The organism is Aliihoeflea sp. (assembly GCF_052435475.1).
In the GTDB taxonomy this organism is placed as follows: Bacteria; Pseudomonadota; Alphaproteobacteria; order Rhizobiales; family Rhizobiaceae; genus Aliihoeflea.
This window is the reverse complement of sequence record NZ_JBQVMV010000015.1, coordinates 56243-113913: the sequence shown is the minus strand read 5'-3', so window position 1 is coordinate 113913 and position 57671 is coordinate 56243. Positions and strand designations below refer to the sequence as shown.

General features: G+C 63.2%; 51 protein-coding genes, 1 tRNA gene and 2 pseudogenes (2 of these 54 running past the window's edge). 29 read left to right on the top strand and 25 right to left on the bottom strand.

Annotation, left to right across the window (positions count from 1 at the left end; all coding sequences use genetic code 11):
- Positions 1–1217 carry the 3' portion of a DNA cytosine methyltransferase gene (locus tag ACT6QU_RS15970; protein WP_444836697.1) on the top strand. Its footprint begins 508 nt before the window's first position, so 1217 of the gene's 1725 nt are visible here — the last part of the coding sequence; its start codon lies off the left edge, out of view; the stop codon is at positions 1215–1217.
- 56 nt (positions 1218–1273) lie between these two features.
- Here the strand turns inward: ACT6QU_RS15970 and ACT6QU_RS15965 are convergent, their stop codons facing one another.
- The 8 genes and pseudogenes from ACT6QU_RS15965 to ACT6QU_RS15930 form a co-directional block, all read right to left on the bottom strand.
- Positions 1274–2584, bottom strand: coding sequence for an ATP-dependent nuclease (locus ACT6QU_RS15965; RefSeq protein ID WP_444836698.1), 1311 nt, complete (start codon positions 2582–2584; stop codon positions 1274–1276).
- Positions 2585–2639: 55 nt separating this feature from the next.
- The gene (locus ACT6QU_RS15960; RefSeq protein ID WP_444564149.1) at positions 2640–4445 is read right to left on the bottom strand and encodes an AIPR family protein; all 1806 of its coding nucleotides are present in this window, start codon (positions 4443–4445) and stop codon (positions 2640–2642) included.
- Position 4446: 1 nt separating this feature from the next.
- The gene (locus ACT6QU_RS15955) at positions 4447–5451 is read right to left on the bottom strand and encodes a PD-(D/E)XK motif protein (protein WP_444564150.1); all 1005 of its coding nucleotides are present in this window, start codon (positions 5449–5451) and stop codon (positions 4447–4449) included.
- Entirely contained in the window at positions 5435–8302 is a 2868-nt protein-coding gene (locus ACT6QU_RS15950; RefSeq protein ID WP_444564151.1) for a Z1 domain-containing protein, read from the bottom strand. Before ACT6QU_RS15950 ends, ACT6QU_RS15955 begins: the two co-directional genes overlap by 17 nt.
- Positions 8299–9765, bottom strand: a complete 1467-nt coding sequence (locus ACT6QU_RS15945; RefSeq protein ID WP_444564152.1) for an ATP-binding protein — start codon at positions 9763–9765, stop codon at positions 8299–8301. Before ACT6QU_RS15945 ends, ACT6QU_RS15950 begins: the two co-directional genes overlap by 4 nt.
- Positions 9766–9805: 40 nt before the next feature.
- Entirely contained in the window at positions 9806–11992 is a 2187-nt protein-coding gene (locus tag ACT6QU_RS15940; RefSeq protein WP_444564153.1) for a sigma-70 family RNA polymerase sigma factor, read from the bottom strand.
- The gene (locus ACT6QU_RS15935; RefSeq protein WP_444564154.1) at positions 11976–12836 is read right to left on the bottom strand and encodes a WYL domain-containing protein; all 861 of its coding nucleotides are present in this window, start codon (positions 12834–12836) and stop codon (positions 11976–11978) included. Before ACT6QU_RS15935 ends, ACT6QU_RS15940 begins: the two co-directional genes overlap by 17 nt.
- A gap of 442 nt (positions 12837–13278) precedes the next feature.
- Positions 13279–13879 (bottom strand): annotated as a pseudogene (locus tag ACT6QU_RS15930) (iron ABC transporter ATP-binding protein); the annotation flags it as partial.
- Here ACT6QU_RS15930 and ACT6QU_RS15925 point away from each other — a divergent pair.
- The 8 genes from ACT6QU_RS15925 to ACT6QU_RS15890 all read left to right on the top strand — a co-directional run bounded on the left by ACT6QU_RS15925 (position 13865) and on the right by ACT6QU_RS15890 (position 20996).
- On the top strand, positions 13865–13996 hold the full coding sequence (locus ACT6QU_RS15925) for a hypothetical protein (protein ID WP_444564155.1): 132 nt from the start codon (positions 13865–13867) through the stop codon (positions 13994–13996). The pseudogene ACT6QU_RS15930 and the gene ACT6QU_RS15925 overlap by 15 nt on opposite strands.
- A 420-nt stretch (positions 13997–14416) precedes the next feature.
- Entirely contained in the window at positions 14417–14671 is a 255-nt protein-coding gene (locus ACT6QU_RS15920) for a nucleotide-binding domain containing protein (RefSeq protein ID WP_444564156.1), read from the top strand.
- A 358-nt stretch (positions 14672–15029) separates the two neighbouring features.
- Positions 15030–15686, top strand: coding sequence for a TetR/AcrR family transcriptional regulator (locus ACT6QU_RS15915; RefSeq protein WP_444564157.1), 657 nt, complete (start codon positions 15030–15032; stop codon positions 15684–15686).
- Positions 15687–15728: 42 nt separating this feature from the next.
- The gene (locus ACT6QU_RS15910) at positions 15729–16658 is read left to right on the top strand and encodes a TAXI family TRAP transporter solute-binding subunit (RefSeq protein WP_444564158.1); all 930 of its coding nucleotides are present in this window, start codon (positions 15729–15731) and stop codon (positions 16656–16658) included.
- 85 nt (positions 16659–16743) lie between these two features.
- A complete protein-coding gene (locus tag ACT6QU_RS15905; protein ID WP_444564159.1) occupies positions 16744–18678 on the top strand; it encodes a TRAP transporter permease in 1935 nt (644 codons plus the stop codon).
- 11 nt (positions 18679–18689) lie between these two features.
- Complete coding sequence (locus ACT6QU_RS15900) at positions 18690–19580, top strand: amidohydrolase family protein (protein ID WP_444836699.1); 891 nt, start codon at positions 18690–18692, stop codon at positions 19578–19580.
- A 13-nt stretch (positions 19581–19593) separates the two neighbouring features.
- Positions 19594–20325 carry a PIG-L deacetylase family protein gene (locus ACT6QU_RS15895; protein WP_444564161.1) on the top strand — a complete coding sequence of 244 codons (732 nt, stop codon included), beginning with the start codon at positions 19594–19596 and terminating at the stop codon, positions 20323–20325.
- The gene (locus tag ACT6QU_RS15890) at positions 20325–20996 is read left to right on the top strand and encodes a 4-carboxy-4-hydroxy-2-oxoadipate aldolase/oxaloacetate decarboxylase (protein ID WP_444564162.1); all 672 of its coding nucleotides are present in this window, start codon (positions 20325–20327) and stop codon (positions 20994–20996) included. Before ACT6QU_RS15895 ends, ACT6QU_RS15890 begins: the two co-directional genes overlap by 1 nt.
- 119 nt (positions 20997–21115) lie before the next feature.
- Here ACT6QU_RS15890 and ACT6QU_RS15885 read toward each other — a convergent pair whose 3' ends face one another.
- Positions 21116–21769, bottom strand: a complete 654-nt coding sequence (locus ACT6QU_RS15885) for a hypothetical protein (RefSeq protein WP_444564163.1) — start codon at positions 21767–21769, stop codon at positions 21116–21118.
- A 54-nt stretch (positions 21770–21823) separates the two neighbouring features.
- Complete coding sequence (selD, locus tag ACT6QU_RS15880) at positions 21824–22876, bottom strand: selenide, water dikinase SelD (protein ID WP_444564164.1); 1053 nt, start codon at positions 22874–22876, stop codon at positions 21824–21826.
- A gap of 199 nt (positions 22877–23075) precedes the next feature.
- Between selD and fdnG the strand changes: the two genes are divergently transcribed.
- The 10 genes and pseudogenes from fdnG (at position 23076) to ACT6QU_RS15830 (ending at position 33952) form a co-directional block, all read left to right on the top strand.
- Positions 23076–26156, top strand: coding sequence for a formate dehydrogenase-N subunit alpha (gene fdnG / locus ACT6QU_RS15875; protein ID WP_444564165.1), 3081 nt, complete (start codon positions 23076–23078; stop codon positions 26154–26156).
- 13 nt (positions 26157–26169) lie between these two features.
- Complete coding sequence (gene fdxH / locus ACT6QU_RS15870; protein WP_444564166.1) at positions 26170–27147, top strand: formate dehydrogenase subunit beta; 978 nt, start codon at positions 26170–26172, stop codon at positions 27145–27147.
- A 35-nt stretch (positions 27148–27182) separates the two neighbouring features.
- Entirely contained in the window at positions 27183–27890 is a 708-nt protein-coding gene (locus ACT6QU_RS15865; protein WP_444564237.1) for a formate dehydrogenase subunit gamma, read from the top strand.
- Between the two features lie 85 nt (positions 27891–27975).
- Positions 27976–28893: a formate dehydrogenase accessory protein FdhE gene (gene fdhE, locus ACT6QU_RS15860; protein WP_444564167.1), complete on the top strand. Its 918-nt coding sequence runs from the start codon at positions 27976–27978 to the stop codon at positions 28891–28893.
- 7 nt (positions 28894–28900) lie between these two features.
- Positions 28901–30301, top strand: coding sequence for an L-seryl-tRNA(Sec) selenium transferase (selA, locus tag ACT6QU_RS15855; protein WP_444564168.1), 1401 nt, complete (start codon positions 28901–28903; stop codon positions 30299–30301).
- Positions 30288–31061 (top strand): tetratricopeptide repeat protein, encoded by a 774-nt coding sequence (locus ACT6QU_RS15850; protein ID WP_444564169.1) that lies wholly within the window; start codon positions 30288–30290, stop codon positions 31059–31061. Before selA ends, ACT6QU_RS15850 begins: the two co-directional genes overlap by 14 nt.
- Positions 31058–32932: pseudogene (gene selB, locus ACT6QU_RS15845) on the top strand (selenocysteine-specific translation elongation factor); the annotation flags it as partial. The gene ACT6QU_RS15850 and the pseudogene selB, both read left to right, overlap by 4 nt.
- A 63-nt stretch (positions 32933–32995) precedes the next feature.
- Positions 32996–33091 (top strand) — tRNA-Sec (locus tag ACT6QU_RS15840).
- A gap of 17 nt (positions 33092–33108) precedes the next feature.
- On the top strand, positions 33109–33579 hold the full coding sequence (locus ACT6QU_RS15835) for a hypothetical protein (RefSeq protein WP_444564170.1): 471 nt from the start codon (positions 33109–33111) through the stop codon (positions 33577–33579).
- A complete protein-coding gene (locus ACT6QU_RS15830; protein WP_444564171.1) occupies positions 33566–33952 on the top strand; it encodes a hypothetical protein in 387 nt (128 codons plus the stop codon). The genes ACT6QU_RS15835 and ACT6QU_RS15830 overlap by 14 nt, the downstream gene beginning before the upstream one ends.
- Positions 33953–33979: 27 nt before the next feature.
- On the opposite strand, the gene ACT6QU_RS15825 is transcribed toward ACT6QU_RS15830, so the two are convergent.
- The 7 genes from ACT6QU_RS15825 to ACT6QU_RS15795 form a co-directional block, all read right to left on the bottom strand.
- Entirely contained in the window at positions 33980–35110 is a 1131-nt protein-coding gene (locus ACT6QU_RS15825; RefSeq protein WP_444564172.1) for a M20/M25/M40 family metallo-hydrolase, read from the bottom strand.
- A 134-nt stretch (positions 35111–35244) separates the two neighbouring features.
- Complete coding sequence (locus ACT6QU_RS15820) at positions 35245–36405, bottom strand: M20 aminoacylase family protein (protein ID WP_444564173.1); 1161 nt, start codon at positions 36403–36405, stop codon at positions 35245–35247.
- A 28-nt stretch (positions 36406–36433) separates the two neighbouring features.
- Positions 36434–38107: an ABC transporter ATP-binding protein gene (locus tag ACT6QU_RS15815; protein WP_444564174.1), complete on the bottom strand. Its 1674-nt coding sequence runs from the start codon at positions 38105–38107 to the stop codon at positions 36434–36436.
- 3 nt (positions 38108–38110) lie between these two features.
- On the bottom strand, positions 38111–38995 hold the full coding sequence (locus ACT6QU_RS15810; protein WP_444564175.1) for an ABC transporter permease: 885 nt from the start codon (positions 38993–38995) through the stop codon (positions 38111–38113).
- A complete protein-coding gene (locus ACT6QU_RS15805; protein ID WP_444564176.1) occupies positions 38995–39936 on the bottom strand; it encodes an ABC transporter permease in 942 nt (313 codons plus the stop codon). Before ACT6QU_RS15805 ends, ACT6QU_RS15810 begins: the two co-directional genes overlap by 1 nt.
- Before the next feature lie 78 nt (positions 39937–40014).
- Positions 40015–41640 carry an ABC transporter substrate-binding protein gene (locus ACT6QU_RS15800; protein ID WP_444564177.1) on the bottom strand — a complete coding sequence of 542 codons (1626 nt, stop codon included), beginning with the start codon at positions 41638–41640 and terminating at the stop codon, positions 40015–40017.
- A gap of 74 nt (positions 41641–41714) precedes the next feature.
- A complete protein-coding gene (locus tag ACT6QU_RS15795; RefSeq protein WP_444564178.1) occupies positions 41715–43241 on the bottom strand; it encodes a M81 family metallopeptidase in 1527 nt (508 codons plus the stop codon).
- 121 nt (positions 43242–43362) lie between these two features.
- Here ACT6QU_RS15795 and ACT6QU_RS15790 point away from each other — a divergent pair, with 121 nt between their 5' ends.
- Entirely contained in the window at positions 43363–44178 is an 816-nt protein-coding gene (locus ACT6QU_RS15790) for an IclR family transcriptional regulator (protein ID WP_444564179.1), read from the top strand.
- Between the two features lie 30 nt (positions 44179–44208).
- Here the strand turns inward: ACT6QU_RS15790 and ACT6QU_RS15785 are convergent, their stop codons facing one another.
- The gene (locus ACT6QU_RS15785) at positions 44209–46293 is read right to left on the bottom strand and encodes a putative bifunctional diguanylate cyclase/phosphodiesterase (protein ID WP_444564180.1); all 2085 of its coding nucleotides are present in this window, start codon (positions 46291–46293) and stop codon (positions 44209–44211) included.
- A gap of 81 nt (positions 46294–46374) precedes the next feature.
- On the bottom strand, positions 46375–47175 hold the full coding sequence (locus ACT6QU_RS15780; RefSeq protein WP_444564181.1) for an enoyl-CoA hydratase/isomerase family protein: 801 nt from the start codon (positions 47173–47175) through the stop codon (positions 46375–46377).
- A 100-nt stretch (positions 47176–47275) separates the two neighbouring features.
- On the opposite strand from ACT6QU_RS15780, the gene cysE reads away from it, so the two are divergent.
- Together cysE and ACT6QU_RS15770 are read left to right on the top strand one after the other, a co-directional pair.
- A complete protein-coding gene (gene cysE / locus ACT6QU_RS15775) occupies positions 47276–48106 on the top strand; it encodes a serine O-acetyltransferase (protein WP_444564182.1) in 831 nt (276 codons plus the stop codon).
- Positions 48107–48204: 98 nt separating this feature from the next.
- Entirely contained in the window at positions 48205–48414 is a 210-nt protein-coding gene (locus tag ACT6QU_RS15770; RefSeq protein WP_024585360.1) for a DUF3126 family protein, read from the top strand.
- Here ACT6QU_RS15770 and ACT6QU_RS15765 read toward each other — a convergent pair whose 3' ends face one another.
- Entirely contained in the window at positions 48415–49146 is a 732-nt protein-coding gene (locus ACT6QU_RS15765) for a hypothetical protein (protein WP_444564183.1), read from the bottom strand. It lies immediately after the preceding gene.
- A 97-nt stretch (positions 49147–49243) separates the two neighbouring features.
- On the opposite strand from ACT6QU_RS15765, the gene ACT6QU_RS15760 reads away from it, so the two are divergent.
- Positions 49244–49768 (top strand): gamma carbonic anhydrase family protein, encoded by a 525-nt coding sequence (locus tag ACT6QU_RS15760; RefSeq protein ID WP_444564184.1) that lies wholly within the window; start codon positions 49244–49246, stop codon positions 49766–49768.
- An 87-nt stretch (positions 49769–49855) separates the two neighbouring features.
- On the opposite strand, the gene ACT6QU_RS15755 is transcribed toward ACT6QU_RS15760, so the two are convergent.
- The 3 genes from ACT6QU_RS15755 to ACT6QU_RS15745 form a co-directional block, all read right to left on the bottom strand.
- A complete protein-coding gene (locus tag ACT6QU_RS15755; protein WP_444564185.1) occupies positions 49856–50467 on the bottom strand; it encodes a transglutaminase-like cysteine peptidase in 612 nt (203 codons plus the stop codon).
- Positions 50468–50687: 220 nt separating this feature from the next.
- The gene (locus ACT6QU_RS15750) at positions 50688–51299 is read right to left on the bottom strand and encodes a PilZ domain-containing protein (protein ID WP_024585364.1); all 612 of its coding nucleotides are present in this window, start codon (positions 51297–51299) and stop codon (positions 50688–50690) included.
- Positions 51300–51430: 131 nt separating this feature from the next.
- Entirely contained in the window at positions 51431–52054 is a 624-nt protein-coding gene (locus ACT6QU_RS15745; RefSeq protein WP_444564186.1) for a PAS domain-containing protein, read from the bottom strand.
- 353 nt (positions 52055–52407) lie between these two features.
- On the opposite strand from ACT6QU_RS15745, the gene ACT6QU_RS15740 reads away from it, so the two are divergent.
- From ACT6QU_RS15740 to ACT6QU_RS15715, 6 genes are all read left to right on the top strand, one after another.
- Positions 52408–53130: a rhomboid family intramembrane serine protease gene (locus ACT6QU_RS15740; protein WP_444564187.1), complete on the top strand. Its 723-nt coding sequence runs from the start codon at positions 52408–52410 to the stop codon at positions 53128–53130.
- A gap of 90 nt (positions 53131–53220) precedes the next feature.
- Positions 53221–53652, top strand: coding sequence for a CBS domain-containing protein (locus ACT6QU_RS15735; RefSeq protein WP_024585367.1), 432 nt, complete (start codon positions 53221–53223; stop codon positions 53650–53652).
- An 89-nt stretch (positions 53653–53741) separates the two neighbouring features.
- A complete protein-coding gene (gene gatB / locus ACT6QU_RS15730) occupies positions 53742–55241 on the top strand; it encodes an Asp-tRNA(Asn)/Glu-tRNA(Gln) amidotransferase subunit GatB (RefSeq protein ID WP_444564188.1) in 1500 nt (499 codons plus the stop codon).
- The gene (locus ACT6QU_RS15725) at positions 55241–55741 is read left to right on the top strand and encodes a GNAT family N-acetyltransferase (protein WP_444564189.1); all 501 of its coding nucleotides are present in this window, start codon (positions 55241–55243) and stop codon (positions 55739–55741) included. Before gatB ends, ACT6QU_RS15725 begins: the two co-directional genes overlap by 1 nt.
- Positions 55742–55816: 75 nt before the next feature.
- A complete protein-coding gene (locus ACT6QU_RS15720) occupies positions 55817–56215 on the top strand; it encodes an NADH:ubiquinone oxidoreductase subunit NDUFA12 (RefSeq protein WP_444564238.1) in 399 nt (132 codons plus the stop codon).
- Between the two features lie 77 nt (positions 56216–56292).
- On the top strand, positions 56293–56829 hold the full coding sequence (locus tag ACT6QU_RS15715) for a DUF2155 domain-containing protein (protein ID WP_024585371.1): 537 nt from the start codon (positions 56293–56295) through the stop codon (positions 56827–56829).
- Between the two features lie 143 nt (positions 56830–56972).
- Here the strand turns inward: ACT6QU_RS15715 and aat are convergent, their stop codons facing one another.
- Together aat and accC are read right to left on the bottom strand one after the other, a co-directional pair.
- The gene (gene aat, locus ACT6QU_RS15710) at positions 56973–57587 is read right to left on the bottom strand and encodes a leucyl/phenylalanyl-tRNA--protein transferase (protein ID WP_444564190.1); all 615 of its coding nucleotides are present in this window, start codon (positions 57585–57587) and stop codon (positions 56973–56975) included.
- Positions 57588–57599: 12 nt separating this feature from the next.
- Positions 57600–57671: the 3' end of an acetyl-CoA carboxylase biotin carboxylase subunit gene (accC, locus tag ACT6QU_RS15705; RefSeq protein WP_444564191.1), read on the bottom strand. It continues 1272 nt past the right edge of the window; 72 of the gene's 1344 nt are visible here — the last part of the coding sequence; its start codon lies beyond the right edge, outside the window — the gene reads right to left on this strand; it ends in the stop codon at positions 57600–57602.

The window sequence follows — 57671 nt, the reverse complement described above, 5'->3', positions numbered from 1 at the left end:
CGGCGACCGCCATAGATGGCGCCATCGCGACGCTGAAAGCAAAGTACGACGACACGATTGTGATCGGCGGCCCGCCCTGTCAGGCCTATTCCCTGGTGGGACGCGTTCGCTCCAGAGGCAAGGTCGGTTACGTCCCGGAGGAGGATGCGCGGCACTACCTCTTTCGCGAGTACATCCGGGTCCTCGACAAGCTTCGCCCGGCTGCCTTCGTTATGGAAAACGTGAAGGGCATGCTTTCGTCGACCGTCGAGAGCCGGCTTGTCTTCGAGATGCTGATGGAGGATTTGTCGTCGCTCGGCACGGGTCATGCCCATCACTACGAACTTCGTGCCGTCCGGGTCGAGGATGGCAGGGCGAGCCTGCAGGAGGCGGCACAGCCTTCGGATTTCATCGTGCGCGCCGAGGCGTTCGGAGTCCCGCAGCGTCGCCACAGAGTGATCATCGTCGGTATCCGTTCCGACCTCGCAGACCGGGCCTTCGTTGCGGAGATCGCTGTATCTGGGATGGCGCAAACCGTCCGCGATGTCATCGAAACGATGCCCGTCTTGCGAAGCGGCATCAGCCGCGGGCGCGACGACGCGGCTGCCTGGCGAGGAGAAGTCCTCGACGCCGCGAAGCTGCTGGCCGGCATCTCCAGGGGGAAGGAGAAACGTGCGCTCCGTGAAGCATTCCTGACCGTTTCGGAGCGCGTGAAGGAAAACCCGCCTATCGTTCGGGCTGCGTCACGGTTGCCAGACGGCTACGGCACTTCGAACGATGAGTTGCTGCAGTGGATCGAGCGACCGGAACTTCGCGCGATGGCCCAGCACGAGACGCGCGGGCACATGGCATCGGATCTGGGTCGCTACCTGTTTGCTGCCGTGTTCGGGACCGTCCATGGCTACAGCCCGAAGGCCGCCGATTTTCCTCTGGTGCTCAGCCCCGATCACCGCAACTGGCACAGCGGTGTGTTCAATGACCGCTTCCGGGTTCAGCTGGCGGACGAGGCATCGACGACGGTCACGAGCCACATCTCGAAGGATGGCCACTACTTCATTCACCCCGATCCCATCCAGTGCCGGAGCCTGACGGTTCGCGAAGCTGCTCGTCTGCAGACCTTTCCCGACGATTACCTGTTCCTCGGCAACCGCACGCAGCAGTACGTCCAAGTTGGCAACGCAGTGCCGCCCTACCTTGCCCGTCAGATTGCCAAACTATTGTCAGCCACTATTGGCTGACTGGGGGCCTACACAAATTAACCGATACCTTGCTAAGTCGTAGATATGTCCTGCCCCTAGGCTTCCCTGATTGCGGCGCCTTCCTTTGCTGAAATAGTTAGTACCTCGTCAGCGTTCACAAAATTTATTATTGCAGATGAGTGGGTTGCAACGAATATCTGGCCAAACCTCTGTGAAGCAAAATCCATCATTTGAACCTGCAGGTCTGGGTGAAGATAGATATCCGGCTCGTCAAGGACCAAAACTGCTCCGTCTGAACCACGCATGAACTGAATAACCATTTGCATCCATACCTGGAGACCAAAGCCTGACCAGAAAATCTCCCTCGGAATTCCATTTTCAAAGAATATCATCTCCACAGGTTCCCCATTTCCAATAACTTTGGGGCGATCGAGAGATATATCGGGCCAAGCGGCTGATACATTTTGAGAAAACTCATCGAACTCTCTTCCCGTGCGTCGGATAAGGATATTCCTAAGGTGCCTGTGGGCTGTGCGTGTATTCTCGCTGCTGGAGATGGTCTTATCAGTCAAATAGTACTCGCGCTCTTCAACCGGACCTAAAGTCGGCACCACTACCAACGACAAAGGGAACTGACGTTGAAAGGCGGCAGTCGTTCTGGGTAGTGGCCCCTCGGTAAGCAGGTAGGCTTTGATTGGATAATCTGGGTGGAGGATGATCACAAACTGCGAGCCGTTCCTCAATGAAATTCGAACCGAAGCCGGATTGTCCGAGTAATTCCACGTGATATTCGTCATGGGAATCTTCAATGCTGTGGTTGGCAGTGTGAAGCCAACACAGCTTTTTCCCTCAAATTCAGTTAACTCCGGCACTCGTCTAGATACAAACCGAAGCACATCATGTGTTACCCTTAGTGCGTCAAGGATGCTCGATTTACCCGCATTATTTCTACCAGTAAGAACATTCTTGGTGCCTGCATCAATCTGGAATCCTCGAAACTTCTTGAAGTTCTTCAAATGAATGGACGCGATGTGCCCGTCACTTTTCGTACTGCTTGGGCTCCTACCTTCATTGACTGCCTTCTTCAAAGAGGTGAGGTCAGGTTTGATTTTGCGCCTGCGCTGATCTCGAAGGTCTATTTGTCCATCAATCTCGTACGTTGTAACTGGCGTATGGGAATTTACCCAGTCGATTGACCAGTCAGATTCTTCATGGTCCCAGCTAGTGTAATTGACTTCCGCGAAGCTACCCTTTGAGAAGGAAGTCGATCTTGCTCGATGAAAATCTTCTGCTGTAGGTTCTGACACGAATTCTGATGACGAGAACGCTCGGGAAACGTCAGAAGTATTTTCGACACAACTGATTAAGCGTTGGTGAGCTTTACCAGATTTCTGATCGTCTTGCATTTGCTTTCCTTGTTAAAACCTGGAGGAGGACTTGCGCACACATCACATGATTCGTTCAATGGCTCTTCAACTCGCTTATTCCCTCCATTTGTTGAGGGAAGTCTGCCAATTTGATCCTTTCCCAGGTCTCCCGGCGTTTCGCCACCTCTGATATCTGCTGGCCCGGGGCGATCCTGTTGAACTCGGCGTTTACGACGATGGCCCAGTCCCAGAGCAGGTCCCGCAGGCCAACTGAAATCCCTTGCCGCATCCATATCTGCTCAAGATCGAGCCGATCACCAAGTTGATCGGCAACAACCGATACGACGTAAGTCGCGATGTTGACCCATCCCTGGCGAAACACCTCCTTTGCTTCTTTTGTCTTGATCATGCTTTCGATCGCCTTGAACAGGATGACCTTGGCGATCATCGCCCGGTACCAGCGGGCATCGAGCGGGCTGGGTACGATTGTCGGATCGTCATCGAGAGCAGCCATAAAAGCCGCGAAGTTCTTCTCGCCAGCCATAGCGACCTGGTTCGGTTTGCAGCGCCACGCTTCGTGGTACTTGGCGATGTCGTTCTTGGTCAGCTTGCGTTTCGGCGGGATCATCTCCTTCAGGTTTCGCCTTTTGGCCGGCGTAGTGCCTTCTCTCAGCAGCATGACGTTGTAGGCTCCAGCTGCGCGCTCGTAGAACCATCGCGTTGCACCGTCGGGGCACCACGTGTCGTTCGCGAGTTTCTCAAGCTCTCGATGGAACGGGCGGTTCGCCGACAGGTCGGACATTTTCACCGCGTTCTGACTGTTCGCATACCGTGATACGTTGCTGATCAGTCTCTCGCGCGCTTCGTCCTGCGATCCCTTGAGGATGATGATCTTGGCCGGGACCATGACATGGCTGAGATCGATAGTACGATCATCGCGGGATGAGAAGTAGATGGTCGAGGTTGTCTGGCCGCCGTTCACGATCTGCAGACCCTTCAGGAAGGACAGGCCCAGATTACCGTCGTCGGTCCGCTCGAAGGCCGCTTCGTCGCAGACAAGCACAAGACCATTGTTGAAGGCGAGGAAGTGCTCCGGTTCCTTACGCAGCGTTTCGACGATGCCCTTGTTGACCGCGCGCTTGGTCCCCAGAAAGGTGCGAACATTAGCTTCGAGCAGCGTCGTTCCGTAGCGCAGATAGAGATCCCGAATGAGCTGCCCGGGAATGGCGGTTAGGGCATACTCGTAGTCAGCGTCAGGATCCGGGACATGTACGCAGGGGAGTGCCCGACCGATCGACTGGACGAAACTCACGGCCAGTTCGTCTCGCGGTTTGCCCTCGGTGTGGCGGAACAGCCTCTCCATATCCATGGCCTCGACGGCCACCATTTTCTGGTGAACCTCCTTGTTCGAGAACCGTTTGGTTTTGGTCTTGCCATCGGTTATCACGAACACTCGAAGTCGGTCGATGTCGCCCCAGCGAGAACGAATGGTGGCGACCAGATCCCTGACGGGATGCGTCGGATCGATCCTTGCGTCGAGGTTGCCGCTTGCCGCTCGAAAGAGAAAGCGAACGCCTTCGGTTGCGGTTGCGGTGGCATCCGGGTCGCTGAGATCGTTCAGCTCTTCTGTCCCGAAATAGTGGGTCACGAAGAGGTCGAGAGCCGTTTCATCGGAGCTGAGCGCATAGCCCGTAATGCGGAGCCTTGCGTTTCCGACCTTGCCGCTCCAGTGGCAAACGGTAGGTGCCTCGCAGATCCCGGCTTCCGCAACGTGCTCCATGACCATTTCCGCAAAAACGAGCTCATCCGAAGGAAATGGGCCTTCGCCAGCCTCCACACGCTCGGCGATGATGGTCTGCAGGTCGGAACGAAAGTTGCGGTGAAATTCTTCGAGGCTCATATCAATCCAGTCCAAATTCGTTGATCAGCTCCGAAAGTCCGATCGAGGGAACTTCGAGCGCGTCGAGGTCGAGCACATAGGCAGCTGAACGGATGGCAGCTGGAAGCGCCGCGCGCGTAAGGCGCGGCATGTCACCTTCCGCGCCGAACGCCCTTGCGTCCTTCAATGTTAATGTGCGCCCGTAGAGCGCTGCATGCTCGTCGAGGTACCCCATCACCATGAGCAGCGCTTCGAACCCGCGTTGCACTCCGGCCATTCCGAACCTCTCTCGGAGTTCAGTCACAAGACCGATGAGCGAGATCCCATCGATATTCTCCTCGAAGCGAAAGGCGCACAGGAAGTTGGGCGCCCGGTCACCATCCAGCTGTTCGATGCTGTTGATCCGCGCGAGGAAGCTGCCGGTCCGGATCGTGCTCTTCACCTCTATCGCGCCTCCCCGAACGCGGAAGTCCTGTGCAGCCCGTAACGGTCCCTGCCAGCAGTCGAGAGCACCGGCTCCGAGGGAGGTTTCCGTGAGCAGCCTGAGCATCCAGAGTTCGCCGAGCAGGCCGGTCTGCGCCTCGGACGAAAGAGGGCGGTGTGATCGGGCCATGAAAGCCTGCCACTCCCTGACACGCTCGAGGAACGCCTCCATAACGTCGCGGCCCGCGCCGTTGGCTGCAGTCTCCAGCGCTCTCAAGACATCCACGACCATGATGGCGAAGATGTCGGGTGAGCCCTCTGGCCGCCTGACGAGAGCAATCGCCGTCTTACCAGCGAATTCGGTCGGCGCCTCGATGCAGGAGACGTCAAAGCCCTTGCCTTCAGGAAGCCTTGCCGGGTTCACCGGCCAAGATCCCGGAAAGGAGACGATCAGCGCCTCCCGCCCGAGTGGAAACTGACAACCCGCCTCAACCGAGACCACGCCCATATCGGTGAGATGTACAAACCGCCAGTCTTCCGCCGCTTCCTGTCGCGCAAGCGATCGCCAGGCACGAGCAATCCCCTCTTCAGTCCACCCAGTCATTGAGGCCCCCCCACAATACGCTGTTGGCAATGTACCTCGAGTTGGAGACCCGTCTCTCGGAAGTGCTTGACGGAAAGCTGATTGCCCAGGCCACGACGGGATCGGCATCCTTCAGTTCATCGACACCCGCGCCCTCGGGATCGAGCAGATAGAGCATGAGAAGACCGCGTTCCCGACGAGCCGGAAGGCCCGCTTCGGCGACGCCTTCTCCGAGTACGTGACGGATCTGTGGGCCTCTCGGTTCGGACGGCGGCTCCTTGCCTTCGTTTCGATCGGTGTCGTTGCGCCAGGTCTTCTGGCTGAGTTCGAGCGCTGCCTTCCATTCCGCCTCGGTCAGATCGATGGCCTGATCGCGAGGCGAGATCAGGGTCTTGATCGAATATCGATCGGTATGTTCGGTGGTGCGCTTGCGCTGGAGCATGTTGACCGAGCAACCGCCTACTTTGCGGTGCTTATCGTCCGGACCACTGTCCTTCCCTATCAGCGCGACGGTCCAGCTCGTGAGCTCGCGATCCTTATTCATTTCCTCGATAAAGTCCGCAATCAGCGGACTCATTATCCGGAAGCTGGCGGGATGGGTCCTGTAATCCCGGAGGAACGAGATTACGCTCAGAGCTGGCACGTTGCGCCACAGGTGACCGTTCCTCTTTTGACCATCCGGCACAAAGTGCTGATGGTTCAGGTCCTTCGATAGGCCAAGTGCACCGATGAACCGATCCGTAGCCTTGAAGTTCGCCGTGATGTCGTCCTTGCGATTGGGAAACACGATGGTCTGCAGAAGATCGCCCGAATATGTCAGCTGCATAGCGCGAGCGTTCCTCATCTTGGCCCGCGAAGTCACGGTCAGAACGGAGTGCGATTTTACGCGCAGGCCAAACTGTTTGGGCGTGGCGCCGGCTGCGACCATGTTGTCGAACTCCTGACGCAATTCTTCGGCGGCATCGGCGATATGGCCGAACCACTCCACCATTTCCTGCGACGTGTAGAGGCGACAGACATCGAGGTAGCCGTCGCGGTAGCCGAACCAGCGCCCCATCTGCATGAGTGTGTCGTACATGCGTGCGGTTCGAAGGAAGTAGCTCGTGCAGAGACCTTCGAGCGTCAGACCGCGCGCCAGCTTGTCGCCGCCGATGGCAATCACCTTGAGGCCAGTGCCATCATTCTCGGCATAGTCGAGTGCGTCCTTCGCCGTCCCGTTGATCTCGCGCACGCGAATGTCGGACAGGACGTCAGGGAGGACGGCACGAATGTCCGCCCACGAGAAGTCCTCCCGCGTTTCTCCTTCGACGAGCGCAAAGCGGATTCTCTTCATGCCTTGCAGGAAGGTTTTTTCATATTCCTTGCGCATCGACGCCTCGAGGCCCGCAAGCTCGATACCGCGGGTGTAGCGGCCCTTCAGATCCCGCACGTACTCTGCGACTTGGTTGACGACAGCGTTCTGTACGGAGGTGAAGCGGGTAACGTGGATGAGCATCGAGGAATGTTTGCTGCCCTGTCCGCGCAGCTTCCGCACCGCACAGGCATAGATGAAGGAACGAATCGCTTCTGCGAGCGAGTCCGGCACACGATCCTCTCCCTGCCATCGCGGCCGATAGCCGTTCTTGTGTCGTGGCGGCATCCACGGCTGAAACTCGCCGTCCGACAATGGACGCACCAGGGGCAGGTCTTCGGGCGTGCTGGAAGCCGATCCGAAGACGCGACCCGGCCCAACATAGTTCGATGGTGCCGCAAGGCTTGTGATGAAGGCTGCCGGAAAGAGGTCCGGTCCGTGTTCCTGTGTCTCCCCGCGGTCATGAATGAAGATGTTCGCAAAGGGCGTTGCCGTATAACCGACATAGGCCTTCCGCGAGTAATGGTGGAGGATCGACCGGATCAACCTGTTGATGGTCTTGGGCTCATGTTCGAGATCGGGGTTGCCAAACTCGTCTACGACATCTTCACCGGTGTCGACCGATCCGTGGTCGGACTCGTCGTCGATCACCAGCAGCGGCAGGTTGGTGACGAGTTTGCGACCGGTTTCGGGGTCGACGTGATTGGCCACACGGTTGCGGATCCAGTGCAGCAGGCGCTCCAGCACAGTCTTGTTCTTCTTTACGACGAACAACCACGGTCGCTGTTCCGGGCTGATGTTCATCTTCGCGGCAACGGCCGTGTTGAAGTCGCCCTTGTCGCTCCGGTTCGTTGCAGCATTGGGACGGACCGACATGTCCTTGTCGATCAGTCCGACCCCCACTGCTGGGAGCTCGTCAGCATCCGCGATGGTGGCAAAACCGAGAAACCCCTCGTCCAGGCGGATCTGGGTCTGTGCTCTCAGGTTGTTGTGCAGTCCGGCGAGCACGATGATGATCTTGTAGCCTGCGTCCGCGGCCTTGCAGATCAGTCCGGTATAATTGCCAGTCTTCCCCGACTGAACGTGGCCCACAACCAGTCCGCGACGATCCCAGGCACCTTCTCGGGTCGGGTCCTCGAGCTGTGAAAGGACTTCGTCAGTGGCGACGTCGAGGGCGTCGAGCGCCGTCCACGGGATGCGCGCTTCCATGTACTCTGAGTAGCGCTGCCAATAGGTCCAGCCCTTCTTCCTTTCTGCATCAAGCCAGGCGACATGGTCTTCGCCGCTCGAGAGGGTGGCGTTCTGGCCCACGGTTCGGCTTGATCGGCGGATCAGTTCGTCAACGAGCGCGTCCCGATCAACAAGAGCGAAGTCGTCCTCCATCATGATCGACAGCTTCGTCAGCTCCTTATCGATCATTTCCGGCGTGACAGGGCGCTGAGCGCGTTCCGCGGCAAGGCGGAGCATGTTCTGAGCCATGGAAAGGATTGAATCGAAGGCCTTCTGATTTGAAATCGTCATTGCGTGTCTTTCGCTTCAAGGGCTGCAACCAGATCAAGGTGCCGGTCGAATGGGGGCGTACGACCAAGCCGCTCGCGCGCCTCGGTCGGGCTGAGCCCGCGGAACTTCACCAACGCTTCAAACAGCGAGGACAGAGTCTCCATGACTTCGTAGTCTGCCGCTCCGGTGAAACCAGTTCTCGGCGTCTCCTTGTCTTCCGCTGTATCCAGCCAGATGCGCTGCACGGGAACTGTCTCCTCGATCAGCCTCAGAAGAGCGAGGATATCGGGCTTGAGTGAACCGGCGCGATCGAGGATCGAGGCGACAAGATCATGGTCACGAGCGATCCGGTAAGACGTCCCTTGTGCCGACCGCCGCACTTGCCAGGCTTCGGCGACTGCGTTCGAGCGCGCGCCTGCGACCGGGGTGACGTGTCCCCGGTGTGCGAAGACTCGCCGCGCCGTGTCGCGTGTTTCTGTTGCCAGACGGTGAAGCTGGGGTCGCAGGCGCACCGGGGGGCTGGCCGTCGATTTCAGGACATTGATCTTCCAATCGGCATCCGCGCTGTTCGGTATGTCAAGCCTGATACGGGCGAGCCTGTGGGCTTCATCACGCGGCCATGGCTTGCCGCCGTCGCCGAGGCCAAGCCACCCCCCTGCGAGAAGGAGACGCCTGTTGCGGTACACGTAAAAGCCCTCTTGCTGTGTCCATCCTCCAAGCCCCGCCGCGACTTCCTGTTCGGCAGGCTTGAGCATATCGCGATGCGGAAGGACGTGGCATTGCACAGTCACACCGGTGGTGTGGAGTATCCGATACTCGGGGCTTTCGAGCGCCTTGCCGGGATGACCGGTGAGGTACGGATCCCAAGGCTTCAATCCTCTGCCATTGAGAGCCAGCCGAAGCTTGGGCAGTTGGCCATCGAGAAGTCGATGGAAGGTCATCGCAAGATGCGCTTCCACGCGATCCGCGAGCTCGATCATGTCGGCGGCCGTGAAGCCATCGGTCACGATACGGTCCAGTTTCTCCCACAGTACGACGGTGCCGTGGGCCATCTGATCCAGCGGCTCAAGCAGATGCTCTGATCCCGGCGCCGGCCCCTCGAAGAGCGGCCATTCGGCCCCAGGTTCCTGACCGATGAGATCGAGGTCCCAGCGCAAGCAGACGACCGCTCCACCATTCTTCCGACTGGCGACGGTAAGGCGACGAGCCTGAGAGAAGCTGGCCGTCTTCAAGCCGAGCCCGAAGCGCCCGAGGTCGGTGGCGGCGCGTTCAGCCCTCGGATCGCGAGCGCCAAGGCGCATGCCGGCCTCCAGAGCCGCGTCATCCATGCCGTCGCCGTCATCGACGATTCTTACGCAACTCTCTGGACCGGCCCACTCAAGATGAACGGCGACGTCGCGCGCATTTGCGGCGATGGAATTGTCGACCAGATCGGCAAGTGCGGTGGGAGGCGCGTAGCCGAGTCCACGAAGGGACTCAAGCATCGACCCGGCATGAGGAGGAGCATTCCTTACACCCATCCCGTCACATCCCCAGCAATTCCTGGAGCCGGCGCTTGCGGCCCGGGTGGGAAAGACGATCGAGGCCCCTTGCTTCTATCTGACGAATGCGCTCGCGCGTCACGCCGTAGATCTGGCCGATTTCCTCGAGGGTCATGTCGGAATCGCGCCCGATACCAAAGCGCATCCGGATCACATCAGCCTCACGTTCCGGCAGATCAGCCAGTGCGTCTGTCACGATCCTTTCGGTTTCTGCTTGGTCGAAGACATCCACTTCTGAAGGGTTGGTCAGCAGGTTGTCCCAGTCGTCAAGGCTTGCGGGATACTCGGCTTCACGCGGGATGCTGCGGAACTGTCTGACCTCGTTAATTGTCCATTCCAGCTCTTCGCCGAGTTCGAAATCGGAGACGGCGCCCCCGACCCGAACGTCCAGCCTCTCTAGGGCGCGATCAAGCTTGGTAATCTTCTCGCTCCGATGCACGGGGATGCGAATCGCCGCGCCTTCATCAGCGCGCCATCGCGTGACGGCCTGCCGCATCCAGTAAGTGGCGTAGATGAGGAAGCGATAACCACGTTCGGGATCGAATCGCTTTGTGGAACGCTGCAGACCCATGAACGCCACTTGGAAGACGTCCTCTGGATCCTCGCCTTTCTCCACATTCCGCGAAGCAAACCGCCGGACGTAAGGCAGATGCTCGCGGATTAGGTGCTCGGTAGCAGATTCGGAAATCAGTATTTCGGCCTCCAGCTGACTGGCCTCGGCTTGGCGCGCTGGGAACTGTTCCAGTCTGCGAACCAACTCCTTGTGGAATGCCAGAGAGAGATCCAGTGCCTCGAGCGCAGCAAGCGCCACTCTTCGTCGTTTGCCATCCATCACCCGGCCAGTAGTGTGCCACGACCACAGCGCGTCCGCGGCGGCCATTACTTCGGAGGTCTCCGCATGGCCCGGGCGTGAAGGAATGATGGTTCTCAGAGAGACCGAGGCGGGGTCTCGCGAACCGTCGCGGATGCTGTCCATAACGTCGAGGATCGTTTCGACCGCGGTCTCGGAAGCCAGGATGCCCAGCTGGAGTGCCTGCTTGGCCCGCATCATGGGCTCCAGCAATTGCAGCTCTTCTGATTTCACCATGAGAAAGCGTTGTGTACCGGGCAGCCGCGTCCGACGTGAAAGTGCTGCCTCGATCGCGTCAGCGAGGTCGTCGGACGAAGTATCCAAAACGGCGTCCCAGCGATCGGCATCGTGCCCTGTCACCTGATCGAGGTCGAAGCCCGCTGCTTCCAGGTTGCGTTGGAGATTGATGCGCAGTTCCTCGAGATCACCATTCCCTCCGGAATCGGCGACAAGGCGGTCGATATCGTCGAGGGAGCAATGTCCCTTGGCCAGAATCTCCTCTGCCCAGCTAAAGCAGAGGTCCGGGTCGATCGACATCCGCGTGCCGGTCTGAACGATTGCTCGTTTGACCGATTGTCGGCCGCGGTTGCGGACCTGCAGGAAGTCACTCTCTGAACCGTAATCGGCCGCCACCCCAGCACTGGAGCCAATGCCTTCTCCGGCAATCGGCGCAGATGAAAGGTCGAGATCCCAATCCCCGTCCTCGTCATCCGAAACCACGGGTGACGAACCGACGAACGCTACGAATATCCCCGATGCCGTATCGCCCGCATACTGATCGAAGAAGTCCTCTGGTTCTGCCTCAGCCTCGAAAGTCAGCAGGTCATCCAAATCGTCGGTCCTGTCGGCTGACTCCGTCTCCTGCATCACAGCGAAATGGTGCTCCGGAACTGCATCGGGCCTGGTAACGACAGTCTCGACCACAAGCGAAATCTCGCGCTCGCCAACCGTCACCGTTTCCGTCTCCTGAGACCCCTCAACAAGCGAAGACAGAAGCTGCGCGGCAAGACCGTGACCTTCGGCAAATGCCACACCCGCAGGTGTCTGTCGGTCGTGGTTCAGTGCGCCGGGGTCGACACCCGACCGAATGAAGAGATCGCAAACGGCCAAGTTGCCCATGCGCGCGGCAAGGTGGAGCGGTGTATCTCCCTTCGGGTCGGTCGCGTGAAGGCGAGAAGATGCCGCAAATTGGGCAAGCCTCTCGAGTTTGCCTTCGGCGATCAGCCGGATCTCGAAGGGCCCAAGAAAATGGCTTTCAGGTTCGCTCGTCGCCTGGTCGCGATTTCCAAATATGCGGGACAGTTTATCCATGATCTTCATGAATAACCTCCCTGTTGAGAAGTACGATCTGCTGGTCTTCTGGCTTCCTCGCGCCAAGATCAGTATCGAGCCCGAGACGCCTCAGAACGTAATACAACAGTGCACGTCGGACCTTGATCTTCGCCTTGCCGCCACTCATCTCGTAGTCGAGCGCGATGATCTTAGCTTGAGTTTCCGACAGTTCGGGGTGGGGCCCGACCTCCAGGGTAACTTCGGTATTCCAGTCGCGGTCGTCCTCCGCAGGCACTTCGCTGTCCCGGGACCCGCGAATCTCCAGTATCCGCGAGAGCAGGAAGTCCTTGAACGCCTCGTCCGTCAGGCAGAACGCACGTGTGTGCCAGCGGAACCCGTCGAACCCGATAGCGTGCGGAGCGATCCAACGCCAACGCGGCTCCGGACTGGACAGGGACTGGTACTTCACCTCGATCGATTCGGAACGTCGTATGGCGCCCACCACCGATTGGAGGGTCACCGGATTGACGCCGCGCACAGGCGTCGGCGTGGAGGCAAAGGGCGTCAGTTCGGCGATCCATGAGTCCTCGCGGTCGAGGATACCGTCCGCTACCGACTGAAGCTGCGCGAGGTAGCGGCTTGCGTCCGGTTCGAGGAATCGGGGCTTGAATGCGGGGCCACAGACGTAGGTCCTCGCGCTCTTGTCGTAGACCATGTTGTCGGGTGCGAAGCCGATGTAGCGTTTCAGGTCAGTGGACGCTTGGTTCACCGATACCCCGAACTGGTCCATCAGGTCGCTGCGGTTCACATGTCCTTCCCAGAATAGGCGGAACTCAATGAACTCGAGACGCTGCTCGACTCCCCAGCGAAGTTCGGATCGCTCGTCGTCCACCGCGGCTCCCCAGCCCTTATGCGCATGGAAACTATGCGCGCCCATTTTCTGGGTTGTCGTGAGGCTAGCCAGGGGATTGTGATCTGGCAATGGAAATGCTTCTCATTCAGCAACAATCCCAAACGACGCGAGCAGCCGCTACAAGGCCGAGGCCTAAGTGCTTCGCCCGCAAAGGATTTCGCAGCATCCAGTTCGGTTTGAGGAACGACCGCGCCCAACCGGGAATCGACCTACGGCAGCATCCGGCCCAGAACCGCCTCGACGGATAAGTAGCTGTAGAGGCGACAATTTTGCAACCCTCAGAAGTACAGCGTCGCGCTGAAACAATCTCCCGCAGCGCCGGCTTAGTTGTCATCGCCGTGAGAAACCTAGAGAAGGTTGGATATCAGGCCCACTCCCTCCGCCAAGTTCGCCCGCGGGATGCAGCGGTCGATCGAACCCATCAGTCGTAGAACAGGCAGATGCGCTTGCCGTCCCGTTCAAGGACTTTGATCCTCATGTCGTAGATTTCCTGCAGCACATCTTGCCGGATCAATTCGTCTGACGTGCCCTGCCGGCAAATTCGGCCATTCCGCAATGCGACGATGTGATCGGAGTACCAGGATGCGAAATTGATGTCGTGGAGAACCACCACGACGGTCTTGCCCAGATCGCGGCAGGCTTCGCGCCAGAGGCGCATCATGGCGGCGGCGTTTTTCATGTCGAGGTTGTTCAAGGGTTCGTCGAGGAGGACGTAGTCGGTATCCTGCGCCAGGACCATGGCGACGAAGGCGCTGGCGCTGGCCGCCGGAGAGCTCGTCCAAGAAGCGGTCGGAGAGATCGGCGAGGGCGAGGTAGTCGAGCGCACTTGCGACCTTGGCGGCTTCCTTTTCGTTCGGCCGGCCCCTGGAATGGGGATAGCGGCCGAAGGCGACGAGATCGCGTACGGTCAGGCGGGCGGTCATGTGGTTGTCCTGCCGCAGGATGGCGAGGCGGCGGGCGAGTTGGTCGCTCGGCGTCGTCACGACATCGAGCCCGTCGACCGTCACGTGCCCGGCGTCCATGCGGCGATCAACAGCGGCGAGATCTTCCCGCCCTTCGTGAACAAGCAGAAGGAAGTGGGCGTCAAGTACGACTTCGGGACGTTTGCACTGGCGACCTCGCTGTTCGAGATCAGGTAGCAGAATGCCTTCACCGATCCGGCAACGGGGGCGTTTTCGGCCGGTGGCCTGCAGGTCAACCGCGGGCTGGAGATCAGCGTGTTCGGCGAACCCGTCGACGGGCTCCGCGTTCTCGGCGGCATCACCTTCCTCGACGCCGAACTCGCGCGCACCTCGGGGGCAGCTTCGACGGCAATGCGGTGCCGGGCGTGCCCCGGACGGCGCTCAGCCTTTATGGCGAATACGATCTGCCGTGGATCACGCCGGGCTGACGCTGACCGGCAGGGCCGTCTATGACGGCAGCACCTATTTCGATCAGGCCAACACCCAGAAGGTGGACGACTGGACGCGCTTCGACATCGGCATGCGCTACGCGCTGGAAGGACCGCACGGAAAGCCGGTCGCGCTTACGGATGCTCGCCTTCGGAACTATCGGAAAACTTGGCCGCGCTCACCGAGAAAATTATCGACGGGTATCCTTTGCGTTCGCTCGCAGTCGCGGGTGGAGATACGTCGAGCGTCGTATCGCGCCGGCTGGGATTGGAAAGCCTCATATTCGAAGGCCGGTTAGACGCTGGAGTCTGTGTCTGCCGAACGCATTCTGCAGACCCGTCACGCGATGGCTTGAGGCTTTTGTTGAAGGGCGGCCAAGTTGGTGGGCGAAGAATCTTCGACACGTTCGCAGCGATGATTTAGCCACTCCATTCAGAAGCTGGCAAACCCTAGGCCCGCTTGATTGCGAACGCGGTCAAGGAACCTGTTGACGCACGTGGCGCTATTTCCGCAGAGACTGCAAATCCTTCCAGAACATCTTTCAGTCGCGCGATCTCGCCTTTCGTACTGCTAATTGCATCTGGCAGGTCTTGGGCTGAAAAGACTGCAAACCAAAGCTGACGGCCAAAGCTTCAGCGATGAATGACCCAGACTGCGTACATTGTTCAGATTTTTGGCGCGGCGTTTCCGCCTCGCCCGAAGCACGCATTTCATCAGCATCGTTGACATGCCCGAATTATTTGTACAAACGTACAAGGGTCTTGGTCAATGGGAGGAAGAGATGGCGGGCGATGTGCGTCAGAACCTGATCGATTGCGCAGCACGACTGTTTTCTCGCAACGGCTACAGCGCCGTCTCCATGCGCGAGATCGCCAAGGCGGCGAATGCCAATGTGGGAAGTCTCACCTATCATTTCGGCACCAAGGCCAATCTCCTGCGGGAAATCTATGAGAGCCGCACCGCGCCGATGAACGCGCGACGGTTGGAGTTGCTGGGCGAGGCGCGGCGTATCCATGATCGCAGCGATCGGCTGCACGCGATCCTGCGCGCCTATGTGGTGCCAGCCTTCTCATCGTCGACCGGTTCGGATGGCGGCGGTGCCGAGTTTACCCGGATGCGGGCGATCCTGTCGGCAGAGGGCAACGAGGATGCCCGATCGATCATCGCCCAGGCGTTCGACACCACGAGCCGTGCCTTCATCGAGGCGATCGGCGAGTGCGTGCCGGGCGCGCCTCTCGAAGGGCTGATCTGGCGCAGCCAGTTCCTGCTGGGCTCACTCTACTACGCGCTCATCAACCCGGAACGGATCAGCCGTCTATCGGATGGGCGGGTCGATGGTCACGACCACCAGCGCGCGATCGATGAAATCGTGGAGGCGGCGCATACCTCCTTCCTCGCTCTGGCGCCAGCGCAGAATGCGCGCACCGACGCAGTCTGACGGCACACTTCACCCAATCGGTTCAACACAGGGAGGACTACAATGAAACTCTTGAAGACAATTGCCGCCATGGGCGTGGCACTCAGCCTCGTCGGGCCGTCGGTTGCGGCGGACCGCGTTTCCATCGGCACCGGCGGTACGGGCGGCCTGTTCTACGTCATCGGCGCCGGCATGGCCGAGCTTCTCAATCAGAACATGCCGGACACCACCGCCCGCGCCGAGGTCACGGGCGCATCGGTCGAGAACATCCGTCGCGTGGCGGCCGGCCAGATGACGTTCGGCTTTTCCTCGTCCTCGACGCTTTACGAGGCAACGGTCGCCGAAGGCCCGTTCGAAGCAGCGCTGGACGTCGCCGCGATGGCCTATCTCTACCCCGCAGTCCTGCAGATCGCGACGATCGAGAGCACGGGCATCCAGTCCATGTCCGACCTTGCCGGCAAGCGCATCAATCTCGGACCTCCCGGCTCGAACTCGGCCGTTCTCGTCCAGCGCCTGATGGAAGCCTATGGGGTGTTCGAGCCCGGCAATGCGCAGTTCCTGTCCTATACCGAGGGCGCGACAGCACTCATGAACGGCACGATCGAGGCGACGGTCGTTCTGGCCGGCGCGCCGACGGCAGCGCTCATCGATCTTGGCGCGCAGCGCGACATGCGCCTTATCTCGGTGGACGAGGAAACCGTTGCGCCGCTCCTGGAGCAGTTCCCCTTCTACCAGCTCTACGAGATCGAAGCCGGCACCTATACGGGCCAGGACGAGACCGTGCTTGCGATCAACGATCCGGCCACGATCTTCACCAGCACGACGGCGAATGAAGAGACGGTCTACCAGATCACCAAGGCGATCTTCGACAATCTGGAGGAGCTTGGCCAGGTGCATCCGCAGGCCGCCGCGATCGCGCTCGAGACCGCGACCAACGCCCCGATCGATCTGCATCCGGGCGCCCGGCGCTATTTCGACGAAGCCGGCCAGTAACCGGCTGGGGCGCCCGAAACCCGGGCGCCCTTTTCCCAACTGCAATTGAAGCGTGCGCGCCAGCGAGGACGAGATGGTTCGAGCAATGGATGAATTCCGCCAGCCGGGCGAAGGCGCCGGCGAAAGGGAAATCAGGACCGTTTCGGTGCTCTTTGCCATCCTGGCGATCACGGCCACCGCCCTCGTCATCCACGGCGCCTTCTTCGGCAACATCACCGCGCTGCTTCTGCGCTCCCTGTTCCTTTCGGTCGTTGCGGCCGCGGGCCTGATGGCGGCCGCGCTGCGCATGCGCCAGCCCCTCATCCGCACCGCGCTCTACGTGCTTGCTCTCATTGCCCTCGTGCCGGGGCCCTATCTCTACCAGTCCTATCTCGACATCATCATGCGCGGCGCGATCGCCACGCGCATGGACGAGGTCATGTTCGTGACCATGCTCGTCGTGGTGCTGTTCCTGGTGCGCCTGACGATCGGCTGGTCGCTGATCATCCTGTCGGCCGTGGCGCTTGCCTATGCCTATTGGGGCTATCTGATCCCCGGCAAATACGGCCATGGCGGCTACGACGTCTCGCGCCTGTCATCGACGCTCTTCCTGTCGACGGAAGGCTTCTACGGCGTCCCGATGGGGGTGGCGGTCGAATACATCCTCCTGTTCGCGCTGCTCGGCAACGTGCTGATGCGCATGGGCACCGGCCAGGTCTTCGTCGACATCGCGCGCGGCATGACGGGCCGCGTGCAGGGCGGGGCGGGGCTGTCGGCGACGCTGGCAAGCGCGATGCTGGGAACGATCAACGGCAGCGCGGTCGCCAATGTCGTCACCTCCGGCACCTTCACCATTCCCCTGATGCGCCGCACCGGCTTCACGCCGGTCACCGCCGGCGCCATCGAGGCCGCCGCCTCGTCGGCGGGCCAGATCCTTCCTCCGATCATGGGCGCAGCCGCCTTCCTCATGGCCGAGATCATCGGCGTGCCCTATGGCCAGATCGCGCTTGCAGCGCTGGTGCCGGGCCTTCTCTACGTGCTTGCGCTGATGGTCGCGGTGCGCCTTGAAGCGGGTCGGCTGAACCTCGAGCGCGACATGTCGGGCGGCCTCAGATTTCTCGGTGAGACGCTCAAGACACGCGGCTATCTGCTCCTGCCGCTGATCGGCCTCATCGCTCTTTTGATGACCGGCACGACCCCCACGCGCGCGGCCGTCTACTGCCTGCTGATCGCGCTGGCGATCAGCCCGTTCTCCGCCAATACGCGGCTGGGGCTGATGTCGCTGATCGACATCTGCCGCGCCACGCTTGTGTCGATCCTGCCGATCGTTGCTGCGGTGGCGGCGGCGGGCATCGTCATCGGCGTCCTCAACCTCACCGGCATGGGGCTGATGGTGTCGAGCCTGATCATCGAGGTCGGCGGCTCCAACATCTGGCTGGTGCTGATCCTGACCGCCTTTGCCGCTTTCGTGCTGGGCCTCGGCCTTCCGACGTCCGCGGCCTACCTCCTGCTTGCCGTCCTGGTCGCCCCGGCGCTCGTGCGGCTCGGCATCGACCCGATCGTGTCGCACATGTTCATCTTCTATTACGGCCTCGTCTCGGCCATCACGCCGCCCGTCGCCCTTGCCGCCTATGCCGCGGCCAGCATCTCGGGCGCAGATGCAAATGCGACGGCGGTGGAATCGATCCGGCTCGGCTTCGTCAAGCTGCTGGTGCCGTTCCTGTTCGTGACGATGCCGGGCCTTCTCCTGCGCGACGAGGTCTTCAACATCTGGCTTGCGATCCCGCTGGCAACGATCGGTCTCACCGGGCTTTCGGTGGCGTTCGCTGGCTGGCTGGTGCGCCCGATGAGCTGGCTCGACCGGGCCGCCATGGCCGCCGGATCGCTGCTCGTCCTTTGGCCTTCGCCGGTCGACGCCCATGATCTGACGACGCTCCTGGCGCGGGCGGGCGGCCTCGTCATCCTTGTGGTGATGACCATGCGCCTCATGAGCAGCACCTACAGGCCGGACCCGGCCGCCACCGCCCCTGAGCACAACTGACGAACGATAACATGCAGGAACGAACGATGACGCCCGAGCCGCTGCCTTTCCACCCCAATCCGAAGAAGCCGGACATCGCGCTGCCGCAGGGCGCCTGCGACGCGCATTGCCACGTCTTCGGTCCAGCCGCGCGCTTTCCTTTTGCCCCGCAGCGCACCTATACGCCGATCGACGCGCCGAAGGAGAAGCTGTTCGCCCTGCACCGCCATCTCGGGCTCGAGCGCTCGATATTGGTGCAGGCGAGCTGCCACGGCACCGACAATGCGGCCATGCTGGACGCGATCGCCGCAGGGGAAGGGCGCTATCGCGGCATCGCGATGGTGGAGCGCGACATTGACCAGAGCGAACTGGAGCGGTTGCACGAAGGCGGCGTGCGTGGCGTTCGCTTCAACTTCGTCACGCATCTTGGCAAACCGGCCGATCTCGACGCGATCCGCGAGATCACGGCCAAGATCATCCCGCTCGGCTGGCATGCGGTCGTGCATTTCGATGCGCATCGGCTCGAGGGCCTTGCGCCCTTCCTGCGCGAGCTGCAATTGCCGATGGTGATCGACCATATGGGCCGCATCGACGCCTCGGCCGGCCCCGAGCAGCCCGCCTTTCAACTGCTTCTCGACCTGATGCAGGACGAGCGCTTCTGGGTGAAGGTCTGCGGCTCGGAGCGCATTTCCCGCGCCGGGCCGCCCTTCGAGGATGCGGCGATCTTCGGTGCCATCCTGGTCGAGAAGTTTCCCGACAGAGTTCTGTGGGGCACGGACTGGCCGCATCCGAACATCAAGAAGCACATGCCGGATGACGGGGCGCTGGTCGATCTCCTGAAGATCATCGCGCCGCGACCCGAGCTGATGCAGAAACTTCTCGTCGACAACCCGACGCGCCTCTACTGGCCCGAGACTCTTTGAAGGAAACCGCCTCATGAGCAACAAGACAGCACTCGTCATCAGCGCCCACTCGGCCGACTTCGTCTGGCGGTGCGGCGGGGCGATCGCGCTGCACGCCGACAAGGGCTACGACGTCACGGTGGTGTGCCTTTCCTATGGAGAGCGCGGCGAAAGCGCCAAGCTGTGGAAGAAGGACGGCATGACGCTGGACACCGTCAAGACAGAGCGGCGGCGCGAGGCGGAAAAGGCAGCCAGAGCGCTTGGCGTTCACGACATCCAGTTCTTCGACCTCGGCGACTACCCGCTCGAGATGACGCGCGAAGCGAAGGATCGGCTCGTCGACGTCATGCGCGCCGTGCAGCCGGAGTTCATGCTGACTCACTCCAAATTCGATCCATACAATGCCGACCACATGTATGTGTCGCAGTGGACGCTGGAATGCCGCGCCATCGCGCAGGCCTGGGGCCACAAGCCCGGCGAAAAGGTCCTCGGCGCGCCGCAGGTCTATCTGTTCGAGCCACACCAGAGCGAGCAGATGGAATGGAAGCCCGACACCTTCCTCGACATCTCGCAGGTCTGGGAGAAGAAGTGGGCCGCGATCCAGTGCATGGAGGGCCAGGAGCACTTGTGGCACTATTACGAGAACGTCGCCCAGAACCGCGGCAACCACTTCATGCGCAATTCGGGCGGCCAGTCCGGCGGGCGCAAGTCGACCCATGCGGAAGGCTTCCAGTCGATCTTCCCGCGCACTGTGGATGAATTGTGATGGGCGTCGTCGTTCAGAACATCGAGCGGGCCGATCCGGCGGTCGTCGCGCGGCTCGGCGCCTGCGGCGTCGCCACCGTCCACGAGGCGCAGGGGCGAAAGGGGCTGCTTGCCTCCTACATGCGGCCCATCTATCGCGGTGCCCGCAGCGCCGCCAGCGCGGTAACGATCTCGGCCCCGCCTGGCGACAACTGGATGCTGCATGTCGCGATCGAACAGCTCCGCGACGGCGACATTCTGGTGCTTGCGCCGACCAGCCCATGCGAAGACGGTTATTTCGGCGATCTTCTGGCGACATCGGCCATGGCGCGCGGCTGCCGCGGCCTGATCATCGACGCAGGCGTGCGGGACGTCGCGGACCTGACGCAGATGGGGTTTCCGGTCTGGTCGAAGGCGATATTTGCGCAGGGCACGGTCAAGGAGACGCCGGGCTCGGTCAACGTTCCGGTCGTGTGCGCGGGTGCTCTGGTCAATCCGGGCGACGTGATCATTGCCGATGACGACGGCGTGTGCGTCGTCGCCCGCGCCGAAGCCGAAGAGGTCGCGAAAAGGGCCGAGGCGCGCTTGGCCGCCGAAGAGGAGAAGCGCCAACGGCTCGCAGCCGGGGAGCTGGGTCTCGATATCTATAACATGCGTGAGCGACTTGCGGGAAAGGGCTTGAAGTATATCTGACGACGCAGTCGCAGATACTTCCAGGACCTTGAGCGCGCGCTGCTCGAGCCTCCACGCCGGTTGGCGCCGAGTGCCGGATCGGCGATTAGCTTCTGCCGTATGTCAGCCTGCCGTCGATATCAGCAGTCGGCAGCGTCTTCATCCGGCGCCGTCAGGGTCACTGCGGCGTCTTCGTCGGGCTCGGCAGGAGCCTGCGGTCCTTCGACGGCGGTTTCGCCGCTGATCGGGTCGAGGCCGGAGGCGACCTCCGGGTGCTCCTGCTGGGGCGAGGAATCGAGCTCTTCCGACTGGCTGGTGCCGATGTCGGAGCCGCCGAGACCGCCCGTCCAGCCGCTGGAGCCCGAGCCGCCGGGTGCGGTGCCGGCGTCAGGGCCGGCAACCGGCTGCGTTTCGGATTCGGACTGCTCGGCGGAGGCCTCTTCGCCAGCGACGTTTTCGCGTTCCGGCTCATCATCGGCAGCGGGTGCATCCGCTTCGGTAGCGGGCGCATCCGCTTCGGCAGCAGGCGCATCCGGTTCACTTTCGGCTTCGAGTGACGCCTGCATGTCATCGGTCGAGCCAGTGGTGGCCGACTGGCCGGCAGGTTCGATGCAGTCGCCGCGTTCAGGCTGTGTCTCGTCCTGCGTGGTGGCCGAGGCGGCATCGCCGGCGGGCGCGGCGGGTTCCGTCTGGCCGGCCTGCGGGGCGGCGGCAGGCGGCGGCGTCTGGGCATAGACGAGCGAGGCCGTCATCATGGCGCCAGCGAGCGGCAGGGCGAACAGGGACCGTTTCATGCCATTCCTCCATAAATCAGTGACCGGTAAAACACGCGAAACCGCATTTCGTTGCTAGGCGACGACGAGGCGCGGCTCGCCGGCCCGGACCGTGCCGACGATTGCGGCGCGCGGATAACCGGCTTCGCGAATGCGTGCCAGGAGGGCGTCCGCCTTGCCCGGCTCGACGGCAACGAGCAGCCCGCCCGACGTCTGCGGGTCGGTGAGGAGGTGGCGGCGCCAGTCTTCGAGACCGTCCGGCAGAACCACCTCGTCGCCATAGCTCTTCCAGTTGCGATGCGAGGCGCCGGTCACGAAGCCCGATTGCGCCAGACGCTCGGCATCGTCGAGGAAGGGCAGGGCGGCGAGGTCGAGAGTGAGCGTCACGTTCGAGCCGCGGGCCATTTCGAGGCCGTGACCGAGGATGCCGAATCCGGTCACGTCGGTCATCGCGTGAACGGCCTCGTCCGCGGCGAGCTCCGGTCCGATTCGATTCAAGAGGGTTGTCGAGACGATCATCTCGTCGAGGCTCGCGCGGTCGAGCGCCGCCTTCTTGATCGCGGCCGAGTAGATGCCGACGCCGATCCCCTTGGTCAGGATCAAGACGTCGCCCGCCCGCGCCATGGAATTGCGCTTGACCTGCGCCGTCGGGCAGGTGCCGATCACCGCTAGACCGTAGACGGGCTCTGGGCAGTCGATCGAATGTCCGCCAGCGACCGGAATTCCGGCCTCCACGCATATCGACGCGCCGCCGGCGAGGATCTGGCGAATGTCTTCCGGGTCCATCTTGTCGATCGGCATGCCCACGATGGCGAGCGCGAAGATCGGTTTTCCGCCCATCGCATAGATGTCGGAGATCGCGTTCGTCGCGGCGATGCGGCCGAAGGCATGGGGATCGTCGACCATCGGCATGAAGAAATCCGTCGTGGCGATGATCGAGGTGGTGCCGTCGAGATCCCAGACGGCGGCGTCGTCTGCCGTCTCCGTTCCGACGAGGAGACCGGCATAGGGACCGGCCTTCGGCATCCCGCTCAACAAATCTTGAAGAACGGCCGGCGCCAGCTTGCAGCCGCATCCGCCTCCATGGGCAAGACTGGTCAGGCGCGGTTTTTCGGTGCTGGCGTCCATCTTCTACCTCCTCGGTCTCATACTTTCGAAGCATATCCTTTATCGTTTCAAGCAAAGCCGTGCATCCCCGACCTTTGATGTATTTAATATGATAAAAGCACTCATGTTTTAGTGCTTTGACACAACTTGGGCGCGACTGTAACGTTTCACGCGAGAATGAATCCGGGATTCCGGGAAAAGGCAGGGAGGAGGCTTCCGAATGAATATGGAACTCTCACGCCGCAGCTTTCTGAAGGGCGCGGGCGCGGGTGTCGCAGCAACGACACTTGGCGCCTTCGGTTTCGGGGAAGCGGAAGCGGCGTTCGTCGAGGGGCTGCGGCCCTACAAGCTCGCCGGGACGACGGAGACGCGCAACACCTGCCCGTACTGCTCCGTCGCCTGCGGCGTCATCATCTATTCGAAGGGTGATCTGACGCAGGGTACTGCGGAAGCGATCCACCTCGAGGGCGACGTCGACCATCCGACCAATCGCGGAACGCTGTGCCCCAAGGGTGCGGCGCTGCTCGACTTCATCAAGGCCGACACCCGCCTCATGAACCCGAAGGTTCGCCGTCCCGGCTCGAACGCCTTCGAGGAGATTTCGTGGGACGAGGCGATCGACGGCATCGCGCGTCACATGAAGGACGATCGCGACGCCAACTTCATCGAACGCAACATGGATGGCGTTCCGGTGAATCGCTGGACGACGACCGGCTTCCTGGCCGCGTCCGCGACGACCAACGAAACCGCGTTTTTGACCTACAAGGCCGTTCGCTCGGCCGGCATGGTGGCTTTCGACAACCAAGCGAGAGTCTGACACGGCCCCACGGTGTCCAGTCTGGGCCCAACTTTCGGTCGTGGTGCAATGACGAATTCGTGGACCGACATTCGGAACACGGATCTGGTCGTGATCATGGGCGGCAATGCCGCCGAAGCGCATCCTTGCGGCTTCAAATGGGTGACGGAGGCGAAAGCCAACCGCGGCGCCAAGCTCATCGTCGTCGATCCGCGCTATACGCGCTCGGCTTCGGTGGCGGATTATTACGCGCCGATCCGGCAGGGCACGGACATCGCTTTCCTGCTCGGCGTCATCAAATACTGCATCGACAACGACAAGGTGCAGTGGGACTACGTCAACGCGTTCACAAACGCCGCCTACATCGTCAAGGAGGGCTTCGCCTATCAGGACGGCCTCTTCACCGGCTATGACCCGGAAAAGCGCGAATACGACCGCGCGACCTGGGATTACGAGATCGGCGAGGACGGTTTCGTCGTCATGGACGAGACGCTGCAAAATCCCCGTTGCGTGTGGAACATGCTCAAGGAGCATATCGCCATCTACACGCCGGAGATGGTGGAGCGCATTTGCGGTACGCCTCAGGAGAAGTTCCTGAAGGTTGCCGAGATGATCTCGGAATGCTCGACGCCGACCAAGACGATGACGTCGATGTACGCGCTCGGCTGGACCCAGCACTCCAAGGGTTCGCAGAACATCCGCTCCATGGCGATGCTGCAATTGATCCTCGGCAATATCGGCGTGCGTGGCGGCGGCATGAATGCGCTGCGCGGGCACTCCAACATCCAGGGTCTGACCGATATCGGCCTGATGTCGAACCTGATCCCGGGCTATCTCAACATCCCGACCGAAAGGGAGGTCGACTACCCGACCTATATTTCGAGCCGCGGCTTCAAGCCGTTGCGTCCGAACCAGGTCAGTTACTGGCAGAACTATCCGAAGTTCTTCGTCTCCTTCATGAAGGCGATGTGGGGCTCGGCCGCGACACCGGAAAACAGCTTCGCCTACGACTATCTGCCCAAGCTCGACCTGCCGGCCTATGACGTGCTGCGCGCGTTCGAGATGATGGATCAGGGGCAGATGTTCGGCTACTTCTGCCAGGGCTTCAATCCGCTGCTCTCGTTCCCGGATCGGGGCAAGATCACGCGGTCGCTTTCGAAGCTGAAATATCTGGTGGTGATGGATCCGCTGGAGACGGAAACGGCCCGTTTCTGGGAGAATCACGGCGAGTTCAACGACGTGGATTCGGCGTCGATCGAGACCGAGGTCTATCAGCTCCCGACGAGCTGCTTTGCCGAGGACGAGGGCGCGCTGGTCAATTCCGGGCGCTGGCTGCAATGGCACTGGCCGGCACAGAACCTGCCGGGGCAAGCCAAGCACGACACCTGGATCATGGCGCAGATCCATCTGAAGCTGAAGCAACTCTATCAGGAAGAGGGCGGCAAGTTCCCCGACCCGATCCTGAACCTGCACTGGCCCTATGCCGATCCGAACGAGCCAAAGGCGGACGAGATCGCCCGCGAATTGAACGGCTATGCCGTCGAGACGCTGCGCGATCCCAACGATCCGACCAAGGTGACGGTCGAGGCAGGGCAGCAGGTGCCGGGCTTCGCCGCGCTGCGCGACGACGGCTCCACGGCCGCCGGCTGCTGGATCTATTCCGGCTGCTACAACCAGAACGGCAACAACATGGCGCGGCGGGACAATTCCGACCCCGACGCGACCGGCGCCTATCTGAACTGGGCATTCGCCTGGCCGGCCAATCGGCGCATCCTCTACAACCGCGCCTCGGCCGATCTCGATGGCAAGGCGTGGGACCCCGAGCGCAAGCTCATCGAGTGGGACGGCGAGAAGTGGGCCGGCTACGACGTGCCCGACATCCCGCCGACGTCGAACCCGCGCGATGTCGGTCCGTTCATCATGAACCCGGAGGGGCAGTCGCGGCTGTTCTCGAGGGGCATGATGCGCGACGGGCCATTCCCGGCGCATTACGAGCCGTTCGAATCGCCCGTGGTCAACGTCGTCGCGCCCGCCATCCGGGGCAATCCGGTGGCGCGCGTGTTCGAAAGTGACCGCGCGACGTTCGGCGATGCGGAGGAGTTCCCCTATGCGGCGACGTCCTACCGCCTCACCGAGCACTTCCACTACTGGACGAAGCACGTCTGGGTGAACGCTGTTCTCCAGCCCGAATTCTTCGTCGAGATATCGGAAGAACTCGCGGCGGAACGGGGCATCGAGAAAGGTGGCTGGTGCCGGGTCTGGAACAAGCGCGGATCGGTGCAGGCGAAAGCCGTCGTCACCAAGCGGATTCAGCCTTTGATCTGCGACGGCAAGCCCGTCCACATCGTCGGCATCCCGCTCCACTGGGGCTTCACCGGCGCGGCCAAGAACGGGATGGGACCGAATTCGCTGACCCCATTCGTGGGCGACGCGAATATCGAAACCCCGGAGTTCAAGGCGTTTCTCGTGAACATCGAGCCGTCCAGCGGCCCGGCAACGGCATAAGGGAGGAGAGACCATGACCATCAACGTCAATCCGCCCGTCGCGCCGGATACCGCCATGCAGATGGGACCGCAGGATTACATCCGGCGGTCCGCCTCCTCGGTGCCGGCGCCCGCGCGCCAGCTCGAGGCGGTCGCCAAGCTCATCGACGTGTCGAAATGCATCGGCTGCAAGGCCTGCCAGTCGGCCTGTCTCGAGTGGAACGACTTGCGCGAGGAAGTCGGCGTCAATGCGGGCGTCTATGACAATCCGCACGATCTGACGCCGAACACCTTCACGCTGATGCGCTTCACCGAGTGGGTGAACCCGGAGACGGACAATCTGGAATGGCTGATCCGCAAAGATGGCTGCATGCACTGTGCCGATCCGGGCTGCCTCAAGGCATGTCCCGCGCCCGGCGCGATCGTGCAGTATTCGAACGGCGTCGTCGACTTCGTGAAGGAAAACTGCATCGGCTGCGGCTATTGCGTGAAGGGCTGTCCGTTCGACATCCCGCGCATTTCCAAGGTCGACAACCGCTCCTACAAGTGCACGCTCTGCTCCGACCGCATCGCGGTCGGCCAGGGCCCGGCCTGCGCCAAGGCATGCCCGACCAAGGCTATCGTCTTCGGCACCAAGGAGGAAATGAAAGCGCATGCGGCCGAGCGGATCGAGGATCTGAAGTCGCGCGGCTATGCCAATGCCGGCCTCTACGATCCGCCGGGCGTCGGCGGGACGCATGTGATGTACGTGCTGCACCACGCCGACAAGCCGTCCATCTATGCCGGCCTGCCGGACAACCCGCGCATTTCTCCGCTGGTCGAAGCGTGGAAAGGGGTCACCAAATATGCCGGCTTTGCCGTCATGGGCATCGCGGCGGCTGCCGGCGTGCTGCACATGGCGATCTCCGGTCGCAACCGCGTCACCGTCGAGGATGACGAGGAGGCGCGTCGCCTGACGGCGGTGGCGCCGGGCGCGGCGCCGCTCGATCCGAGCAAGGAGACCCTGTCATGACGGACAGCACGCTGCATGGGCGTCCGGTTCCGCAGGTGACCAAGGCCGACATCGACCGCGGCGACCGGCTTCATGTCGGTCGCGAGGTCGTCGTCGATCGCTATACGAAATGGGCGCGGGTCAATCACTGGATCACGGCGATCAGCCTGATCCTGCTCGCGCTCTCGGGGCTCGCCCTGTTCCATCCGTCGCTCTACTGGCTGACCGCGCTTTTCGGCGGCGGCCAGTGGACGCGGGCGATCCATCCGTGGATCGGCGTCGTTCTATTCGTCTCCTTTGCGGGCCTGTTCATCCGGTTCTTCCGGCTGAACCTGCCGCGCCGGGAAGACGCACAATGGGCGGCCCATATCGGCGACGTGCTCAAGGGCGACGAGGAAAAGCTGCCCGAAGTCGGCAAGTACAATGCCGGCCAGAAATTCGTCTTCTGGGCGATGTCGATCCTGATCACGATCCTGATCGTGTCGGGACTTGCGGTCTGGGAGCGGTATTTCTCGCAGTACCTGACCATTCCGCAGCTTCGCGTGGCGATGCTCGTCCATTCGATGGCGGCGGTGGCGATCATCTGCGTGTGGATCATCCACGTCTATGCGGCCTTCTGGGTCGAAGGCACGCTTCGTGCCATGACGCGCGGCAACGTGTCGGGCGGCTGGGCGTGGCGGCACCATCGCAAATGGCTGCGCGCGCTCGCTACCTATGGCAAGCGCGACGACCAGAGCCCGGACGGACGCGGTCCCGCGGCCTGACGAACGCGAACTTGTGCCCGGCGTGACATGATGCCGGGCCGCATTCTAGAATGCCGCGTAGCCCGTGCGGCTCGTGGAGGATTTCATGGCGCGTCGAATCCCCGTCAAGGGAGACATCACCGCGATCGGCGAGGTTCGCACGCCGCCGGCGGCCCGCGTGCCGGACCCGATGCGGCTGTTCGAGCGCCGGGCCAAGCGGTTCGGCGAACTTGCCCAGCCGGAGGGCATCGGTCCTTATCTCGGCTTTCTTGCCGGCATCGCCGCCGCGCAGCAGGAACTTGCGCAGGAACTTCCCGCGCCCGCGCTTGCCGATCCCGGTTCGATCAAGCGCTCGCTCGATCATTCGATGCCGCCGCTCGACCGCGCGACCTTTCGCCCCGACGAGGCGTTCCGCTCGCTGAGCGAGCGGCTGTTCGGCAAGATCGAAGCGGTCGACAAGCCCGCGGCGGCAAAGACTGCACTGTCTTCGTTGCAGAAGGCAGACGCGTCGCGCTTCGAGGCGATGGTCGCCAACCTGCTCGCCGATGCCGTTCCCGCCGAAGCGATGGCCGAACATGCCTATGTCGCCGCCGCGTTGCAGCTTCACTTCGTCCGCGCCGCGTCCGTTCTGCCCGAACGTGAGCTGAAATCGGTCGGAAGCAGCGCTTGTCCCGCGTGCGGAGGCCCTCCAGTCGCCTCGGTCATCGTCGCCTGGCCGCAGGCCGGCGGAACGCGCTACTGCGCCTGCGCGCTTTGCGCCACGCTCTGGCACCATGTGCGCATCAAATGTGCGATCTGCTCGTCCACCAAGGGCATCAAGTATCAGGAAATCGAGGACGGGCCCGGCACGATCAAGGCTGAAACCTGCGACGAGTGCGGCTGCTACGTGAAGATACTGAACCAGCAGCAGGACGCATCGCTCGAGCCGCTGGCCGACGATGTGGGCAGCCTCGGCGTCGATCTCCTGATGCGCGGGACGCAGTTCCGACGCGGCGCGTTCAATCCGTTCCTGCTAGGATACTAGTCCTGCGATGAACGAGAGCTTCCGCGCCATCCCTTCGGTAGATGCCGTGCTGAAATCGCCAGCCGGGCAGGCGGCGGTGGACGCGTTCGGTCGGATGGAAGCGACTGCGCGCATACGCCTCGCTCTCGATGCCGAGCGCCAATCCGCGCACGAGGGGCGTTCGCTGCGCGATGCGCAGGCCATCGCCGCGCTGGCACTTTCGCAACTGGAAGCGGCATCGCGATCGTCGCTGAGGCCCGTCTTCAACCTCACCGGCACGGTGCTTCACACAAATCTGGGCCGTGCGCTGCTCGCCGAAGCCGCGATCGAGGCGGCGACGGAAGCGATGCGCGATGCAGCCGCGCTCGAATTTGACCTTGCGACCGGCAAGCGCGGCGAGCGCGACGATCATCTGCGCGATCTCGTCTGCGAACTGACCGGCGCGGAAGACGCGACGCTCGTCAACAACAACGCCGCTGCCGTGCTCATCGTGCTGAACACGCTCGCCGGCAATGGCGGCGGGGCCGTAGTCTCGCGCGGCGAACTGATCGAGATCGGTGGCGCGTTTCGCATGCCCGACATCATGGCCCGGGCCGGCGCGCGATTGGTCGAAATCGGCACGACCAACCGGACCCACGAGAAGGACTATCGCGCAGCGCTCGAAACCGGCGACGTCGCGTTGATCCTCAAGGTTCACACATCGAACTATCGCATTGAAGGATTTACGAAGGAGGTCGATGCGCCTTCGCTTGCAGCGCTCGCGCGGGGGGCGAAGGTGCCGCTCGTCAACGATCTCGGCTCCGGCACGCTGGTCGACCTTGCACGATGGGGCCTGCGGCGTGAGCCGACGGTGCGGGAAGCGGTCGCCGAGGGCGCCGACATCGTCACCTTTTCCGGTGACAAGCTGCTGGGCGGCCCGCAGGCGGGTTTCATCGTCGGCCGCAGGGATCTTATCGCCGCGATCAATCGCAACCCGATGAAGCGCGCGCTGCGCGTCGACAAGCTGCGGCTCGCCGCGCTCGAGGCGACGCTGAAGCTCTATCGTGACCCCGATCGTCTCGCCGAACGCCTGCCGACCCTTCGTCTGCTGGCACGCAGTCAGGCGGAGATCGCCGGGACGGCGACCGCGATCCTGCCGGATGTGCGCGCGGCGGTTGGGCCGTTCTACACGGTCGAGATCGTCAATTGCGGAAGCCAGATCGGCTCGGGCGCGCTTCCGCTCGACACGCTGGCTTCCTCGGCGCTTGCCATTCGCGCCGTCGACGACAGCGGCTCGGCGCTCGACCGGCTGGCCGCAGCACTGCGCGCATTGCCGGTGCCGGTCATCGGACGGATCGCCGATGGCGCTCTGCTGCTCGATTTGCGGTGCCTGGAAGATGCGCCCCGCTTTATCGCCAATCTCCGGGGTCTTGCCGATGGGCTGGCTTGACCGCTTCCGGCGCGTTTCGGAGCCGGAACGCGATCCGATGGACGAAGCACTTCGCTCGGCAAAAGAAGGTGACTTCCAGGCCGCACTCGCCATCTGGGAGCCACTGGCGCGGGCCGGCAATGCGCGCGCGCAAAACAACATCGCCGCCTGCTTTTCCGGCGGTCACGGAATTGCGGAAAATCCCGAACTGGCCGCAAAGTGGTTGAAGCTGTCGGCAGCGCAGGGCGATCCGGTCGGCCAGCGCAATCTGGCGACGTTGCATTTTCGCGGCGAGGGGGTCGAACAGGACGAGGCGGAGGCCATGCGGCTCTATCGCCTCGCCGCCGACCAGGGCGACGCGACGGCGCAGGACATGTATTCCTGGATGCTTGCGGATCATGAGGATTACGCAGCATCGCTCGCCTATGCCGAACGCGCTGCCGCGCAGGGCGTGGCGGCGTCGATGACGCGGATCGGCAACCTTCACCACAATGCACTCGGCGTCGAGCGCGATGCGGGTGTCGCCGCAGAATGGTGGCGCAAGGCTGCGATGCTGGGCGAGGCGGACGGGCAGGCGATGCTCGGCGCGGCGCATATCACCGGTGCGGGCGTGCCCCGCGACCCGGTCGCCGCGCTTGCCTGGTTGCTGCGCGCGCGCGACGGCGGCTCGAAGCTGGCGCACAACTTCATCCCCGCCTCAACGGCCGTGCTGTCGGCCGAGGAGCGCGAGGCGGCCAAGTTGCGCGCGGATCGCCCATTGCTCGAAGAGGGCGCGGTATGATCGTCGGCACGGCAGGCCATATCGACCACGGCAAGACGTCGCTCGTGCGTGCGCTGACCGGTGTCGAGACCGACCGGCTGAAGGAGGAGAAGGCGCGGGGCATCTCGATCGACCTCGGCTTCGCCTACCGCACACTCAATAACGGCGCGCGGATCGGCTTCATCGACGTGCCGGGCCATGAGCGCTTCATCCACACCATGCTGGCGGGCGCCGGCGGAATCGATTTCGCGCTGCTGGTGGTCGCGGCCGATGACGGCGTGATGCCGCAGACGCGCGAGCATCTGGCGATCCTCGATTTGCTCGGCGTCTCGCGCGGCATCGTTGCAATCACCAAGGCGGACCTTGCCGGCGAGGACCGGCTGCTCGCCGTCGAGATCGAGATCGAGACGCTGCTCGCGGGAAGTTCGCTCGAGGGCGCGCACGTCTTGGCGGTTTCGAGCGCGACGGGGCTGGGGGTCGCCGACCTCGAGGCAAGGCTGGCCGAGGCCGCGCTCGCCATCGGACGGCGCAATGCAGACGGCCGCTTCCGGTTGGCGGTCGACCGGGCCTTCACCATCCAGGGCGCTGGTACGGTGGTGACCGGGACCGTCCTTTCCGGCGAGATCGGCGTCGGGGATCAAATCGTCGTCAGTCCGCGCGGGCTTCAGGCCCGTGTTCGCTCGATCCACGCGCAGAACGAGAAGGCCGAGCGCGGCCGGGCGGGCGACCGCTGCGCGCTCAATCTGGCCGGCGAAGGGATCGGCCGCGATGCGGTCGCGCGGGGCGACATGGTGGTCGATCCGGGCCTGCATGCGCCGACGGCGCGGATCGACGCCGAACTGAGTATTCTCGCTGGCGAGCCGAAACCGATCGGCCAGTGGTTCCCCGTTCATCTGCACCATGCCTCCTGCGAGGTGCCCGCGCGCATCGTGCTCCTGCAGGACGAGCCTATCGCGCCCGGAAGCCAGGCGATCGTCCAGCTTGTGCTCGACCATCCGATTTCGGCGGCGGTGGGCGACCGCTTCGTCGTTCGCGACACGTCCGCCCGGCGCACGATCGGCGGTGGGCGCTTTCTCGATTTGCGTGCGCCTTCACGGCGGCGCCGTTCGCCGGAGCGCCAGGCGCAGCTTGCCGCGCTGCTGCCGGCCGAAGACGACGCGTCCTTGCGCGCGCTTCTGGACACGCCACCCTTTTTCGTTGATCTCGACGGGTTCGCGCGGGACCGGGCGATCGGCGGCGACGGGGTGGCCAGGCTTGCGGGGGACCTGATCCGCATTCCGCCGGACGTCGGCACGATGGTGATGACGCCGGCGCGGTGGCTTCGCATACGGGATCGGTTGCTCGCCGATCTTGATGCCTATCATGCGGAAAATCCCGATCATCCGGGTATCGGCCTGGAGCGATTGCGCATGATGGGCGAGGCGCGCCTGCCGGCGCCCATGTTTCGGATGGTGCTGCAGAGCCTCCAGCGCAAAGGCGAGATTTCGCTCGACGGCGCCTGGGTGCGCCGGGCGAGCCACGTCGCGCGGCTGTCGGAGGCGGACGAGGCGCTTTGGGCGCGGATCGAGCCGCTTCTCATCGGCGAACAGCGCTTCCGGCCGCCGCGGACGCGCGATCTTGCCAATATGTTCGCGGTTTCCGAGGCCGACATGCGCCAACTCCTGAAGCGCGCGAGCCGAATGGGACGCGTGCACGAAATCGCGCATGACAGCTTCTTCGCGCGAAGTGTCGTTTCGCAGATCGTCGCGATCCTCCAGGATGTCGACGCCGGCAAGCCCAAGGGCGAGTTTGTCGCCGCCGACCTGCGCGACCGGTTGGAAAACGGGCGCAAGGTGTCTATTGAGATTCTGGAGTTTTTCGACCGGCATGGTCTCACGCTGCGGCGCGGCGACCTGCGCCGGCTGAATCCGCACCGGCTCGACCTGTTCGGTCCCGCGCCCGATGCAAGTGACAAAGGAAGAGAATCGTCCCCGGTGGGGCGTCCGGACTTCAAATCCGGGTGGGGCCGTGAGACGGTCCCTGGTGGGTTCGACTCCCACTCTCCTCCGCCAGCTTCCCGGAAGATTTCATGACGGCCAGTCAGACGATTCTCGATGAACTCGAACATGCGGCCAAGGCCTGCGAAGACGAGGAGGCCGAGTTTCGGCGCACGATGAACGCGCGTGTCGCAGCGCTTGCCGAAGCACGCGCTTTCGCGCATCGGCGGATGAACATCATGCGTTCGCTGTTCGACACGGTGGCGCAGGCCGACGACGGCCCGATCGCAGTCGCGGCGGCCGTCGCGGCATTGCGCAACCGGCTCGGCTGGCGGGAGGAGAGCGAGGCGCGGGACGAGGTTCTGGAACGTTACGGCGCGCTCGCTCTTGCCGCGTTCCACGCGACCCGCGAGGACGAGGCGTCCGTAGCATCGGACACGCTGGCGCCGGATGTCGGGGCGGCGCTGGCCGAATTCGAGGCGTGGTACGCTGAAGCGCGGGGAAAGCATTTCTGGGTCCTGTTCGAGCACTACATGCCGGAGACGCAGCTTGTCGACTTCTGAGCGTCACAGCCGCTTCGACGCCTGGCTCGCCGGCGAGTACGAACGGCGCGGCGACTTCACGGTGATGGTCGTTCTCGTCGACATCGCGGAGACGCGCATCGACCTTCTGCGCTCGACCTACATGAACGTCATCGGCGACGAGACGCGCTGGGTGGAACTGCGCGAATTGCTTTCCGGTTCAGGCGCCGCCTGGAACGGCGCCGCCTTCTTTCCGGTCAGCGTGTTCTTCAACGGGCCGGTGCCGAACGACATCGCGCGGAGCGAATTGCGCGATCTGGAGGATCGGTTGCGCGAAGACCGGCGCGTTCTCAACGAAGGGCACTTCTTCGACCGCAAGGGACGCCGTCTGAAGGTGGACGAACTCAAGCACTGACGCCCTGGCGAGGCCCTTTTCGTGACGCTATTTCAGTCGCATCAGGAGGCCGGCCATCAGGCGTGCGCGTTCGGCGAGGCTGTCGACCTCGATGTGTTCGTTGAGCGTGTGAAGACCCGCGCCGCGAACGCCGATGGAATCGAGCGTCGGGATGCCGAGCGCGCCGGTGAAATTGCCGTCCGAACCGCCGCCGGCACTGGCGTGGGTCAGGTCGAAGCCGATATCGGCGGCGACCTGACGGCCGATTTCGTAAAGCGCCATCGTGCCGGCGTCCGGTTCCCAGACGGGGCGGGTGACGCCGCGGGTGACGTCGAAGCGGACGTCGTTCTCTTCGGTCGCCATGGCGAGCATTGCCTCGACGCCGCGATCAAGATCGTCCTGGCGCTTGGCCATGGAGAGCGCCTCGGCATGGCATTCGGACGAGACGCAATTGACCCACTGGCCGGCATGGATGACGCCGACGGAGAAGGTGCAGTCGTCGGTGGTCATCTTTTCGACCTGGAGCAGCTTCTTCGCCATCAGGGCGATGGCCGAGCGGCCTTCGCCAAGCGCCCAGCCGGCATGGCTTGGGCGGCCCTCCGTCTTCAGATTGAAGCGCGCGATGGCGTAGCGGCCGGTGACCGCGCCCCCGTCGGGACGGGCGGGTTCGGGCACGAGCACATATTTGTTCTTGCGCGCTTCCATCTCGATCAGCTCGCGCGTCGACGGCGTGCCGACTTCCTCGTCGGGCGTGAACAGAACGGTGACGGGCAGCGGGCAGTCGATGGCGGCGAGCGCCAGTTGGCGGATCGCCTCGACGGCGACGAAATTGCCGCCCTTCATGTCTTGAATGCCGGGGCCATAAGCCTTGCCGCCCTCGCGGCGGAAGGGAAGCTTTTCGAGCGTGCCGACCGGATGGACGGTGTCGAGATGGCCGGAGATGAGGATGCCGGGCTTGCCGAAATCCTTGTGCGGAAAGCGCGCGCGCACCGAGCCGCCGAAGCCCATACGGCCGGGAATACGCTCGATCTCTGCGCCGGCAGCGGCGAGGTCGTAGCTGGCAAGGTCCATCATCCGGTCGACCGCGGCCGCATCGAAGGTCGGGCTTTCGCACTCGATCCAGGGTTGGAGGCCTTTCAGCATCGTGTCGGCGTCGAAGGGCAGGGCGTTGAGGTTCATGAGGTCACCTTGGGGCTGTAGGGTGGCTTTTTTTGAAGGGGACCCCCACCCTTTATCCCTCCCCACAAGGGGGAGGGAGGCGTCGGCGGTGCGCTTTTCCTTCCACGGAGGGGAAAACGGCAGGGGTCCGGCCATTAGAGCGGCAGGCGCTTTTCGATGATGCGGGCCATGACGCTGGCGCCGACGGGCAGGATCGCGTCGTCGAAGACGAAGCCGGGATTGTGGACGGGCACGTCGCCGCCATGGCCGATGGTGCAATAGGCGCCGGGGACGGCCTTGAGCATGTCGGCGAAGTCTTCCGAGCCCATCACCAGTTCGTTCTCATTGGTGATGTTGTCGACGCCGACGATGTCGGACGCGGCGTCCAGATAGGCTTCCGAGAGCTTGTCGTCGTTCATGAGGACGGTGAAGATCTCACGCAGGTCCGGTTCGACCTCGATGCCGAACATCTTGGAATAGCCCTCGCACATGTCGCGGATGCGGGCGTGGATCAGCTCCTTCACCTCGTCGTCGAAATAGCGGATCGTGCCGCAGATGACGGCCTTGTCGGGCACGACATTGTAAGCCGAGCCGGAATGGATCTGCGTGACCGAAAGGACGGCCGGCTTCACGGCGGGCACGTTGCGGCTGACGATCGACTGCAGCGACTGGACGAGCGAGGTAACTGCGACGATCGGGTCCTTGGAATGGTGCGGCATGGCGCCATGGCTGCCGACGCCCTTGACGTAGATATCGAAGAAGGTGGAGCCGGCCATGGCCGGTCCCGGCTTCACGCCGACCTTGTTCGGCGCGGCGAGCGGGTTGTTGTGCATGCCGTAGATTTCGTCGCATGGAAACTTGTCGAAAAGGCCGTCGGCAAGCATGGCACGCGCGCCGCCGAGGCCTTCTTCGGCCGGCTGGAAGATGAAGACGGCCTTGCCGGAAAAGTCGCGCGTTTCGGCAAGGTAGCGCGCGGCGCCGAGCAGCATCGTGGTGTGGCCGTCATGGCCGCAGCCGTGGAACTTGCCGGGCGCGGTCGAGCGCCAGGGGAGGTTGGTTTCCTCGTCCATCGGCAGCGCGTCCATGTCCGCGCGAAGGCCGACCGCGCGCTCGCTGCCGCCCTTGCCCTGAAGCACGCCGACGACACCGGTCTTACCGAGCCCGGTATGAACCTCGATGCCCCAGGATTTCAGCTTCTCGGCGACGATGCCGGCGGTGCGCGTCTCCTCGAAGCCGATTTCGGGATTGGCGTGGAAATCGCGCCGGATGGCGGTCAGTTCGTCGGCGTATTCGGCAATGCGCGGCAATGTCGGCATGTCGGTCTCCTTGATGGGCTGGGGCGGGTCAGGCCGTCTCGGTCTGGTGCAGGGACAGTTCCCTGAAATTGGCGAAGTCCCAGTGGCGGCCGGGCGCCGCCTCGATCAGCGCGCGGGTGTAGTCGTGGCTGGGCTGGGACAGGACGTTTTCGGCCGTGTCGTGTTCGACGATGCGGCCGTGCTGCATGACGACGACTTCGTCGCAGATCTGGGCCGCGACGCGCAGATCGTGGGTGATGAAGAGGATTGCGATGCCGAGCTTTTCCTGCAATTCGTCGAGAAGCTTCAGCACCTGCGCCTGCACCGACACGTCGAGCGCGGACACGGCCTCGTCGGCGACGAGGATGTCCGGACGCATGGCGATGGCGCGGGCGATCGCGATGCGCTGGCGCTGGCCGCCGGAGAACTGGTGCGGATAGCGCCCGAGCGCATCGGCGGGCAGGCCGACAAGTTCCATCAGTTCGGCTGCATGCTTCATCGCCTCGGCCTTGGACTGTCCGAAGTTCAGCGGCCCCTCGATCAGGCTCTCGCCGACCGTCCAGCGCGGGTTGAGCGAGCGGAACGGGTCCTGGAAGACGATCTGGATGTGCTTTCGATGCGGCTGCAATTCGCCCCGGCCGAGCTTGGCAATATCGGTCTGACCGACCTTGATGCGGCCTTCCGTCGGATCGATGAGCCGCATGACGCAGCGCGCGACGGTGGACTTGCCCGATCCGCTTTCGCCGACGATGCCGAGCGTGCGGCCGGGCTTGATGCGGAACTTGACGTCCTGCGCGGCCCGCGTCTCGCGGCCCTTCTTGAAGAAGCCGCGCGTGTCGTAGATCTTGGTCAGTCCGTCGACCGACAGCACCGGATCGGCCCAGCTTTCGGGTCGCGCGTCGCGCGGGACGAGGCTCGGCACGGCTTCGAGCAGCCGGCGCGTATAGTCCTTTTGCGGCGAGCGCAGCAGCGTTTCGACCGCGGCGCTTTCCACGATGTCGCCGTTGCGCATTACGTAGACCGTATCGGCGATCTCGGCGACGACGCCCATGTCGTGGGTGATGAAGAGGACGGCGGTGCCGTGGCTCTCCTGGAGTTCGGCGATGAGCTTCAGGACCTGGTTCTGTGTCGTCACGTCGAGCGCGGTGGTCGGCTCGTCGGCGATCAGGAGCTTGGGTTCCAGGATCAGTGCCATGGCGATCATGATGCGCTGGCGCTGGCCGCCGGAAAGCTGGTGCGGGTAGGAGCCGTAGATGCGCTCGACGTCGGGCAGGTGAACCTGCTGCATGATGTCGATGACGCGGCGCTTCTTCTCGCGGGTCGGCAGCTTGGTGTGGCTGTCGAGCACTTCCTCGATCTGGTCGCCGACCTTCATGACCGGGTTGAGCGCGGTCATCGGCTCCTGGAAGATCATCGAAATGCGCTGGGCGCGCAATTCGCGCATCTGCGAGGCGTCGAGGTCGAGAAGGTTCTTGCCGTCGAGCTCGATGCGCCCGGCGGTGACTTCGAGCGCGCCCTTGGGCAGAAGTCCCATGACGGCGAGCGAGGTGACCGACTTGCCCGAGCCGCTCTCGCCGACGAGGCACACGGTTTCGCCCTGATGGATGGTGACGTCGATCGTGTTCAGGATGGGAACGGGATCGTCCCCGGCCGTGGCGACGGAGAGGCCGAGGATTTCGAGCGCGACCGGTTTGTCGTCGAAATGGCGATTGCGGAACAGCATGGGTTACGCCTCCCGCTTCTTGAGGCGCGGATCGAGAAGGTCGCGCGCGGTATCGCCGAGAAGGTTGATGGACAGGATGCACAGCGACAGCATCAGGCCCGGCCAGAAGATGAGCTCCGGCTTGATCTGGAAGAACAGGCGGCCCTCGGCCATGATATTGCCCCAGGTCGGGATCTCGGTCGAAACACCAGCTCCGAGGAAGGATAGGATCGCTTCGGTCAGGATTGCCGAGGCGCAGATATAGGTGCCCTGCACGATGAGCGGGGCGAGCGTGTTCGGCATCAGGTGCTTCCACAATATCTTCGGCATGGACGAGCCGAGCGCGATCGCGGCTTCGACATAGGGCTCTTCGCGCGCCGACAGCACGACGGAGCGCACTAGTCGCACGACCCGTGGAATCTCGGGGAGGGTGATGGCGAAGATGACCGACCAGATGCTCGGCCCGTTGAGGGCGACCAGCGCAATGGCAAGCAGGATCGACGGGATCGCCATCAGAGCGTCCATGACGCGCATGATGATGGCGTCGGCGAGGCGGAAGAAGCCTGAGACGAGGCCGATCAGCAGGCCGATGATGACCGAAACGATGGCCGCGCCGATGCCGATCAGCAGCGACACCTGGCCGCCGACCATGACCCGGGAGAAGAGATCGCGGCCATAGGGGTCGGTGCCGAGCCAGTAGGTTTCGCTCGGGCCCTTGAGGCGCTGCAGCGCGTCCATGCTCATCGGATTGTGCGGCACGTAGAGATAGGCCGACGCGGTGGCGATCACGATCAGGGCGAGCACGATGGCCGCGAGGATCGGGCCGAAGCCGAGGCGCCAGTTGCGCGGAAGCTGGATCGCGCCGAGCACGACCTGCATGGCGGAGGTCGGTTGCGGTTGAGCGGCCATCAGTAGCGAATCCTCGGGTCGAAGAGCGTGTAGGAGAGATCGATCAGCAGGTTGACGAAGACATAGATCGCGCTCGTCAGGAGGATCATCGCCTGGATGACGGGATAGTCGCGTGCCAGGATCGCGTCGACGGTGAGGCGGCCGATGCCGGGGATGTTGAAGACGCTCTCCGTCACCACGACGCCGGAGATCAGGAGTGCGAAGCCGGTTCCGATGATGGTCATGATCGGCACGGCAGCATTGCGCAGCGCATGGCGGAAGAGGACGATGTGTTCCTTGACGCCCTTGGCCCGGGCGGTGCGGACATAATCTTCGCCGAGCACTTCGAGCAGGCTCGCGCGGGTCATGCGGGCGATCAGCGCGACGTAGATGGTGGCGAGCGTGAGGCAGGGCAGGACGGCGCGCGACAGGAAGCCCTGCACGCTTTCCGAAGGCGAGGTGTAGCCCTGGACCGGCAGCCAGCGCAGATCGATCGCGAAGAGCTTAATGAAGAGATAGCCGATGACGAATACGGGGATGGAAAAGCCAAGAACCGAGAAGGACATGACGGCGTAGTCGATCCACGTCCGGTGCCGCCATGCGGCGAGGACGCCGAGCGGAACGGCGATCAGGACGGACAGGATGATCGTCAGCGTGCCGATCTGCAGCGTCGGCCAGATGCGCTGGCCGATGAGGCGCGTGACCGGCTGGTTCGAGATGATCGAGGTGCCGAGGTCGCCCTGCGCGAGCTGCCCGATCCAGGTGACGAATTGGATGTGAAGCGGTTCGGCGAGGCCGAGCGATTCGCGGATGCGTTCGAGTTGGGCGGGCGTCGCGGAGTCGCCGGCGATGATGGCGGCGGGGTCGCCCGGCGTCAGGCGCAAAAGCAGGAAGACGAAGATCGCGACGATCGCCATCACCGGAATGACGGCAAGGATGCGCCGGATGACATAGCCGAGCATGGGCTCAATGATCCTTCGGAAGCTGGAAAGCGAAGGCCCCCGGCGGCGTGCGCCGGGAGCCTGAAGCGGTTGCGGCCGCTACTCGGTCTTGTCTACCTGCCAGAACACCGGCACCGGCTGCTGGATCATGTCGACCATCTTGTTGCTGCGCGCCTGGACGGTCAGATACTGGCCGAGCGGCACGTAGTTCACTGTTTCGAGGACGTGCGCCTGAATGCGCTGTGCGACTTCGGTCTGCGCCTCGACGCCGTCGGCTGCGATGAACTCGGCGCGCAGCTCCTCCAGTGCCGGGTCTTCCGGCCAGCCGAACCAGGCTTCGTCACCGCGTCCGTTGACCATCGGGTTGATGAGCGGGGAGGAAATCTCGGGCACCGACCAGTTGGTGAAGAAGATGTTCCAGCCGCCATCGGCCGGTGCAGACTGGCTTGCGCGGCGGGTGACCAGCGTCTGCCAGTCCATCGCCTGCATGTCGACGTTGAAGCCGGCGTCACGCAGGGCCTGCGCGACGACGACCGGCTGCGCGGTGAGCGTCACGACGTCGGTCGGCTGCATCAGGACGACGGGCGTGTTGTCGTAGCCGGCTTCCTCCAGAAGCGCGCGAGCGGCTTCCGCGTCGCCGCCGCTCTTCAGCGTGTCGGAGCCGGTTTCGTCGGCCAGCGGCGTGCCGCAGCCGAAGATTGCGCCGCAAAGCGAATAGTATTCCGGATTGCCGACCAGCGTCGCCAGCACGTTTTCCTGGCTGATCGCCATCAGGGCGGCCTGGCGGATCTTCTCGTCGTCGAAGGGCGGGTGCTTGAAGTTCATCCGGCCCATGGTCTGGAAGCCGAGCGGATCGCGCACCTCGACGGTCAGATCGGGGCTGGCCTGGAGGATCGGCAGGAGATCGATCTGGGCCTGTTCGAGATAGTCGATCTCGCCCGAGACAAGGGCGTTGATCGCAGTCTGGGCGTCGGGCATGGAGGTCCAGACGACGCGGTCGACATTGACGACCTTGCCGCCCGCCATCCAGTCGGCCGGCTCCTCGCGCGGCACGTAGTCGGCGAACTTCTCGTAGGTGACCGACACGCCCGGCTCGAACTCCTCTTCGACGAAGCTGAACGGGCCGGAGCCGACATATTCGGTAATCGCCTCGCTCGACGGCGTTTCGGCGACGCGCGCGGGCATGATGAAGGGCGGCACGGCCGACTGCTTGGCGACGATGTCGAGAAGCGGCGTGAAGGGCTCACTCAACGTCCAGGTGATCGTCTTGTCGTCGGTCGCCTCGAGGCTGGCCGTGACGTCGAAGATCAACTGACCGCCGGAATCGCGCTCGCCCCAACGCTGGAGCGAGGCGACCGCATCGGCGGCGGTCACCGGCTCGCCGTCGTGGAACATCAGGCCGTCGCGCAGCGTGAAGGTGTAGGTCAGGCCGTCATCGGAGACCTCGAAATCGGCCATCTGCGGCTGGACCTCGAAATTCTCGTTCACCGCGATCAGCACGTCATAGATCATGTAGCCGTGATTGCGGGTGATGTGCGCGGTGGTGATGATCGGGTCGAGAACGCGCAGACCCGAGTGCATGACGGCGGTGATGGTCTCGCTGTCCTGCGCGAGCGCGGTGCCGGCCGGAACGATCGCAGTGGAGGCTGCGAGCGCCGCTGCGAGCATGACGGACCAGCTCTTCGTCAGGACCGAACCGGAAAAGCCATTTGGAATGAATGTCATCGGTAACCCTCTTCGATTGATTTCGCCATTGTTCAGGATGCCGATCTTGCCGCCGGCTTTGTGGAATTGCTTGTTCAGCCTGCGCGTCGAGCCGCTCCCGCGGGCTGGAAGGCCGGGCCGTTCGGCGAGAGCCTGATGCCCGGTTTCAGCCGGGTGAACGGCAGGTCGGCCGCGTCGAGCGCCATCGGCCCGGGCGCGGTGGCGACCAGGATGGCTTCGGCGATGGGCTCGAAATCGGCGCGGAAATGGACCGAGCTCTTGTTGACGAGGATCGCCTGGTCTTCCGGATCGATGCCGACGAAGCGATACATCTCGCGGTCGGCCATCTGCGCCTTGAAGGTCGAAACCACGATCCGCACGCCGTCGAGGGAGAGGCAGGTGGAGGGGCCGAGATTCATGTCGGCGCCGCCATAATAGGGGCCGGTGGCCTTGAAGCGGCCGTCGGAAAGCCTGTCGACGCGGTAGGTCGCCTGAAGGGGCGCGTCGCCCGGAACATTCGACTGGCCGCCGAGCGCCAGTTCGATCTCGGCACCTTCGCCGGCTTCATGGGCGCGTGCGGCGGAGGCTGGATCGACGATGACGCCGATCGCAGCGCGTTCAACGCCTTTCTCAAGAAGCGCCCGCAACATGCCGGTCGTGTTCGAATCACCGCCCGCGCCGGGATTGTCTTGCGTGTCCGCGATGATGACCGGTCTGCTGGCGGAGGCCGCGATCCGCTGCGCTTCGGTGACGGCTTCGAGCGGTGCATAGGCCTTGCCGGCGAAACGGCTTTCGCGGTCGAGAAACGCCCGTTCGAGCGCATCGGCGGCAGCGTCGGCCTCGCCCTGTGTCTCGGCATAGGCGAGGACCGAGGGCCGGCAATCCTCGAAATCGGCGGCGGGAAAGCCGGTCAGGATCGAGGCGCTGGACACCGCGTCGCCTTCGACGCGATCGATCTCGGCATAGAGCGATTTTGCCGGCTCGATCATCGTGCACTGCCAAGGGATCGGGATCAGGAACGGCAACTGCCGGAACGCCTTGGCGACGGGCTTGCCGCGCTTCATCAGGCGGTCGAGCTGCTCGGCTGCCCGAACGCCGGTTTCGGCCATGTCGACATGCGGGTAGGTGCGGAAGGCGACCAGAACGTCGGCGGCGTCGACCATGTCGCGCGTGACGTTGCCGTGGAGGTCGAGGCTGGCGGAAATCGGGATTTGCGGGCCGACGATCGCGCGCAGGCGCTTCAGGAGTTCGCCTTCGCCATCATCCAGATGCTCGGCGACCATCGCTCCGTGAAGATCGAGAAGGAGGCCGTCGATCTTGCCCGCAGCGCGCAATTGGTCAGCGATCTCGCCGGCGATGCGCTCATATGCGTCGCGTTCGACATGGGCCGAGGGGATGGCGCCGGTCCAGAGCAGAGGCACGAGTTCCCACCCGGCCTTTTCTGCGTACTCGACGAAGCCGCTGATGCCGAGATTGACGCCGCCGCAGCGCTGCAGGATTTCCGCGCCGCGACTCATCGGCAGGTAGCCGCCGCCTTGTTCAAAATTCTCATATCGCGCCGGGGAGGGCGCGAACGTGTTGGTTTCGTGCAGAAAGCCGGCAATCGCCACGCGCTTCGACATTGAAATCCTATGCCGTTGGAAGATCCGACGAAAGTCGGTATCGACAGGCGATACAGATATATCGCAATTCAACGGTAGAGGTGGTATGACGCGCCGTCAACCGGCATTGGAGGGGGTAGGCATGAATCGCAGCATCATCAGTGGGGAGGACGGTGCGCGGCTCTTGGACCAGGCGCAGATTGACGACCCATTGTTCGTCCAGTCGATCGCCCGCGCGCTTCACGTCCTGTCGGTATTTCACAAGGCCGAACAGCCGCTTAGCCTGAACGAGATCGCGGAGGCGAGCGGCACCGGGCGGAGCGCAGCGCAGCGCGTTATCCATACCCTGCGCGCCCTTGGCTATATCGAGCGCGACGAGACGGGCAGGGGCTATCTGCCGGGAATCCGGGTGCTCGACCACACGGTCGATTACCTGCGCCTGAACAAGTTGATCGAGCGTGCGACGCCGGTGTTGCTCGACCTGCGCAAAAATGCGCGCGAACGCGTCGATCTGAGCCTGTTCGACGATCTGCGCGTGGTCTATGCCGCCCGGCTTCAGAGCAAGCGTGAGACATTCTTCGCCACGCTCGTCGGTCATTCCGTCCCGACCTTCTGCACTTCCGGCGGACGGGCGATCATGGCGCACCTGACCGACGCGCAGGTGGACGACATCATCGCGCGCTCGGATCGTCGTCCGTTCACCGACAAGACGATCACCACGCCGGATGAAGTGCGTGAAATGGTGCGCGAGGCGCGCCAGACGGGCTATGCGCTGACTGTCGAGGAAGTTCTGGTCGGCGAGGTGGCTCTGGGGGTGGCGGTTCTGGGGCCGGGCGGGCGACCGCTCGGAGCGATCCACGTCGCCGGCTCACTGAGCGAGTGGACGCCCGAGGCGTTCTGCAACCGGTTTGCACCGCTGGCGGTCGAAGCCGCCAACGCGATCAACAGGTTGCGCTGAACGCCTACCAGATCGAATCCAGTTGCCCGGTCAGGCGGATTTCAGCAGCGGCATCTGGATTACGGTCGAGGTGACAAGCGACTGGATGCTGGCGAGGGGGACCGGCTTGCCGAAGAAGTAGCCCTGCGCCTCGTGGCAGCCCTGCTCGCGCAGGAACTGGAGATGCGAAGCGCTTTCCACGCCCTCGGCGAGAACCGGAATCTGCAGGCTCTCCGCCAGGATGATCGTCGAACGCACGATCGCCATCGCCTGCGCGCTGGTGTCGATGTCGGCGATGAAGGAGCGATCGATCTTGATCTTGTCGAAGGGAAAGTTCTGCAGGGTGGAGAGCGAGGAGTAGCCGGTGCCGTAGTCGTCCATCGCGATCTTCACGCCCCTGGCTTTCAGCTTGCGCACGATGGCAAGGGCATGGTGGTGGTCCTCGATGATGCTCGATTCGGTGATTTCCAATTCGAGGCGCGAAGCTGAAAGACCGGTGGATGCCAGGATTTCGTCGACCATCCCGGGCAGGTCGGACTGCGAGATCTGCGCCGAGGCGACGTTTACGGCGATCTTGTAGGGCTTGGCCCAGCGCGCGGCTTCGGCGCAGGCTTCCCTCAGCACCCATTCGCCGATGGGCAGGATCAGGCCCGTCTCCTCGGCCAGCGGAATGAACTCGACCGGCGAGACGAGGCCGCGCTGCGGATGGTTCCAGCGCACGAGAACCTCGAAGCCGATCAGATCGCCCGAGGCGACGTCGTTCTGGGGCTGGTAATAGAGTTCAAGCTCCTTGCGTTCGACCGCGTGGCGCAGTTCCAGCGAGAGGGCGGCGCGAGTGCGGTTCGCCTCGTCCATGGAGGAATCGTAGCGGCAGATGCTGGTAAAGGCCGACTGCTTGGCGCGATACATGGCCAGGTCTGCTCGCGTCAGGAGCGTCGAGGCGTCGGGTGCGTCGTCCGGATAATAGGCGACGCCAAGGCTGGCGCCGACCGTCAGGACGCGGGTTTCGTCCTCAATGTGCCGGCAGACGACGCTGTGGAGCCGGGTGGCGAATTCGAGCGCCTGGCCCTTCTGGTAGAGCCGGGTTTTGACGGCGACGAATTCGTCGCCGCCGACGCGTGCCAGGAATTCGCCCTCCTGAAGGCAGGCGGAGAGGCGTTCGGCGATGATCTTCAGGACCATGTCGCCGGCCGCGTGGCCGTGCACGTCGTTGATGTCTTTGAAGCGGTCGAGGTCGATGCAGATCACGGCGACGCGCGACGTGTCGTCATAATCGCCGCCGATGATCTCGCCGAGCTTGCTCGTCAGGTGATGGCGGTTCGGCAGGCCCGTTACGGCATCATGCAAGGCAAGCTGGCGATAGCGCTGGACGGCCTCGACCTCATTGTGGTTGTCGATCAGGTAGCTCGACAGGCCGGTGCCCATGACAAGCGACATGACGGCCAGGACGCCGAGGATGAGGAGGCTGTCCGAGATGCCCTTTTCGGGTACGGCGATGGAGAGGTCCGGCACGAGCGTCAAAGCGCCCATGCCGGTGAAGTGCATCGACACGATGCCGAGGATCAGCGCCAGTGCGCCGCCATAGCGGCAAAAGCGCGTGACCGGACGGGCGATGCGGTTCATGGCGATGGCGCCGAAGAATGCGCCCAGAAGGACGGAGACTGTGACGAGCGTCGGGTCCCAGCTCATCGCGGCCGTGACGCGCATCGCGCTCATGCCGGCATAGTGCATGACAGCGATGCCGATGCCCAGAATGGCGCCGCCGACCTCGATCAGTGCCGTGGTGCGGGTGCTCGCGGCAACCACCATGCCGATGGTGCAAAAGCCGATCGCCAGGAAGAGCGAGATCAGCGTGATGGCCGGATCGTAGACGAGTTGCAGGGAGGGCGAATAGCCCATCATGGCGACGAAGTGCGTCGTCCAGATCGCGCTGCCGGAGACGACGCCGGCAAGGAAAAGCCAGTTGGCGCGGCGTGCGCCGGTGGTCCGCCGGGTTCGCGCGAACAGCCGCATCGACATGACCGAACCGGCCACGCAGATGGCGGCCGCCAGCAACACGTATCGATAGTCATGCTCGTAAACGAGACACGAGAATATTTCCAGCACGTCACCACCCTCGATGCAGTCGAGGCTCACGATACGCACGTGTGGTTAACGAGTGTTGGAATCCCGTGAGGCGAGATTGATCACAGAGCCGTGTGGTAAGCGAATGCTGAATTAGCGTCCCGTGAAGGAGGGGATGCGTTTATCTGCGAAGGCGAGGCGACCTTCCTCGTAGTCCGCGCTGGCGAATGTCGCCGCTCCCAGTTCGCCGGCCTTGCGGATGTCACCGGCATCGCCGGTCAGGACCGCGCGGATCGCCGCCTTCGAGGCGCGCACCGACAAGGGAGCATTGTCGGCGATCGTTCGGGCGATCTCGAGCGCACGATCGATCGCGGGCGGCTCGTCCGACATTTCGAGGAGAAAGCCGAGCGCGAGGGCCGTGGCGGCGTCGAGCCGCCCGGCCGAATAGGTCATGTAGCGCGACAGTTGCGCCCCGAGGGCCTGGACGATGTCGGCCATCGCGTCGACGGGGTAGGCAAGGCCGAGCCTGGCTGCCGGAACGCTGAACAGCGCGCCCGGCGACGCGATGCGCAGGTCGCACGCCGCCGCAAGGCCGAAGCCGCCGCCGAAACAGATGCCGTCAACCGCCGCGATGGTGGGCAAAGGGCAGTCGCGAACGGCCCTGAACGCGCGGGAATTGGCGTCCTCATAGACCGCCGCGCGCGCGCCGCGCCGCGCCGTGTCGAACTCGGCGATGTCGGCGCCGGCGCAGAAATTCCCGCCCGCGCCCGAAAGGACGATGACACGAACGTCGGCATCCTTGCCGAGCGCCTCCAGCACTTCCGCAAGGTCCAGCCACATGGCCTCGGTCAGGGCGTTCTTCTTCTCGGGCCGGGCGATTTCGAGCGATACGACATGGCCGTTGCGGTTGACACGAAAGCCAGGCTTTACCAAACCGTCTTGAATCTCGAACAATTTACGCCACCTGAAGCGAAGTTAAGGAAATCTGAGTTCAAACCGGTTCGTGTGTGGACTAGAATTCCCGGACTGCCAAGCCCGACGACAGGGGAAGCCGATGACCATCTCGATGAAGGCGCGCAGCAGCCAGGTGCAGCCGGTCGATCCGATTTGGAGCGCGGTGCGCCAGGAAGCTGCGGAGGCCGTTGCGGCCGATCCGCTCCTGTCCGCCTTTCTCTATGCGACGATCCTCAACCAGGACAGCCTCGAGGACGCGGTCATCCATCGCCTGTCCGAAAGGCTGCACCACCAGGATCTCGGCGCCGACCTGATCCGGCAGACCTACGAGGCGATGCAGCGTGACAATCCGGACTGGAGTTCGGTCGTGCGCGTCGACATCCAGGCCTATTACGACCGAGACCCGGCCTGCGACCGTTTCCTGATGCCGGTGCTCTATTTCAAGGGATTCCACGCGATCCAGACGCATCGGCTGGCGCACTGGCTGTGGTCGAAGGGGCGTAAGGATTTTGCGCTGTACCTGCAAAGCCGGTCTTCGGCGATTTTCCAGACGGACATCCATCCCGCAGCCCTCATGGGCAAGGGCATCTTCATCGACCACGCGACCGGGCTCGTCATGGGTGAAACGGCGGTGGTCGAGGACGACGTGTCCATCCTGCATGGCGTCACGCTCGGCGGGACGGGCAAGGCCGGCGGCGACAGGCACCCCAAGATCCGCCATGGCGTGCTCATCGGGGCAGGCGCCAAGATTCTCGGCAATATCGAGATTGGCCACTGCACGAAAGTGGCGGCGGGCTCCGTCGTGCTCCAATCCGTGCCCAACAACAAGACCGTTGCCGGCGTGCCGGCGCGGATCGTGGGGGAGGCGGGATGCGAGGAACCCTCGCGGGCGATGGACCAGCTCTTGAGCGCGCAGGCCTCGCAGGGTTAACCCGCCGGCGGGTTGAAAGGGGCGCTTTTGGCTTTACATGCCCGTCGAGTGCGTGCCAGAAGCCCCTCTCTTTCCCAACCAGGACCGGAGTAATCCCATTGAAACCGGAAGAAATCCGAAAGCTCGACGCCTATTTCAAGCGGACGTTCCAGAACCCGCAGCTCGAGGTCAAGGCGCGTCCGCGCAAGGACGATTCCTGCGAGCTCTATGTCGGTGACGAGTTCCTCGGCATCATCTTCAAGGACGAGGATGACGGCGAACTGTCCTACAATTTCTCGATGGCCATTCTCGACGTCGATCTGGCCTGATCACGTCGCCGGCTGCAGCGCCTTTGCGGCGAACGCACGCATGCCGGCGTCCAGCGCCTTCCAGTTTTCGAGTAGCGCCCGCGGGAAGCGGTAGCGCAGCGACAGATTGGCACCCACATCGATATCGCGCTCACAAGGCGCCAGCGCGGTATCGGCTTCCGCTCCTGTCAGACAGCGGGCGACGAAAGGCGCAGTGAAGCGCGTCGGGTCGACGATCAACATCTCGTCGCCATAGCCCGACGCCTCGATGAAGCGATGGGCGACGAGTCCCGCTTCCGCCGGTTCTCCGGGCTCCTCGATCAGCAAACGATAGATCGGCGTCAGTCGGCTCGTCATGTCGAGCGGCATCGATCGCGGCTCGAAGCTGGCGAAGATGATCCGGTGGTCGCCGTCGGCGTGGTTGAATAAGGCGCGCTCGGCTTCCGAATAACCTTCGAGGCGCGGCCAGGACAGATAGAGGTCGAGACGCTTCGCCTCGCCGGAACGCCGGTCGTTGGCAAAACGGATCATGTTGGCCGGCACCGCGACCATCTCTCCATCGATCACGACGCCCTGGATCGTCGCATCGTCCGAATGACCGGCAAGGGCGATGGCGCGGCCAAAGGTCTTGCCGGCATAGCTGATGCCGACCGAGACCAGCGCCAGCGCGACGAAGACGTAGAAGATCTTCATCATGAAGCCGCTGCCGACCTCCTCAATCGTGGCATTGTCGAAACGTGTGAAGTCGGTCATCGCGCTCTGTTCGGGAATGTTCGCCTGCCGGTTCGGCGGTTTCATCCTCGCGCGAACATGGTAAACGCGGCGTAAAGCAACCGCGTGGAGGAAGAGAATGCCGGTCTATGAACTCGACGGCGTCGGGCCGCAATTCGACGATCGCGACACGAACTGGATCGCGCCAGATGCCCATGTGATCGGCAAGGTCACGCTCGGCAGGGATGTCGGCGTCTGGTTCGGCGCGGTGCTGCGGGGCGACAATGAGCGCATCGAGATCGGCGAGGGCTCCAACGTCCAGGAGCATTCGATGATGCACACCGATCCGGGCTATCCGCTGACCGTGGGCAAAGGCTGCACCATCGGCCACCGCGCGATCCTGCATGGTTGCACGATCGGCGACAATTCGCTCGTCGGCATGGGCGCGATCATTCTCAACGGCGCGAAGATCGGTCAGAATTCGCTTGTCGGGGCCGGTGCGCTCGTCACCGAGGGCAAGGAGTTTCCCGACAATTCGCTGATCGTCGGTTCGCCCGCCAAGGCGGTCCGCACCTTTTCGAACGAGGATGCGCTGCGCGCTTCCGCTGCAGGCTATGTCGCCAACGGCAAGCGCTTCACCAAAGGCATGAAGCGCATCGACTAAAGAGTTGGAGCCGGTTCTCGGGGAAGAACCGGCTCCGGCCTGGCCGAACGGACGGGGATTGGGGGCTCGACCGGGCTTTTCACATGCTCAGCGGGCGGCGACGCTGCCGACCAGGATGTCGCGGTCGTCATTGATGCCGACCCACATTCCGGCATGCTGCGACGACTGGCGCTTTAGGAAGCTGTATTCGGTCTCGTTCCAGCGCAGGACGCGCATTTCGAGATTGTCGAGGACGAAGTCGCCCATCGAGGTGTGGACCACCAGGACGGCATGGCCGTCGCCATTGGGCTGGCGGACCACGGTGATCAACAGGTTCGAGGCCGGCACGCCCTGCTCGATCAGGCGATTGCGCTTTTCGAGGACGTAATCCTCGCAATCCCCGTAGCCATTGACCGGATACGACCAGTATTCCTCGATGCCCCACATCTCCATGTCGGTGCGCGGACGTACGGCGATGTTGACCACATTGTTGACGTTGATGATCTCAGCCCACAATTCGCGGGTCAGTTCCGTCGGCGAACTCGCATCGGCCGTCGGCTGGCACTCGGCCGGCATCCGCTGGCAGAAATCATAATGACCGACCGGCTGCGTGGTCAGGCCGCCGACATGCATGAAAGGCTGCGCGGCGGCGGAGGTGGCGAACACGGCAAAAAGACCTGCCATTGCGAGCGCAACCTTGTTATACTTCGAAGTCCCCATCTTCTTGTCTCCCCGTTTGAAGAGACAATGACAGGTGCCGATTTATTCCACGCGAAAAGTCAAGTGTATATTCGAGTAAAATGCAATCGATATTTGAAACAATACTTATTCAAATTGTTCGAGTTTGCTTCAGCCAATAGTAACCATGTGATCCGGCAGGTCGCGAACACAAAAAGGGCCGGCGCGAGGCCAGCCCTTCGATGAATGCGGGGAGGTCGGATCAGCGGTCGGAGAAGGCGGCTTCCAGCGTTTCCTCACGCTGAAGGGCGGCGAACTCGATGGCGATGCCGTCCTGGAAATGACGCACCACCTGACCGCGCATCGCGCCGAGCGTAACCTGGACGCCGAGTGCCGGGCGGACTTCGATCTCGACCGCGGCGCCCGAGAGCGACAGGTCGACGATGCGGCAGCGATACTGCCGGCCATCTCCGAGTTGCAGGACGGTGATCGGATTGCGCGGCGCCACGCGCTGGTGGCGGCGATCCTCGGGCAGGTCGAGCTCGTGCTTGTTTGCAAGCCAGGTCAATTGGGCCGCGAGTTTCTCGCGCTTGCGCTCCGAGGCGATGACCGTCATCGCGAAGCCGTCCTCGGTCAGGCGCGTCACCACACCCTCGACGCGGCCGATATGGTCGAGATAAGCGATCACCCGCTCACCGGGTTCGCCGGGACGATCGGCGCGGATCGCCACGTCGCCTGGCGACATGTCGATGACCTGGCAGGGATGCTCGGAACGATCCTCGAGCATGAAGCGGCCATAGATCTTCACACGGACGCGCTGGAAACTGCGACGTTCGTTTCGTGCCGGAGCGACTTGCAACGCCGCTGAACTCATCTTCGCCTCAGCCCCCGCCAATTCCGTCGGACATGTCCAACTGACTTGGGCGCAAAATAGCGCCGCAGTCGTTAACATGTTGTAATCCGAATTGCTCGAAGGCGCTTTGCGAACAGCGTGCGCGGCAGGTTTCAGCGGTCCTGCGAGCGTCCGCCGTCGAGAACGACCAGATGGCGGACGCGGCGCGAGCGATCGCGCTCGGTCGGCTCCAGATCATCCGGGGCGAGGCTGGGCGTGCGCTCACCCATGTCGATCGCGGGCACGGTGTCGGGATCGATCAGGCGCGCTTCGTCGAGCACCAGCGCCGACAGGGGATGCGCGCCCAGCCAGAAGGGACGCTCGAGCGCGGTTGCAAGACCCATCGCGCGCGGGCGGCCCGGGCCGGCATCGAGCGGCAGCAGCAGCAATTCGAAGGCTGCCAGGCGACCCTGGCGGCTCTTGCCATGCGCCTGCGCAAGCACCACGGTGCTCTGGTTCAAGGTCGCCTTGCCGAGGGCGTCGACAGCGTCTCGGTCGTCGACCTGCCAGATTTCGCCGAAGGGCACATGGCGCAATTCACGACCGAATGACGAGCAGACGTTCGTTCCAGCGAGCCGGAAGCGCGGCTCGTCCGCATCGTCGAATTCGAGAATGAACGTGTCGGGAAGACGTCCCTTGATCGCCGTCGGGTCGATATCCGTGCGAAACGGGGCAGGGCGGCCGGCGCGCAGCATGTTCCAATATCGGAACATCGCGATCGTGCCGTCCATTTTCATCAAAGCCTGCTCCCGTCTTTTTCCGCCGCACGTCCCGGATTGGGACGAATCGGCCTGGCAGTGGTCATCACATGGCCAAGGATGCAGGGCGCGTGCCAGCCCTGTTAGGAGTTCTTAACGCTTCTGAGGGACGTTAAGGTTAACGAAAGGTTGACGTTGCCAGCGCGGGCACCTCGTGACAGTTTCCAGGTCACGGGAAGCAGAATACCCAGCGCAACTCCAGTCGCGCTGCGGGAGCAGGGGGCTCGATTGGCCGTTCGAAGTCATCGCTTCGAACGGCATTCTTTTGCGACCTGCACTGGCAGCGGCCGGTTCCGGCCTCTATGTCCGGGCTGACGCGCAAGAGAGCCATGATGGACCAGCCACGCCCGATCGACACATCCCCGGACGACGAATGGCGCGAGACGCCACCGCCGCGACGCGAGCCGATCTTCAACCTGCCGGCGATCGTCGTGGCGCTGATCGCGATCTGTGTCGGCGTGCATGCGGTGCGGATGCTGGTGCTTACCGAATCGCAGGACATTGGTGTCATCGCGCGCTTCGCGTTCATCCCCATCCGCTACTCCGGGCATTACATCATCGACGCCTACGCCTATGCGGGGCCGGTCACCTACGCGTTCCTGCATGGCGGGATCGCGCATCTTGCGGTCAACATGGTCTGGCTCGCCGCATTCGGCTCGCCGCTCGCCCACCGCATGGGGGCGGTCCGGTTCGTCGCGTTCTGGATTTTTACGGCGCTTGCGGCGGTGGGGCTCCACTATGTGCTGCATTCGGGGGACCCGACGCCAGTCGTCGGTGCGTCGGGCGCCATCTCGGGCATGATGGGCGCGGCGGCGCGTTTTGCGTTCCAGATCGACCGATTCGCAGGCAAACCGGCCTTTACCGGGCCTATCCTGCCGGTCAGCGTCGTTTTGCGTCACCGCATGACCTTCATGTTCCTGCTCGTCTGGTTCGTCATGAACCTGGCCATGGGGCTCGGCTCCATTGCGCCCGGTGTGGGGCAGATCGCATGGGAAGCGCATATCGGCGGTCTCCTGGCCGGATTTTTCGGCCTCGCCCTTTTCGACCGCCGTTGACGGCAAGACACGTCCCGTGAAGGCGCGGCGCTTGAAATGCGTTCGAGCACGGCGCACCATACCGTTGTTAATGCCGCAGAGGAGGTACGCATGACGGTGAAGGCAATTCTGGACGCCAAGGGCCGCGACGTTGTGACGGTCGAGCCGGAGATGACGCTCGGCGAGGCCGCGCGGCTTCTGGGCGAAAAGCGGATCGGCGCGGTCGTCGTCACCAAGGCGGGCGAAAAGATCGCCGGTATCCTCTCCGAGCGCGACATCGTTCGCCAAGTCGGCTTGCGCGGCGCCGTGGCGCTGGACGAGCCTGTATCGAGCGCGATGACGGCCAAGGTCAGGACCTGCCAGGAAGGCCATACCGTCAACCAGGTGATGGAACTGATGACGCGCGGCCGCTTTCGCCATCTGCCCGTAGAACGCGAGGGCAGGCTGGCCGGTATCGTGTCGATCGGCGACGTGGTGAAGCAGCGCATTGAGGATGTGGAGCGCGAAGCCGACGAAATCCGCCAGTATATAGCAACCGCCTGAAACGCCCGGCTTGCGAAAACCTTGCCTCGCGGGCGCGATTGGTCTAGCCAACCGGAACACTTCCGACCATCGCGAACGCCAGGCAGACGATGACGCTCATTGATACCCGCACGCCCGATCCCAAGCGCCTTGTTTCCGGGGCGACCGGCGATTGGGAAATCATCATCGGCATGGAAATCCACGCGCAGGTTTCGTCGCAGTCGAAGCTCTTTTCGGGCGCCTCGACGACGTTCGGCGCGGCGCCGAACTCCAATGTCAGCCTCGTCGATGCGGCGATGCCGGGCATGCTGCCGGTCATCAACGAGGAATGCGTCAAGCAGGCGATCCGGACCGGGCTGGGTCTGAAGGCGCAGATCAACCACCGCTCGGTGTTCGACCGGAAGAACTATTTCTACCCGGACCTGCCGCAGGGCTACCAGATTTCGCAGTTCAAGCAGCCGATCGTCGGCGAGGGGATCGTCTTCGTCTCGGTCGGGCCGGACAAGAAGGGCGAGTTCGAGGAGATCGAGGTCGGCATCGAGCGGCTGCACCTCGAGCAGGACGCCGGCAAGTCGTTGCACGACCAGCACCCGACCATGTCCTATGTGGACTTGAACCGCTCCGGCGTCGCGCTGATGGAGATCGTGTCCAAGCCGGACATCCGCTCGGCCGACGAGGCCAAGGCCTATGTGACCAAACTGCGCACCATCATGCGCTATCTGGGCACCTGCGACGGCAACATGGACGAGGGCTCGCTGCGCGCCGACGTCAACGTTTCCGTGCGCCGTCCGGGCGAACCGTTCGGCACGCGCTGCGAGATCAAGAACGTCAATTCGATCCGCTTCATCGGCCAGGCGATCGAATCGGAGGCGCGACGCCAGATCGCCATTCTGGAGGATGGCGGCTCGATCGACCAGGAGACGCGGCTGTTCGACCCCTCCAAGGGCGAAACGCGCTCGATGCGCTCCAAGGAAGAGGCGCATGATTACCGCTATTTCCCCGATCCGGACCTCCTGCCGCTCGAATTCGATCAGGCTTATGTCGATGCGCTCGCTGCGCACCTGCCTGAACTTCCCGACGACAAGCGCGCGCGGTTGATCGAGAGCCTCGGCCTTTCCGTCTACGACGCGTCGATCCTCGTCTCGGACAAGGCGATCGCCGACTACTACGAGAAGGTCGCCGAGGGCCGCGACGGCAAGGCTGCGGCCAACTGGGTCATCAACGATCTTCTCGGCGCCTTGAACAAGGCCGGCAAGGATATTGCCGAATCGCCTGTCTCGCCGGACCAGCTCGGCGGGATCATCGAACTGATCAAGGAAGGCACGATCTCCGGCAAGATCGCCAAGGACCTCTTCGAGATCGTCTGGACCGAGGGCGGCGATCCGCGCCAGCTCGTCGAGACGCGTGGCATGAAGCAGGTGACCGATACGGGCGCCATCGAAAAGGCCGTCGACGACGTCATCGCCGCCAACCCGGACAAGGTCGAGCAGGCGCGCGCCAAGCCTACAATGGCCGGCTGGTTTGTCGGCCAGGTGATGAAGGCGACCGGCGGCAAGGCCAACCCGCAGGCGGTCAACGACCTCGTCAAGGCGCGTCTGGGGATCGAATAGTGTTCGTCCGGACCGTCTCGAAGCGGGACTTGAAGGCGGTGCAGGCTCTGCTCGCCGAGACGTGGCACGCCACCTACGACTCGATCTATGGCGAAGCGCGCGTCAACGAGATCATTGCCGAATGGCATTCGATGGCGGCACTCGAGGCGCAGCTTGAAAGCCCGCTGTCGGAGTTTCTTGTCGCCGATGACGGGACGCAGATCGGCGGGGTCGCCTATGCGACGGCGATCGACGAGGGCAAAACGGTGACGCTGCGCCAGCTCTACGTCCGCCCGGACAGCCAGGGCCGCGGCATCGGCGGCTTGCTGCTCGACGAGATCGAAGGCTGCTTTCCCGACGCGGACAAGGTGCGGCTCGAAGTCGAGGAAGCAAGCACCAAGGCCGTCGTCTTCTATCTGGCGCAGGGTTTCGCCAAGGTCGGGCAGACGCCAAGTTGCGGGCGGCCCGATTCGGGCATCCCTGCCGATATCTACGAACGCCCGATCATGTGGGCGGACTGAGCCCTTGTCATCGATTGCCCGGAACGCCATAAGGCGGAGAAGATTGGGCACCCAGTTGCGGATGTGCGAATGTCTATGAAAACCTTCTTCACGCAGTTCTTCACCTGGTGGAACGGCCAGACGCTGGGCACGCGCTTCCATACCTGGCGGCACGGCAAGCCGGTGGGCGAGGACGAGTTCGGCAATCTCTATTACGAGGGCGGCGTCGACACCGAGGGGCGCACGCGTCGCTGGGTGATCTACAAGGACTATGCGGAAGCCAGCATGATCCCGCCCGGCTGGCATGGCTGGATGCACCATCGCGTCGACACGCCGCCGAAGGACGACAACTATCAGCCGCGCGAGTGGCAGAAGCCGCATCTGCCGAACCTGACGGGCACCAGCTTCGCCTATCGGCCGAAGGGCTCGGTCGCCACGCACGAGCAGCGTCCGCGCGTGACCGGCGACTACGACGCCTGGACGCCCGGCAACTGATCGGGGCGCAACAATCGTCTCGCCACAATCGACGGCTAGGCCAGTCGGGTCACGACTCAGCTAACAGGGCTCCAAGGATGACATCCAGACTGGCAGGCGCAATCGCGGGGCTCGTCTTCGCAACCGGGCTTGCCGCTCCGGGCAATTCGTTCGCGCAGGACCTCCAGTTCGACCTGCCGCCGGACGACGAGTTCATCTACGAGGAAGCGCCTGCCGAGGGCGGCTCCTTCGAGGAACTGCCGATGGAGGAGGCGCCGACCGAGGTGCCGATCCAGCGCGTGACCAATCCGGTCGCCGAGTTTGCCGGCATCGACAAGATCACCGGACGCATCATCTCCTTCGACGTCTATGTGGACGAGACCGTCCAGTTCGGCGCGCTGCAGGTGACGCCGCGGATCTGCTACTCCTCCGGGGAGGGCCAGGAACCGCGTACGGACAGTTTCGTTGAGGTCGACGAGATCACGCTCGACCGCAAGATCCGGCGCATCTTTTCCGGCTGGATGTTTGCCGAAAGCCCCGGTCTCAATGCCGTCGAGCATGCCGTCTATGACGTCTGGCTGAAGGCGTGCAAGCAGCAGTCGGACGTGCCAGCGCCTGAATCGGCCGAAGGCTGACAGGGTGTGTCGATATTCAGGCCTGAGCGGCCTGCAAATGTCAGCTTTCTGCGCTTCCGGTGCTCATGTACCAAATGTACATTCCGCTCCGGTTTTCAAAATCTGCCATTTTCGGCACGCCCAGACCTGAATCTCAGCACACCCTAAAACGTCGCCGGCTCTCCATCGAGCGCCTTTTCCAGCATCGTCTCGTATTTGCGTCGCGGCACGTCGATCGCGCCGAAGCGCTTGAGGTGCTCGGTGGTGAACTGCGTGTCGAGGAGGTCGAAACCCTTGTCGCGCAGGCGTTCGACGAGGGCGACGAGGCAGACCTTCGAGGCATCGCGTTCGACGCTGAACATGCTCTCGCCGAAGAACACGCGTCCGAGCGTCACGCCGTAGAGCCCGCCCACCAACTCACCATCCTTCCACGCTTCGACCGTGTGGCAATGGCCGATGGCGAAAAGACGCGCATAGGCGGCGCGGATCGGTAGGTTGATCCAGGTGTTGGGACGTCCGGGACGTGCCGCACCACAGCCGGTTATGACGGCCTCGAAAACGGTATCGAACCGGATTGCGAATGGCGCGCGACGAACGGTCTTTGCGAGGCTGCGGGGGATGTGGAAATCGTCGAGCGGCAGGATGCCGCGCATCTCCGGGCGAACCCAGAAGATTTCCGGATCGCCGGCATTTTCCGCCATGGGGAACACTCCTGCCGCGTAGGCACGCAGCAGGAGATCGGTCGGGATCGTGAAACCGGGAGCGAAAGGCCGGCTCATCCTAAGGCGCCCTCAGGGCTTTTGGGCAAGGTACTTTTCGAGCCAGTGGATGTCGTAGTCGCCATTGGCGATGTCCGGATTGCC

Bases quoted from the DNA above. Each gene is read 5' to 3' on its own strand.
- ACT6QU_RS15905 (WP_444564159.1), top strand. From the start codon at position 16,744: ATGGATGAATTCCGCCAGCCGGGCGAAGGCGCCGGCGAAAGGGAAATC.
- ACT6QU_RS15890 (WP_444564162.1), top strand. From the start codon at position 20,325: ATGGGCGTCGTCGTTCAGAACATCGAGCGGGCCGATCCGGCGGTCGTC.
- ACT6QU_RS15800 (WP_444564177.1), bottom strand. From the start codon at position 41,640: ATGACATTCATTCCAAATGGCTTTTCCGGTTCGGTCCTGACGAAGAGC.
- ACT6QU_RS15715 (WP_024585371.1), top strand. From the start codon at position 56,293: ATGACATCCAGACTGGCAGGCGCAATCGCGGGGCTCGTCTTCGCAACC.
- gatB (WP_444564188.1), top strand. From the start codon at position 53,742: ATGACGCTCATTGATACCCGCACGCCCGATCCCAAGCGCCTTGTTTCC.
- ACT6QU_RS15910 (WP_444564158.1), top strand. From the start codon at position 15,729: ATGAAACTCTTGAAGACAATTGCCGCCATGGGCGTGGCACTCAGCCTC.
- ACT6QU_RS15835 (WP_444564170.1), top strand. From the start codon at position 33,109: ATGACGGCCAGTCAGACGATTCTCGATGAACTCGAACATGCGGCCAAG.
- ACT6QU_RS15795 (WP_444564178.1), bottom strand. From the start codon at position 43,241: ATGTCGAAGCGCGTGGCGATTGCCGGCTTTCTGCACGAAACCAACACG.
- ACT6QU_RS15745 (WP_444564186.1), bottom strand. From the start codon at position 52,054: ATGAAAATGGACGGCACGATCGCGATGTTCCGATATTGGAACATGCTG.
- ACT6QU_RS15790 (WP_444564179.1), top strand. From the start codon at position 43,363: ATGAATCGCAGCATCATCAGTGGGGAGGACGGTGCGCGGCTCTTGGAC.
- ACT6QU_RS15755 (WP_444564185.1), bottom strand. From the start codon at position 50,467: ATGGGGACTTCGAAGTATAACAAGGTTGCGCTCGCAATGGCAGGTCTT.
- ACT6QU_RS15915 (WP_444564157.1), top strand. From the start codon at position 15,030: ATGGCGGGCGATGTGCGTCAGAACCTGATCGATTGCGCAGCACGACTG.
- ACT6QU_RS15965 (WP_444836698.1), bottom strand. From the start codon at position 2,584: ATGCAAGACGATCAGAAATCTGGTAAAGCTCACCAACGCTTAATCAGT.
- ACT6QU_RS15850 (WP_444564169.1), top strand. From the start codon at position 30,288: ATGGGCTGGCTTGACCGCTTCCGGCGCGTTTCGGAGCCGGAACGCGAT.
- ACT6QU_RS15960 (WP_444564149.1), bottom strand. From the start codon at position 4,445: ATGAGCCTCGAAGAATTTCACCGCAACTTTCGTTCCGACCTGCAGACC.
- ACT6QU_RS15885 (WP_444564163.1), bottom strand. From the start codon at position 21,769: ATGAAACGGTCCCTGTTCGCCCTGCCGCTCGCTGGCGCCATGATGACG.
- aat (WP_444564190.1), bottom strand. From the start codon at position 57,587: ATGAGCCGGCCTTTCGCTCCCGGTTTCACGATCCCGACCGATCTCCTG.
- ACT6QU_RS15735 (WP_024585367.1), top strand. From the start codon at position 53,221: ATGACGGTGAAGGCAATTCTGGACGCCAAGGGCCGCGACGTTGTGACG.
- ACT6QU_RS15805 (WP_444564176.1), bottom strand. From the start codon at position 39,936: ATGCTCGGCTATGTCATCCGGCGCATCCTTGCCGTCATTCCGGTGATG.
- ACT6QU_RS15810 (WP_444564175.1), bottom strand. From the start codon at position 38,995: ATGGCCGCTCAACCGCAACCGACCTCCGCCATGCAGGTCGTGCTCGGC.
- ACT6QU_RS15900 (WP_444836699.1), top strand. From the start codon at position 18,690: ATGCAGGAACGAACGATGACGCCCGAGCCGCTGCCTTTCCACCCCAAT.
- ACT6QU_RS15740 (WP_444564187.1), top strand. From the start codon at position 52,408: ATGGACCAGCCACGCCCGATCGACACATCCCCGGACGACGAATGGCGC.
- ACT6QU_RS15950 (WP_444564151.1), bottom strand. From the start codon at position 8,302: ATGACGATTTCAAATCAGAAGGCCTTCGATTCAATCCTTTCCATGGCT.
- ACT6QU_RS15765 (WP_444564183.1), bottom strand. From the start codon at position 49,146: ATGACCGACTTCACACGTTTCGACAATGCCACGATTGAGGAGGTCGGC.
- selD (WP_444564164.1), bottom strand. From the start codon at position 22,876: ATGGACGCCAGCACCGAAAAACCGCGCCTGACCAGTCTTGCCCATGGA.
- ACT6QU_RS15720 (WP_444564238.1), top strand. From the start codon at position 55,817: ATGAAAACCTTCTTCACGCAGTTCTTCACCTGGTGGAACGGCCAGACG.
- ACT6QU_RS15825 (WP_444564172.1), bottom strand. From the start codon at position 35,110: ATGAACCTCAACGCCCTGCCCTTCGACGCCGACACGATGCTGAAAGGC.
- ACT6QU_RS15750 (WP_024585364.1), bottom strand. From the start codon at position 51,299: ATGAGTTCAGCGGCGTTGCAAGTCGCTCCGGCACGAAACGAACGTCGC.
- ACT6QU_RS15820 (WP_444564173.1), bottom strand. From the start codon at position 36,405: ATGCCGACATTGCCGCGCATTGCCGAATACGCCGACGAACTGACCGCC.
- ACT6QU_RS15945 (WP_444564152.1), bottom strand. From the start codon at position 9,765: ATGCTTGAGTCCCTTCGTGGACTCGGCTACGCGCCTCCCACCGCACTT.
- ACT6QU_RS15815 (WP_444564174.1), bottom strand. From the start codon at position 38,107: ATGCTGTTCCGCAATCGCCATTTCGACGACAAACCGGTCGCGCTCGAA.
- selA (WP_444564168.1), top strand. From the start codon at position 28,901: ATGAACGAGAGCTTCCGCGCCATCCCTTCGGTAGATGCCGTGCTGAAA.
- fdxH (WP_444564166.1), top strand. From the start codon at position 26,170: ATGACCATCAACGTCAATCCGCCCGTCGCGCCGGATACCGCCATGCAG.
- ACT6QU_RS15895 (WP_444564161.1), top strand. From the start codon at position 19,594: ATGAGCAACAAGACAGCACTCGTCATCAGCGCCCACTCGGCCGACTTC.
- cysE (WP_444564182.1), top strand. From the start codon at position 47,276: ATGACCATCTCGATGAAGGCGCGCAGCAGCCAGGTGCAGCCGGTCGAT.
- ACT6QU_RS15760 (WP_444564184.1), top strand. From the start codon at position 49,244: ATGCCGGTCTATGAACTCGACGGCGTCGGGCCGCAATTCGACGATCGC.
- ACT6QU_RS15940 (WP_444564153.1), bottom strand. From the start codon at position 11,992: ATGAAGATCATGGATAAACTGTCCCGCATATTTGGAAATCGCGACCAG.
- ACT6QU_RS15955 (WP_444564150.1), bottom strand. From the start codon at position 5,451: ATGACTGGGTGGACTGAAGAGGGGATTGCTCGTGCCTGGCGATCGCTT.
- fdhE (WP_444564167.1), top strand. From the start codon at position 27,976: ATGGCGCGTCGAATCCCCGTCAAGGGAGACATCACCGCGATCGGCGAG.